The 55433-nt window shown below is 72.4% G+C and carries 56 protein-coding genes and 2 pseudogenes (2 of these 58 cut by a window edge); 29 read left to right on the forward strand and 29 right to left on the reverse strand.

What is annotated here, in order from left to right; translation table 11 throughout:
- The 5 genes from OHB04_RS29390 to OHB04_RS29410 form a co-directional block, all read right to left on the reverse strand.
- Positions 1–706: the 5' portion of a DUF969 domain-containing protein gene (locus OHB04_RS29390; protein WP_326808639.1), read on the reverse strand. Its footprint begins 137 nt before the window's first position; the window shows 706 of its 843 coding nt (coding positions 1–706); the start codon lies at positions 704–706; the stop codon falls past the left edge of the window.
- Between the two features lie 675 nt (positions 707–1381).
- A complete protein-coding gene (locus tag OHB04_RS29395) occupies positions 1382–2077 on the reverse strand; it encodes an ester cyclase (protein ID WP_326808640.1) in 696 nt (231 codons plus the stop codon).
- 64 nt (positions 2078–2141) lie between these two features.
- Entirely contained in the window at positions 2142–2363 is a 222-nt protein-coding gene (locus OHB04_RS29400) for a hypothetical protein (RefSeq protein ID WP_326690648.1), read from the reverse strand.
- Position 2364: 1 nt separating this feature from the next.
- A complete protein-coding gene (locus tag OHB04_RS29405) occupies positions 2365–2781 on the reverse strand; it encodes a carboxymuconolactone decarboxylase family protein (protein ID WP_326690649.1) in 417 nt (138 codons plus the stop codon).
- A gap of 285 nt (positions 2782–3066) precedes the next feature.
- Positions 3067–3768 carry a GntR family transcriptional regulator gene (locus OHB04_RS29410; protein ID WP_326808641.1) on the reverse strand — a complete coding sequence of 234 codons (702 nt, stop codon included), beginning with the start codon at positions 3766–3768 and terminating at the stop codon, positions 3067–3069.
- A 122-nt stretch (positions 3769–3890) separates the two neighbouring features.
- On the opposite strand from OHB04_RS29410, the gene OHB04_RS29415 reads away from it, so the two are divergent.
- The 4 genes from OHB04_RS29415 (at position 3891) to OHB04_RS29430 (ending at position 7253) form a co-directional block, all read left to right on the forward strand.
- Positions 3891–4661 carry a LamB/YcsF family protein gene (locus OHB04_RS29415; RefSeq protein ID WP_326692972.1) on the forward strand — a complete coding sequence of 257 codons (771 nt, stop codon included), beginning with the start codon at positions 3891–3893 and terminating at the stop codon, positions 4659–4661.
- A 176-nt stretch (positions 4662–4837) separates the two neighbouring features.
- Positions 4838–5581 carry a 5-oxoprolinase subunit B family protein gene (locus tag OHB04_RS29420; protein ID WP_326690651.1) on the forward strand — a complete coding sequence of 248 codons (744 nt, stop codon included), beginning with the start codon at positions 4838–4840 and terminating at the stop codon, positions 5579–5581.
- Complete coding sequence (locus OHB04_RS29425; RefSeq protein WP_326690652.1) at positions 5578–6507, forward strand: biotin-dependent carboxyltransferase family protein; 930 nt, start codon at positions 5578–5580, stop codon at positions 6505–6507. Before OHB04_RS29420 ends, OHB04_RS29425 begins: the two co-directional genes overlap by 4 nt.
- Before the next feature lie 128 nt (positions 6508–6635).
- Positions 6636–7253 (forward strand): suppressor of fused domain protein, encoded by a 618-nt coding sequence (locus OHB04_RS29430; RefSeq protein ID WP_326690653.1) that lies wholly within the window; start codon positions 6636–6638, stop codon positions 7251–7253.
- A gap of 7 nt (positions 7254–7260) precedes the next feature.
- On the opposite strand, the gene OHB04_RS29435 is transcribed toward OHB04_RS29430, so the two are convergent.
- Positions 7261–7836 carry a TetR family transcriptional regulator gene (locus tag OHB04_RS29435; RefSeq protein WP_326692973.1) on the reverse strand — a complete coding sequence of 192 codons (576 nt, stop codon included), beginning with the start codon at positions 7834–7836 and terminating at the stop codon, positions 7261–7263.
- A gap of 448 nt (positions 7837–8284) precedes the next feature.
- On the opposite strand from OHB04_RS29435, the gene OHB04_RS29440 reads away from it, so the two are divergent.
- The 3 genes from OHB04_RS29440 to OHB04_RS29450 all read left to right on the forward strand — a co-directional run bounded on the left by OHB04_RS29440 (position 8285) and on the right by OHB04_RS29450 (position 11518).
- Positions 8285–9643, forward strand: coding sequence for a glycosyltransferase family 4 protein (locus OHB04_RS29440; protein ID WP_326690654.1), 1359 nt, complete (start codon positions 8285–8287; stop codon positions 9641–9643).
- A gap of 67 nt (positions 9644–9710) precedes the next feature.
- Positions 9711–10454 carry a class I SAM-dependent methyltransferase gene (locus OHB04_RS29445; RefSeq protein WP_326690655.1) on the forward strand — a complete coding sequence of 248 codons (744 nt, stop codon included), beginning with the start codon at positions 9711–9713 and terminating at the stop codon, positions 10452–10454.
- On the forward strand, positions 10451–11518 hold the full coding sequence (locus tag OHB04_RS29450) for a prenyltransferase/squalene oxidase repeat-containing protein (RefSeq protein ID WP_326690656.1): 1068 nt from the start codon (positions 10451–10453) through the stop codon (positions 11516–11518). Before OHB04_RS29445 ends, OHB04_RS29450 begins: the two co-directional genes overlap by 4 nt.
- Before the next feature lie 117 nt (positions 11519–11635).
- Here OHB04_RS29450 and OHB04_RS29455 read toward each other — a convergent pair whose 3' ends face one another.
- From OHB04_RS29455 to OHB04_RS29470, 4 genes are all read right to left on the reverse strand, one after another.
- The gene (locus OHB04_RS29455; RefSeq protein ID WP_326808642.1) at positions 11636–12694 is read right to left on the reverse strand and encodes an LLM class F420-dependent oxidoreductase; all 1059 of its coding nucleotides are present in this window, start codon (positions 12692–12694) and stop codon (positions 11636–11638) included.
- 163 nt (positions 12695–12857) lie between these two features.
- Complete coding sequence (locus OHB04_RS29460) at positions 12858–13739, reverse strand: DUF5336 domain-containing protein (protein WP_326808643.1); 882 nt, start codon at positions 13737–13739, stop codon at positions 12858–12860.
- A gap of 69 nt (positions 13740–13808) precedes the next feature.
- A complete protein-coding gene (locus OHB04_RS29465; protein ID WP_405803325.1) occupies positions 13809–14759 on the reverse strand; it encodes an N-acetylmuramoyl-L-alanine amidase in 951 nt (316 codons plus the stop codon).
- A gap of 50 nt (positions 14760–14809) precedes the next feature.
- Positions 14810–15454, reverse strand: coding sequence for a class I SAM-dependent methyltransferase (locus OHB04_RS29470; protein ID WP_326690659.1), 645 nt, complete (start codon positions 15452–15454; stop codon positions 14810–14812).
- A 123-nt stretch (positions 15455–15577) separates the two neighbouring features.
- Between OHB04_RS29470 and OHB04_RS29475 the strand changes: the two genes are divergently transcribed.
- From OHB04_RS29475 to OHB04_RS29495, 5 genes are all read left to right on the forward strand, one after another.
- Complete coding sequence (locus OHB04_RS29475) at positions 15578–16891, forward strand: hypothetical protein (RefSeq protein ID WP_326690660.1); 1314 nt, start codon at positions 15578–15580, stop codon at positions 16889–16891.
- A complete protein-coding gene (locus OHB04_RS29480) occupies positions 16888–18129 on the forward strand; it encodes a hypothetical protein (RefSeq protein ID WP_326690661.1) in 1242 nt (413 codons plus the stop codon). Before OHB04_RS29475 ends, OHB04_RS29480 begins: the two co-directional genes overlap by 4 nt.
- Before the next feature lie 144 nt (positions 18130–18273).
- Positions 18274–20481 (forward strand): acyl-CoA dehydrogenase, encoded by a 2208-nt coding sequence (locus OHB04_RS29485; RefSeq protein WP_326808644.1) that lies wholly within the window; start codon positions 18274–18276, stop codon positions 20479–20481.
- Between the two features lie 91 nt (positions 20482–20572).
- On the forward strand, positions 20573–21787 hold the full coding sequence (locus OHB04_RS29490) for a lipid-transfer protein (RefSeq protein ID WP_326690663.1): 1215 nt from the start codon (positions 20573–20575) through the stop codon (positions 21785–21787).
- A gap of 27 nt (positions 21788–21814) precedes the next feature.
- Positions 21815–22276 carry a hypothetical protein gene (locus OHB04_RS29495; RefSeq protein WP_326690664.1) on the forward strand — a complete coding sequence of 154 codons (462 nt, stop codon included), beginning with the start codon at positions 21815–21817 and terminating at the stop codon, positions 22274–22276.
- A 46-nt stretch (positions 22277–22322) separates the two neighbouring features.
- Here OHB04_RS29495 and OHB04_RS29500 read toward each other — a convergent pair whose 3' ends face one another.
- Complete coding sequence (locus OHB04_RS29500) at positions 22323–22589, reverse strand: YciI family protein (protein ID WP_326690665.1); 267 nt, start codon at positions 22587–22589, stop codon at positions 22323–22325.
- Between the two features lie 23 nt (positions 22590–22612).
- Here OHB04_RS29500 and OHB04_RS29505 point away from each other — a divergent pair, with 23 nt between their 5' ends.
- Positions 22613–23329 carry a Crp/Fnr family transcriptional regulator gene (locus OHB04_RS29505; RefSeq protein ID WP_326690666.1) on the forward strand — a complete coding sequence of 239 codons (717 nt, stop codon included), beginning with the start codon at positions 22613–22615 and terminating at the stop codon, positions 23327–23329.
- Between the two features lie 377 nt (positions 23330–23706).
- Here OHB04_RS29505 and OHB04_RS29510 read toward each other — a convergent pair whose 3' ends face one another.
- Positions 23707–24978: an MFS transporter gene (locus tag OHB04_RS29510; protein WP_326690667.1), complete on the reverse strand. Its 1272-nt coding sequence runs from the start codon at positions 24976–24978 to the stop codon at positions 23707–23709.
- A 17-nt stretch (positions 24979–24995) separates the two neighbouring features.
- Here OHB04_RS29510 and OHB04_RS29515 point away from each other — a divergent pair, with 17 nt between their 5' ends.
- Both OHB04_RS29515 and OHB04_RS41965 read left to right on the forward strand, forming a co-directional pair.
- On the forward strand, positions 24996–25520 hold the full coding sequence (locus OHB04_RS29515) for a CGNR zinc finger domain-containing protein (RefSeq protein ID WP_326690668.1): 525 nt from the start codon (positions 24996–24998) through the stop codon (positions 25518–25520).
- Between the two features lie 75 nt (positions 25521–25595).
- Positions 25596–25943 carry a zinc finger domain-containing protein gene (locus tag OHB04_RS41965; protein WP_442814976.1) on the forward strand — a complete coding sequence of 116 codons (348 nt, stop codon included), beginning with the start codon at positions 25596–25598 and terminating at the stop codon, positions 25941–25943.
- A 136-nt stretch (positions 25944–26079) separates the two neighbouring features.
- Here OHB04_RS41965 and OHB04_RS29520 read toward each other — a convergent pair whose 3' ends face one another.
- Positions 26080–26829 carry an FG-GAP repeat domain-containing protein gene (locus OHB04_RS29520; RefSeq protein ID WP_326690669.1) on the reverse strand — a complete coding sequence of 250 codons (750 nt, stop codon included), beginning with the start codon at positions 26827–26829 and terminating at the stop codon, positions 26080–26082.
- Positions 26830–27017: 188 nt separating this feature from the next.
- On the opposite strand from OHB04_RS29520, the pseudogene OHB04_RS29525 reads away from it, so the two are divergent.
- Positions 27018–27344, forward strand: a pseudogene (locus OHB04_RS29525) (transposase); the annotation flags it as partial.
- A gap of 125 nt (positions 27345–27469) precedes the next feature.
- Here the strand turns inward: OHB04_RS29525 and OHB04_RS29530 are convergent.
- Positions 27470–27916 (reverse strand): DUF1772 domain-containing protein, encoded by a 447-nt coding sequence (locus OHB04_RS29530; protein WP_326808645.1) that lies wholly within the window; start codon positions 27914–27916, stop codon positions 27470–27472.
- Positions 27917–28007: 91 nt separating this feature from the next.
- Here OHB04_RS29530 and OHB04_RS29535 point away from each other — a divergent pair, with 91 nt between their 5' ends.
- Both OHB04_RS29535 and OHB04_RS29540 read left to right on the forward strand, forming a co-directional pair.
- Positions 28008–28586 carry a TetR/AcrR family transcriptional regulator gene (locus OHB04_RS29535; RefSeq protein ID WP_326690671.1) on the forward strand — a complete coding sequence of 193 codons (579 nt, stop codon included), beginning with the start codon at positions 28008–28010 and terminating at the stop codon, positions 28584–28586.
- 267 nt (positions 28587–28853) lie between these two features.
- Complete coding sequence (locus OHB04_RS29540; RefSeq protein ID WP_326808646.1) at positions 28854–30374, forward strand: MFS transporter; 1521 nt, start codon at positions 28854–28856, stop codon at positions 30372–30374.
- 58 nt (positions 30375–30432) lie between these two features.
- On the opposite strand, the gene OHB04_RS29545 is transcribed toward OHB04_RS29540, so the two are convergent.
- The 5 genes from OHB04_RS29545 to OHB04_RS29565 all read right to left on the reverse strand — a co-directional run bounded on the left by OHB04_RS29545 (position 30433) and on the right by OHB04_RS29565 (position 35150).
- Entirely contained in the window at positions 30433–31038 is a 606-nt protein-coding gene (locus OHB04_RS29545; protein ID WP_326690673.1) for a response regulator transcription factor, read from the reverse strand.
- Positions 31035–32312, reverse strand: coding sequence for a sensor histidine kinase (locus OHB04_RS29550; RefSeq protein WP_326690674.1), 1278 nt, complete (start codon positions 32310–32312; stop codon positions 31035–31037). The genes OHB04_RS29545 and OHB04_RS29550 overlap by 4 nt, the downstream gene beginning before the upstream one ends.
- A gap of 6 nt (positions 32313–32318) precedes the next feature.
- The gene (locus tag OHB04_RS29555) at positions 32319–33044 is read right to left on the reverse strand and encodes an ABC transporter permease (protein WP_326808647.1); all 726 of its coding nucleotides are present in this window, start codon (positions 33042–33044) and stop codon (positions 32319–32321) included.
- Positions 33044–34117: an ATP-binding cassette domain-containing protein gene (locus OHB04_RS29560; protein WP_442814977.1), complete on the reverse strand. Its 1074-nt coding sequence runs from the start codon at positions 34115–34117 to the stop codon at positions 33044–33046. The genes OHB04_RS29555 and OHB04_RS29560 overlap by 1 nt, the downstream gene beginning before the upstream one ends.
- A 376-nt stretch (positions 34118–34493) precedes the next feature.
- Positions 34494–35150, reverse strand: a complete 657-nt coding sequence (locus OHB04_RS29565) for a maleylpyruvate isomerase family mycothiol-dependent enzyme (protein ID WP_326690676.1) — start codon at positions 35148–35150, stop codon at positions 34494–34496.
- Positions 35151–35636: 486 nt separating this feature from the next.
- Here OHB04_RS29565 and OHB04_RS29570 point away from each other — a divergent pair, with 486 nt between their 5' ends.
- The 3 genes from OHB04_RS29570 to OHB04_RS29580 all read left to right on the forward strand — a co-directional run bounded on the left by OHB04_RS29570 (position 35637) and on the right by OHB04_RS29580 (position 38725).
- Positions 35637–36494 (forward strand): MaoC/PaaZ C-terminal domain-containing protein, encoded by an 858-nt coding sequence (locus OHB04_RS29570; protein ID WP_326690677.1) that lies wholly within the window; start codon positions 35637–35639, stop codon positions 36492–36494.
- A gap of 113 nt (positions 36495–36607) precedes the next feature.
- Positions 36608–37690: a Zn-dependent alcohol dehydrogenase gene (locus OHB04_RS29575; RefSeq protein ID WP_326690678.1), complete on the forward strand. Its 1083-nt coding sequence runs from the start codon at positions 36608–36610 to the stop codon at positions 37688–37690.
- Between the two features lie 84 nt (positions 37691–37774).
- Positions 37775–38725 carry a 3-oxoacyl-ACP reductase gene (locus tag OHB04_RS29580; RefSeq protein WP_326690679.1) on the forward strand — a complete coding sequence of 317 codons (951 nt, stop codon included), beginning with the start codon at positions 37775–37777 and terminating at the stop codon, positions 38723–38725.
- A 64-nt stretch (positions 38726–38789) separates the two neighbouring features.
- Here OHB04_RS29580 and OHB04_RS29585 read toward each other — a convergent pair whose 3' ends face one another.
- Positions 38790–38939: a hypothetical protein gene (locus tag OHB04_RS29585; protein ID WP_326690680.1), complete on the reverse strand. Its 150-nt coding sequence runs from the start codon at positions 38937–38939 to the stop codon at positions 38790–38792.
- Between the two features lie 93 nt (positions 38940–39032).
- Complete coding sequence (locus OHB04_RS29590) at positions 39033–40610, reverse strand: hypothetical protein (protein WP_326808648.1); 1578 nt, start codon at positions 40608–40610, stop codon at positions 39033–39035.
- Between the two features lie 338 nt (positions 40611–40948).
- Here OHB04_RS29590 and OHB04_RS29595 point away from each other — a divergent pair.
- The 4 genes and pseudogenes from OHB04_RS29595 to OHB04_RS29610 form a co-directional block, all read left to right on the forward strand.
- A pseudogene (locus OHB04_RS29595) lies at positions 40949–41191 on the forward strand (ABC transporter substrate-binding protein); the annotation flags it as partial.
- 87 nt (positions 41192–41278) lie between these two features.
- Entirely contained in the window at positions 41279–42217 is a 939-nt protein-coding gene (locus tag OHB04_RS29600; protein ID WP_326808649.1) for a Nif3-like dinuclear metal center hexameric protein, read from the forward strand.
- Entirely contained in the window at positions 42214–42957 is a 744-nt protein-coding gene (locus OHB04_RS29605) for a zinc ribbon domain-containing protein (protein ID WP_326692976.1), read from the forward strand. The genes OHB04_RS29600 and OHB04_RS29605 overlap by 4 nt, the downstream gene beginning before the upstream one ends.
- A complete protein-coding gene (locus OHB04_RS29610; protein WP_326690683.1) occupies positions 42954–44174 on the forward strand; it encodes a bifunctional RNase H/acid phosphatase in 1221 nt (406 codons plus the stop codon). The genes OHB04_RS29605 and OHB04_RS29610 overlap by 4 nt, the downstream gene beginning before the upstream one ends.
- A gap of 35 nt (positions 44175–44209) precedes the next feature.
- On the opposite strand, the gene OHB04_RS29615 is transcribed toward OHB04_RS29610, so the two are convergent.
- The 5 genes from OHB04_RS29615 to OHB04_RS29635 all read right to left on the reverse strand — a co-directional run bounded on the left by OHB04_RS29615 (position 44210) and on the right by OHB04_RS29635 (position 49296).
- Positions 44210–44758, reverse strand: a complete 549-nt coding sequence (locus OHB04_RS29615; RefSeq protein WP_326690684.1) for an MrpF/PhaF family protein — start codon at positions 44756–44758, stop codon at positions 44210–44212.
- A 9-nt stretch (positions 44759–44767) separates the two neighbouring features.
- Positions 44768–45430: a bifunctional 4-hydroxy-2-oxoglutarate aldolase/2-dehydro-3-deoxy-phosphogluconate aldolase gene (gene eda, locus OHB04_RS29620; RefSeq protein ID WP_326808650.1), complete on the reverse strand. Its 663-nt coding sequence runs from the start codon at positions 45428–45430 to the stop codon at positions 44768–44770.
- Between the two features lie 86 nt (positions 45431–45516).
- Positions 45517–46323 (reverse strand): peroxide stress protein YaaA, encoded by an 807-nt coding sequence (gene yaaA / locus OHB04_RS29625; protein WP_326808651.1) that lies wholly within the window; start codon positions 46321–46323, stop codon positions 45517–45519.
- 347 nt (positions 46324–46670) lie between these two features.
- Positions 46671–48149: an FAD-binding oxidoreductase gene (locus OHB04_RS29630; RefSeq protein WP_326690687.1), complete on the reverse strand. Its 1479-nt coding sequence runs from the start codon at positions 48147–48149 to the stop codon at positions 46671–46673.
- A 145-nt stretch (positions 48150–48294) separates the two neighbouring features.
- The gene (locus OHB04_RS29635; protein WP_326690688.1) at positions 48295–49296 is read right to left on the reverse strand and encodes a GNAT family N-acetyltransferase; all 1002 of its coding nucleotides are present in this window, start codon (positions 49294–49296) and stop codon (positions 48295–48297) included.
- A 91-nt stretch (positions 49297–49387) separates the two neighbouring features.
- On the opposite strand from OHB04_RS29635, the gene OHB04_RS29640 reads away from it, so the two are divergent.
- Positions 49388–49903: a DinB family protein gene (locus OHB04_RS29640; RefSeq protein WP_326690689.1), complete on the forward strand. Its 516-nt coding sequence runs from the start codon at positions 49388–49390 to the stop codon at positions 49901–49903.
- Positions 49904–50003: 100 nt separating this feature from the next.
- Here OHB04_RS29640 and OHB04_RS29645 read toward each other — a convergent pair whose 3' ends face one another.
- The 3 genes from OHB04_RS29645 to OHB04_RS29655 all read right to left on the reverse strand — a co-directional run bounded on the left by OHB04_RS29645 (position 50004) and on the right by OHB04_RS29655 (position 52527).
- Positions 50004–50624, reverse strand: coding sequence for a dihydrofolate reductase family protein (locus OHB04_RS29645; protein WP_326690690.1), 621 nt, complete (start codon positions 50622–50624; stop codon positions 50004–50006).
- 126 nt (positions 50625–50750) lie between these two features.
- Complete coding sequence (locus tag OHB04_RS29650; protein WP_326690691.1) at positions 50751–52106, reverse strand: radical SAM protein; 1356 nt, start codon at positions 52104–52106, stop codon at positions 50751–50753.
- 217 nt (positions 52107–52323) lie between these two features.
- Positions 52324–52527: a hypothetical protein gene (locus OHB04_RS29655; protein WP_326690692.1), complete on the reverse strand. Its 204-nt coding sequence runs from the start codon at positions 52525–52527 to the stop codon at positions 52324–52326.
- Between the two features lie 340 nt (positions 52528–52867).
- Between OHB04_RS29655 and OHB04_RS29660 the strand changes: the two genes are divergently transcribed.
- From OHB04_RS29660 to OHB04_RS29670, 3 genes are all read left to right on the forward strand, one after another.
- A complete protein-coding gene (locus OHB04_RS29660) occupies positions 52868–53104 on the forward strand; it encodes a hypothetical protein (RefSeq protein WP_326690693.1) in 237 nt (78 codons plus the stop codon).
- A gap of 554 nt (positions 53105–53658) precedes the next feature.
- On the forward strand, positions 53659–54462 hold the full coding sequence (gene erm / locus OHB04_RS29665) for a 23S ribosomal RNA methyltransferase Erm (protein WP_326690694.1): 804 nt from the start codon (positions 53659–53661) through the stop codon (positions 54460–54462).
- Positions 54463–54725: 263 nt separating this feature from the next.
- Positions 54726–55433: the 5' portion of a MerR family transcriptional regulator gene (locus OHB04_RS29670; protein ID WP_326809551.1), read on the forward strand. The gene runs 549 nt beyond the window's last position; the window shows 708 of its 1257 coding nt (coding positions 1–708); it begins with the start codon at positions 54726–54728; its stop codon lies beyond the right edge, outside the window.

Consider the following 55433-nt stretch of genomic DNA (forward strand, 5'->3'; position numbering starts at 1 on the left):
CACGTGCCACGGCCATCTCCGCGTTCGCCATCACCAGGTCCCGCTCCAGCTGACGGTCCAGCCGCAGCAGCCGTCCGCCGTGGATGAAGAGCGCGCACACGGCGCTGGGTATCGCCCACAGCGCGAGATGCAGCGGCTCCAGGTGGGTGTGGTAAGTGCTGTTGACCAGGCCGGTGATCAGCAGGATGGAGCCGATGGCGAGGAAGCAGTCCTCGCCGAAGAAGAGCCCGACCGTGTCGGTGCCCGCCGCGTGCGAACGCACCTTCTCGCGGACCTTCTCCGGCAGTGGGCGCCCGCCGTTGGACCGCTCGGCAGCGGCCTCGGCCATCGGCGCGATCATCGGGCGGACGCTCTGCGCGGGGCCGCCGATGGTCTGGAGGCCGACGGCCGCCGTCAGCTGCCGCAGCAGGAGGTAGAGGGTGAGGAAGCGGCCGGTGGTCAGCTTGGTGCCGAGCTTCCCGATGAGGGTGCGGGCCTGCTGCTGGAGTCCGTTGCGTTCCAGGAGCCCGATGACCGGGAGGGTGATGGCGAAGATCGTCACCGAACGGCTGGTGGCGAAGCTTTCCCCGAAGGTCCGCAGGATCTCGACGGGGGAGAGCTTGCCCAGCAGTCCGGTGACGATCCCCGCCACCCCGACCACGAGCAGGGGATTGCGGCGCGTCGCGAATCCGAGGATCACCACGAGGACGCCGAGCAGAACGATCATGTCGTCTCCGCCTTCTGTGCCTGGGAAAGGGGAGCGTCAGGGATGCCCGGTCGGCCCCGGCCCGGTGGAGGGTCCTGGACCTGCGAAACCCGGGGCTTCTCGTGGTCCTGTGGTCCCACTGGCCCCGGTGAGTGACTCGGCTCCCGTGAAGCGAATTCCACCGGAGGTTAGAGGATCGTTCAACGATTCGACAAGGGTGGGGGTACACATTTCCGAACGCCGGAGGCGTACCTCCCTCACGGCTTCGGTCCCGGTGATCGTCGCAACCCCCGGCTCAGTCGTCGCAACACCCCGGCTCACGGGATGCGATGGACCACCAGATCCGGGAGGGCCGGAGGCCGCAGGGACGGAAGATGCCGACCCGCTGAGCGGACGGCGCCACTTCCCGCTCATGCGGCGGGCTACGGCGACAAAGGCGGGGCTACGGCGACAAAGAGGCGTGCCGGATCGTGGGCGTCGGCCCGCGAACCGGCACTTCCCCGCCCACGCAAAACCCTCGGCCGGGGAACCCCGGCCGAGGGGGACGGCGAGATCCGAGCGTCTCGCCAAGCTCCTGGCCACAGCCAGTTGATCACTGTGTCGCACTCTGGGGGTCGCAACAGCCGCTGTCGCAGCCCTGGGGGTCGCGACAGCGGCGTTCGGGACGCTCCCCTGAGCGCCCCTCGTGGGGGGCGGTCAGCTCTTGAGCGCACCCAGCTGCTGCATCAGCCCGCGCTCGTCCATGTTCCACCAGCTCTCCGCGAGCTTGCCGCCCTCGCAGCGGAAGGTCACCTGGCCGGTGCCCGCGAACTCCTTGCCGGTGGCCTTCACGCCCTCGAACGTGCCGACGTGCCGGCCCTTGACGGACAGCCGTACGCACACCGTGTCGCCCTCGGCCGTCATGCTCTCGATGGTGAGTTCGGGCTGGAGCGCCGCCATGATCTCCTTGTTCTCGGCCTTGGCCTGTGCCAGCCCGAGGTCGTAGGACGACATGGCCGGGTCGTGCTCCCGGTAGTCGGATGTGCACATCGCGTCCACCGCGTCGATGTTCCCCTTGTTGATCACGTCCTCGAAGAAACCGCGGACCACGATCTTGTTGAGCTGCTCGTCCCGCATGACGTCGAGGTCCGTGAACGAGGGCTCCCCCTCGCACAGGTCCACCATCTCCCGGAAGATCCGGTCGGTCTCCGGCAGGTGTGAATTCTTCACCGCCTCCTCGTGCGAGGGGAATTCCACGATCTCCACCACGTGTGTGGAATCGGCGCGGTCCCGGCCCACTATCGAATGAGTGGCCGTCCGCTTGCCTCTGGTCGCTTCGACCCAGGTGTCCATCAGCCTGTTCAGCTCATCAATTCTTCTTGTTTTGCAGTCGATGACCTGCATGAATGTCATGACGCCTCCCTGATCGGAGGATGCGGATTGCTTTCGGGTTTCCGCATACGGGGGATACGGGGCGTTAGTGTCCGCCCCGAGGTGGTGCGGTGGCATGCGTCGCCGGGAGGGTGCGGACCTGCTGGTCGTAGTCGTCCAGCAGCTGGCGGAGCTGCTGGAGCGATTCGGCGGGCACCTCCGGGGGCGCGGACTTGGTGACGTAGCGCACCGCCGCCATCAGGGCCGCCAGCTCGTACACCTGGAACGTGCCCCGGAGCACCGTCGAACGCACTCGCTCCAGTTCCATGTCAGGCCTGCGACCGTACGTAATCGACGATCTGGTTCAGTTCGGCAGCGAACTGGCCGTAATCTTCTTGCATGCCGTTGATGTAGGCACTCCAGCCCAGGCTGGCCTTCGCGTAATGGACGGCTTCCTGGATTTCCTCGTCCGTCGCGCCGAACAACTTTGCTGCCTCGGTGTGGAAAAGGCTGCAATAGTGGCACTTCGTCTCGGCGTGGAGACCGACGCCGATGAGTTCCTTGTACATGTTGGGGATCAGCGTTTCGCCGAGTTCGATCCTCTTGAAGATCTCCCACTCAGGTGCAAGCAGCTCGGTCGGGATGAGCTGGAAGAAGTGCGGAACGAGGCCGAGAGTCTGCCTGATGTCGGCCTCGATCTCCTCGCGATTCACGGTGGCAGCTTCGCGATGCATGGTGGCAGTCATACGACTTCCTCCTACGGGAGGCACCCGCGCGTCCGACCCGGGCCCCGTTCGCGCTGCTCACGAGCTGGGGAGGCGCCGAGTCTCCGACGGCACTCGCGGGCCTCACATTTCCACTCAAACACTTCGCGGCTCTGCTGTCACCCGCAGCACCCGAGGCACTCCCGTGAGGACTGTTGGCGCTGGTCACGGGGGAAGGGGCCGCGTCCCCTCGCGGGCTCGCGGGGGGCCTGCGGGGGAGGACTGAGGGCTGGTGGGCTGGAAGAAGGGGCCCGCGTCCCGTCCGTCTCAGTCCGCCGGCCGCTCCGGATACGCCTCGATCAACTGCCGCCGGGAATCCTCCAGGTAGAAGTCCAGCAGCCGCTCGGCCTCTCCCGCGTCGCCCGCCTCCAGGGTGTGGACAATCTGCTGGTTGCGGGTGAGGTACGGCTCGTGGAAGCGGCGCGGGTCGTCCATGATGTGGAACGCCAGCCGCAGCTCGGCGAGCACGCCGCGCATCAGGTCGTCGGTGCGGGCGCTGCCCGCCAGTCCGGCCAGCGCCTGGTGGAAGTGGATGTTCGCGGTCGAGCAGTCCGCCCACCGGCCGTCCGCCGCCGCCCTCTCGCCGGCGGTGACGGCCGCGCGCACCTCCTCGACGCGGTAGGGCGGGGCGCCCAGGCCGCGCAGTGCCGCGCATTCCACCAGCCGCCGTACGCGGTAAATGTCCGCGATGTCCGCAGCGGTGAGGACCCGGACGAACGTTCCCCGGTTGAGCCGGTGCACGAGCAGACGCTCGTGGGTCAGCAGCCGGAACGCCTCTCGCAGGGTGTTGCGCGAGACGCTCAGCGCACCGCAGATCCGCTCCTCCGACAGCCGGGTGCCGGGCGGGAAGGAGCCCTGGGCGATACGTTCGCGCAGGATGGCCGCCACGCGCTCGGCCGTGCTCGTGCGCCCGAGGAGGGCGCGGTCGGCGGCCAGTTCGGACAGCGCGAGGGATGTGTCGGCGGTCATCGGTGATCTCCCTCCGGGTGAGTGCCGGCCCAGTCAAGCCGAGAAGCGGGCGAAAGGAAATCGGGTACTGGCCCTCTTGCCGGATTGTTGAACAATCCCGTACGTTGCTGGTGATGGACCAGATGATCGACCTTAACGCCGACCTCGGTGAAGGCTTCGGCCGCTGGCGGCTCACCGACGACGAGGCGCTGCTCGCCTCTGTCAGCAGCGCCAACATCGCCTGCGGCTTCCACGCGGGAGACCCGGCCACCATGCGCCGCGTCTGCGCACTGGCCGCCGAGCGCGGCGTGCGCATCGGCGCGCAGGTCTCCTACCGCGATCTGGCGGGCTTCGGCCGCCGGTCCATGGACGTGCCCGCCGCCGAACTGGCCGCCGAAGTGGCTTACCAGATCGGTGCCCTGGAGATCTTCGCCCGCGCGGCGGGCTCCGCCGTCGCCTACGTCAAGCCGCACGGCGCGCTCTACAACCGCACCGTGCGCGACGACGAGCAGGCCGCCGCCGTCGTGGAAGGCGTACGGCTCTCCGGCGCCGGGACGGGAGCGGGGGGCCCGCTGCCGGTGCTCGGGCTGCCGGGCTCCCGGCTGCTCGCCGCCGCTGCCGAGGCCGGGCTGCCCACCGTCGAGGAGGCTTTCGCCGACCGCGCGTACCGTCCCGACGGCACCTTGGTACCGCGCTCGGAGGAGGGTGCTGTGGTGACCGACCCCGAGCAGGTGATCAAGCGCTCGGTGCGGCTGGCCAGGGACGGCGAGGTCGTCGCCACCGACGGCATGACCCTCACCGCGCGGGCCCGCTCGCTGTGCGTACACGGCGACACCCCGGACGCCGCCCGCCTGGCCCGCCGCGTACGCGAGGAACTGACCTCCGCCGGCGTCAGGATCCGGGCCTTCGCGTGACCGGCGCCGTGAACGAGAGGACGGCCGGTACAGCGCCCGGAGCCCGAGCGGAAGCCGAATTCGCGGCTTCAGCCGAACACCGACGCCTTCCCCTCCCCGCCTCCCGGCCGGAGGCCGACGAGAGGGCAGCGGGAGCAGAGGGAGCAGCGGGAGCAGAGGCAGCAGAAGCGGCATCGGTGTCGGTGTCGGGACAGCCCCGGGTGCACCCCGTGGGGCGGCGGGGGCTGTTGGTGGAGCTTGCGTCCGCCGAGGCCACCGAGGCGCTCCACGCCGAGTTGCTGCGGCGCAGGGCCGCGGGGGTGCTGCCGGGCGTGGGGGAGATCGTGCCGGGGGCGACGACCGTGCTGCTCGACGGGTTCGGTACGCCGGAGGGGGCCCGCAAGCTGGCGGCCGAGCTGCCCGGCTGGCGGGTGCCGCCGCTCACCTCGGGCGACGGTGCCGTGGTGGAGATCCCGGTCCGCTACGACGGGCCCGACATCCCCGACGTGGCGGCGCTGTGGGGGGTCGCGGAGGACGAGGTGGCGAGGATTCACGCGGCCATCGAATTCCGCGTCGCGTTCTGCGGGTTCGCGCCCGGCTTCGGCTATCTGACGGGGCTGGACGAACGGCACCACGTACCGCGCCGGTCCAACCCGCGTACCAAGGTGCCCGCCGGTGCGGTAGGGCTCGCCGGTGCGTACACCGGCATCTACCCGCGCTCGTCGCCCGGGGGCTGGCAGCTCATCGGGACGGCGACCGAGACCGTGCTCTGGGACACCTCGCGTACGCCCGCCGCGCTGCTGGCGCCCGGCACCCGCGTCCGCTTCGTCCCGAGCGATCCGTCCGACCCGTCCCGTCCGTCTCGTCCGTCCGACCCGTCCGAGGCCCCCTCTCTCCTTCCGCGCGACTCCGACCCCGACTCCGAAGGGGCACGTCCGTGAACGCCGACGGGTTCGAGACCGTACGGGCCGGCGCGCTCACGACCGTCCAGGATCTCGGCCGCGCCGGTTACGCGCACCTGGGTGTGCCCCGCTCCGGAGCGCTCGACCTCGCCGCGCACCGCCTCGCCAACCGCCTGCTGGGCAACGCGGAGACCGCCGCCACGCTGGAGACGACCCTCACGGGGTGCGCGGTGCGCGTGCTGCGGAGCGCGACGGCCGTGGTGACGGGGGCGCCCTGCCCCGTCACCGTCGACGGTCGTCCCACCGCGTGGGGGCAGCCGGTGCGGCTGCCCGCAGGCGCCCTGCTCGACGTGGGCACCGCCGCGCACGGCGTCCGCTCGTACATCGGCTTCGCCGGGGGAGTGGACGCCGAACCCGTGCTGGGCAGCCGGGCGACCGACCTGCTGTCCGGGCTGGGACCCGCGCCTCTGCGCGACGGCGACCGCGTCCCCCTCGGCGACCGCGTCCCCCTCGGGGTCGGCGTTGGCGGCGGCGTCGGGGGAGAGGTACGGGCGGCTCTTCCCACCGCCCTTCCCGCAGCCGTTCCCGACGCGGCGCACTGGGAGGCGCCGCCACGCGAGTTGGTGCTGCCTTTCGTCCTCGGGCCGCGCGAGGACTGGTTCACGGCGGACGCGCTCCGCACGCTGGTGACCGGTGCCTACCGGGTGTCCGCCGCCAGCAACCGGATCGGGCTGCGGCTGGAGGGCCCGGCGCTGGTGCGGGCCCGTGAGGGGGAACTGGCCAGTGAGGGGATGCCGCTGGGAGCCGTGCAGGTGCCGCCCGAAGGGTGCCCCGTCGTCTTCCTCGCCGACCATCCGACGACCGGCGGCTATCCCGTGATCGGCGTCGTCCCCCCGGAGGCGCTGAGCGCCGCGGCGCAGGCCCCGCCGGGCACCCCGGTCCGCTTCACCCCCGCCGGCCCCTGACCGGACCGGCCCCCGACCGGACCCGGCCCCTCCACGTACCGGCCCCCGACCAGGCGCAAGCCCGTCCAGTGGCCGGGGGCCGTACCCCGGCCCGGCTCCGACGGGCCGGCCGCACTAGGGTCTTGGCCATGCCCGCGCCCGCCGTACTCCGTGACGTCTTCCAAGCTCTGCGGGAAGAGTGGGGTGAAGAGGACGAGGGCTACACCTTCGAGAACGGCCCGCCCCCGGTCGACCGGCTCGACGTCATGGTCCACCGGGCCCAGGAACACACGGCCACCACGGCGTTCGCGACGATAGGCATGGCGGCCCATCCCATGCCCGCACCCGGCGGCCCGGCAGTCGACGGCCCCGCATCCGTACCCACGCCCGAGGAGCGGGCCGAGCTGCGCCTCTTCCGGCGCGGACCGCTCCCGCCCGCCGACGAAGGCCGCCTCGCGACCCGGCTCGCGAACCTCGCGGCCTACCCGTGGACGCGGGGCCACCCGCTCGGCTGGGGCGAGTTGGTCGGGTTCGACGACGAGCTGCCCGCGTTCCCCGGCTGCCGCACCCTCTTCCTCGCGGGGCCGTGGCTCACCGGACAGCCGGCCACCGTCGAGACCGGCGTGGGGCCGGTACGGGTCCTCAACGCCGTGCCCGTCAGCGACGAGGAGCGTCAACGCGCGCGGGAGACGCGCCCCGAGACGTTCTTCAGCGACCTGCTCGACACCCGGGACATCCTGGCGCCTCCACCGGTCACCCGCCCCTGAAGCGCGTCTACCGGCCTGGCGCGGTCACGTCGATCAGGTGGCACACCGTCTCGATGTCGATCTTCACCTGGGCGATCGAGGCCCGTCCCGAGAGCCAGGTGATCAGCGCCGAGTGCCAGGTGTGCTCGATGACGCGGACGGCGGAGAGCTGTTCGGGTGTGGGGGCCGACTCCAGGCCCATCGCGTCCAGAATGATCGCGGTCGTCAGCCGCGAGACCGTGTCGACCTCCGGGCTGACCGAGCGGTCCGCGAATGTCAGCGCGCGGACCATCGCGTCGGCCAGGTGCGGTTCGCGCTGCATCGCGCGGAAGGCCCGCATCAGGGTCTCCGCGACGCGCGCAGCGGAGTCCTCCTCCTGGGGCGGGCGCTTGTGCAGGGTCTCGTGCATGTGCTGCAACTGGTCCTGCATGGTGGCGACCAGCAGGTGGATCTTGGAGGGGAAGTAGCGGTAGAGCGTGCCGAGCGCCACGTTGGAGATCTCGGCGACCTCCCGCATCTGCACCGCGTCGAAGCCGCCCCGCCTGGCCAGCTGGGCGCTGGCGTGCAGGATCCGCCGCCGCCGGGCCTCCTGCCGCTCGGTCAGCGGCGGACCCCCCGACGCGGACCCCGACGCGGATCCCGACGCGGATCCCGACGTGGAGCCGGACGCGGCCCCCGTCGTGGACGACACGGACGCAGCCGGCGTACTTGAGGCGGACGGAGCTGACGAGGCGGAGGAGGCGGACGGAGCGGAGGCGGAGCGAGGCGGCTTGGGGGACTGTGGCGGCGTCGGCTTCGGCGTCATAGGCGTAATCGATCCCGTTTCCATGGCGTTGCGAGCCCTGCGAGGGAGCCGTGCATTGTTGCAGGGCCCGCAGGGGTGGCGCGAATCACCTGCTTCGGCGGCTCAGCCGAAGTGACCGGCCGGTAAATTCTGAGTGCGCGGGGCGAGATGCGCGGGGAGGTCCTCGTCCCGGTCAATCCTGAAACTTGTTCTAGGTTAGCGCGAGCGGCTACGCTCCGGCGGGACGCAGTGACGAAGGGGGCCGCGAGTGACCGCAGAGGCCGTAACCGACCGCCCGCTGCGCATCGCGCTGCTGACCTACAAGGGCAATCCCTACTGCGGCGGTCAGGGCGTCTACGTACGCCACCTCTCCCGTGAACTGGCCCGCCTCGGCCACACCGTCGAGGTCATCGGCGCCCAGCCCTACCCGGTGCTCGACGAGACGGCGGACGCGTCCGGCCGGCTCACCCTCACCGAACTGCCCAGCCTCGACCTGTACCGCCAGCCCGACCCCTTCCGCACCCCGAAGCGCGGCGAGTACCGCGACTGGGTCGACGCGCTGGAGGTCGGCACGATGTGGACCGGCGGCTTCCCCGAGCCGCTGACCTTCTCGCTGCGGGCCCGCCGCCATCTCGCGGCCCGGCGCGGCGAGTTCGACGTCATCCACGACAACCAGACGCTCGGCTACGGCCTCCTGGGCGGCCCCCGGGCCCTGGGAGCGCCGCTGGTGACCACCATCCACCACCCCGTCACCGTCGACCGGCGCCTGGAGCTGGCGGCGGCCGACGGCTGGCGGCGGCGCACCTCGGTACGCCGCTGGTACGGCTTCACGCGCATGCAGCGCCGCGTCGCCCGCAGGCTGCCCTCCGTGCTGACCGTCTCCGGCTCCTCGCGCCAGGAGATCGCCGAGGACCTGGGCGTGCGCGAGGAGCGCATCCACGTGGTGCACATCGGCGCCGACACCCGCCTCTTCTCGCCCGACCCCGCCGTGTCCGAGGTGCCGGGCCGCATCGTGACGACCTCCAGCGCCGATGTGCCCCTCAAGGGGCTGGTGCACCTGGTCGAGGCGCTGGCGAAGGTCCGCACCGAGCGGCCCGACGCGCACCTCGTGGTCGTCGGCAAGCGCCCCGAGGAGGGCCCGGTCGCCGCCGCGATGGACGCCCACGGGCTGGGCGGCGCCGTCGAGTTCGTCAAGGGCATCAGCGACGCCGAGCTGGCCGCGCTGGTGCGCGGGGCGCAGATCGCCTGTGTGCCCTCCCTGTACGAGGGCTTCTCGCTGCCCGCCGCCGAGGCCATGGCCACCGGCACCCCGCTGCTGGCCACCACCGGCGGCGCCATCCCCGAGGTCGCGGGGCGCGACGGGGAGACCTGTCTCGCCGTGCCACCGGGCGACGCGGGGGCGCTGGCCGCCGGGCTGCTGCGGCTGCTGGACGACGCTCCGTTGCGCGCCCGGCTGGGGGCGGCGGGGCGCGAGCGGGTGCTCTCCCGCTTCACCTGGGAGCGGGCGGCACTCGGCACGGTCGAGCGGTATCGCTCCGCGATGGGTGCCCCGTCCTCCCAGTTCGTGCGCTCACCCGTGGTGCGGCCCCCCGCCGACGCGGTACCCGCCGTCGCCGACAGCCGGTGACGCTGCCCCCGCTTCCCCCGCCCCCCGCCCCCGCCCCTGTTGCTGTGTTCTGGAAGGCTGACCTTCAGTGCTGACCGTGGACTTCTCCCGTTTCCCGCTTGCCCCAGGCGATCGCGTGCTCGATCTGGGATGCGGGGCAGGACGGCACGCTTTCGAGTGTTACCGGCGCGGAGCGCGCGTGGTCGCGCTCGACCAGAACGCCGAAGAGATCCGCGAGGTCGCCAAGTGGTTCGCCGCCATGGAAGAGGCCGGTGAGGCGCCGACGGGGGCGACGGCGACCGCCATGGAGGGGGACGCGCTCGCGCTCCCGTTCCCCGACGACAGCTTCGACGTCGTCATCATCTCCGAGGTCATGGAGCACATCCCCGACGACAAGGGCGTGCTCGCCGAGATGGTCCGCGTCCTCAAGCCGGGCGGCCGTATCGCCGTGACCGTTCCCCGCTACGGCCCGGAGAAGGTCTGCTGGGCGCTCAGCGACGCATACCACGAGGTCGAGGGCGGCCACATCCGCATCTACCGCGCCACCGAACTCCTCGCCAAGATGCGCGAGGCGGGGCTGCGCCCCTACGGCTCCCACCACGCGCACGGGCTGCACTCGCCCTACTGGTGGCTCAAATGCGCGTTCGGCGTCGACCGCGACGGTGACCAGGCGCCGCTGCCGGTGCGCGCCTATCACAAGCTGCTGGTGTGGGACATCATGAAGCGCCCCCTGGCCACCCGCCTCGCCGAGCAGGCGCTCGACCCGGTGATCGGCAAGAGCTTCGTGGCGTACGCGACCAAGCCGCACCTGCCCGCCGCGGCCGTCAAGTGACCAGCCCGGAGCGGACGGAGCGGCTGGTGCTGCCCGGCGTGCTGACCGCCGAGCAGGCCGAGCTGACCGTGGCCGGGGTGGCCGCCGTCCAGCGCACCGACGGCGCCATACCGTGGTTCCGCGGCCACCACCTCGACCCGTGGGACCACATCGAGGCCGCGATGGCGCTGGACGCGGCGGGCGAGTCGGCCCGCGCCGAGGCCGCCTACCGCTGGCTGGCCCGCCACCAGCTGCCCGACGGCTCCTGGTACGCCGCCTACGCCGACGGGGACGCGGCGGCGCCCACCGACAGGGCGCGCGAGACCAACTTCTGCGCCTACGTGGCCGTGGGCGTGTGGCACCACTACCTGTCCACCGGGGACGACGCGTTCCTCGACAGCATGTGGCCGGTGGTGGTGGCCGCCGTCGAATTCGTGCTGCGCCACCAGCAGCCGGGCGGACAGATCGGGTGGAAACAGGAGTCCGACGGCACCCTCGTCGCCGACGCGCTGCTGACCGGTTCGTCCTCCGTCTACCAGGCGCTGCGCTGTGCGCTGGCGCTGGCCGAACACCGCGAGGAGCCGCAGCCCGACTGGGAGCTGGCCGTCGGCTGGCTCGGCCACGCCCTGCGCCGCCACCCCGAACGGTTCCTCGACAAGAGCCGCTACTCCATGGACTGGTACTACCCGGTGCTCGGCGGCGCGCTGCGGGGCACCGCGGCGAAGGAGCGCATCGAGGCCGGCTGGGACCGCTTCGTGGTGCCCGGCCTGGGCGTACGCTGCGTGGTCCCCAACCCCTGGGTAACCGGCGGCGAGAGCGCCGAACTCGCCCTCGCCCTGTGGGTCGTGGGGGAGTCCGACCGCGCGCTGGACATCCTCAAATGGATCCAGCACCTGCGCGCCGAGGACGGCATGTACTGGACGGGGTACGTCTTCGAGGACGACGCGTTCTGGCCCCGCGAGCGGACCGCTTGGACCGCGGGGTCTTTGCTGCTGGCCGTCGCCGCGCTGGGGGGTGACGACGCGACGGCCCAGGTCTTCCAGGGGGAAGACCTGCCTTCTGGGCTGGACCCGGACTGCTGTTAGCCGCGCGCTGTCTTCTGCCGTCAGCCCAAGAATCGCGCTGGGGCGCTCGTCCTCAAGCCCCCCCGGCCTCCGGCCGGGAGGAGCCCCCGGACGGGCTGAAATTCAGCAGGGGCTCCCTCACGCGTTGAGCTCGGCCAGCACCCGCAGCGTCCGCGGATCCGGCGCCGTCACCAGCAGATCCGTCACAGGCCCGGCCCGCCACAGGGCCAGCCTCTCCGCGATCCTCTCCCGAGGCCCCACAAGCGAGATCTCATCCGCGAACGCGTCGGGCACGGCCCGCACCGCGTCCTCCTTCCGCCCCTCGGCGAACAGCGCCTGGATGCGCGCTGCGGCCTCCTCGTACCCCATGCGGGCCATCAGCTCCGCATGGAAATTCCGCCCACCCGTCTCCCGGCCACCGCCCCTGACCGTGCGCTCCGCGCGCGCCTTGCTCGCGCCCATCCCCCCGATGTAGAAGCCGAGCATCATCTTCACCGGCAACAGTCCCTCCGCGACGTCGTCGCACACCCGCGCCTGTGCCATCGGCGCGACGAGAAAGCCGGGCGGGGCCTCGGCCAGCGCGGCCTCGTGGGCGGAGACCCGGGTGGGCGACCAGTACAGCGGGAGCCACCCGTCCGCGATCCGCGCGGTCTGGGCGACGTTCTTTGGGCCCTCGGCCCCGAGCAGCACCGGCAGGTCCCCCCGCAGCGGATGCGTGATCGGCTTGAGCGGCTTGCCCAGCCCCGTGCCGTCCGTGCCCGTGTACGGGTGCGAGTGGTAGCGCCCCTCCAGTCTCACCGGCCCCTCGCGGCGCAGGACCTGGCGTACGACGTTCACGTACTCGCGCGTCAGGGTCAGCGGCGAGGAGGGGAACGGGCGTCCGTACCAGCCCTCCACGACCTGCGGGCCGGAGAGCCCGAGGCCGAGCAGCATCCGGCCGCCGGACAGGTGGTCCAGGGTCAGCGCGTGCATCGCGGTGGCGGTGGGTGTGCGGGCGGCCATCTGCGCGACGGCGGTGCCCAGGCGGATGCGGGAGGTGTGCGCGGCGATCCAGGTGAGCGCGGTGAACGCGTCGGAGCCCCAGGACTCCGCGGTCCACACCGAGTGGTAGCCCAGGTCCTCGGCCTGGCGGGCGAGTTCGAGGTGCCGGGGGTCGGGGCCCCGGCCCCAGTATCCGAGCGCCAGACCGAGCCGCATCGGCCCGCCTCCTCCCAGTGAGCAGCTGACGGCCCCGGGCGATCGGCGATCCACTGACGGCGCGTCAGTTACCGGGTGCCGCGCCGCAGCGTACGGCAACGGCCCCCCGCCCGGAAGGGCGAGGGGCCGTGCTCTGCGCGAGTGGGCCGGCGGTGCCGGTGTCTCAGCCGCGCTGGATGTTCGAGGTGTCCTGGAGGACGCCGCGGCGTCCGTCCTGGGTCTGCGCGATCAGCGCCTGACCGCGCTGCTCCACCGCGAGGTACCAGGTGCCCGGCGCCAGTTCGGCGATGGGCTGCGGGGAGCCGTCCTCGGCGAAGAGGGGGCGCGCCATCGGAACGGCGAACCAGAACGGCTGGAAGTTCGGGTCGGGAGCGCCACCGGCGGCCGGACCGGGCTGACCCGGCTGCGGGCCTCCGGCCTGCGGCTGTCCGCCAGGACCCGGCTGTCCACCCGGACCCGGCTGACCCGGCTGCTGCCCGTACGGCTGACCCGGCCCCGGCTGACCCGGCTGACCGCCGTAGGGGCCCGGCTGCGGCCCGCCCGGGTAGCCGTAGCCCTGCGGCCCCTGCTGCCCGTACGGGCCGGGACGCGGGCCGCCGGCGGGCACCAGCGGCAGGACGAGGAAGGGGATCACCGGCGTGAGGACGGCCGCGCCGGCGGCGATCAGGACACCGAAGAGCGCGATGATCGCGCCCGCACCCAGGCTGGCCTCATCCGGGGAGGACCCCAGCACCCAGAACCAGCCCCACACCGAGACCACCGTCAGGCTGACGCCGAACTGGGGCAGGGTGAGGGCACCGAACTTACGGTTCTCCGGCAGGAAGCGACCACCGGCAAGTGCCGCGGCACCGAGGATGGCGGGAAGGAACACCGTGGCCAGGACCATGGTCAGCTTGTCCGTGTCCCAGGCGTTCGGCATGTCGATCTTGTCGCAGTACGAGCCTTCACAATCGGCGGAGAAGTACTCGAGGAACGAGGCGATGAACAGCAGCACCGCTGCTCCTATCACCGCGCCGTCGCCTCGCGTGAGCGAGCGGATGTTCACGTGGGGTCCTTAATCGGTCTGGTCATGGTTGGGTCTGCCGGGGGTGAGCACCCCATCGTACGGATGACACTACGGGCCGGTCTTCTGGGTTCGCTTCCCGGCGAGGAAAGAAGTGATCCCGTCGGCGACCCCGTGCGCGGCCTTTCCGCGCCACTTCGCTGAGGTGAGCAGATCGGCATCGTGCGGATCCCGCATGTTGCCGCATTCGAGGAAGACTTTGGGGACTGTACTGAGGTTGAGACCTCCCAGATCACCACGAGTGTCCAAACCGTTGCCATCGCCCAGATAGTTGGCCGGACGTTCACCCGTGGTCTCGCGGAACGCGTCCCGCACCTTTGTTCCCAGCCGTCGGGAGGGATCCGTGATCCGGCGGGTGTCCGCCTCGCCCTTGTGTACGGATGCGGGAAGAATCACATGAAAGCCGCGGCTGCCGCTGGGGGCCCCGTCGGCATGGAGCGAAATGACGGCGTCCGCTTGTGCCCGGTTTCCGATATTCGCGCGTTCATCCACACAGGGCCCGTACGGATCGTCACCGTCATGGGTGAACTTCACCTTCGCGCCGTGCTCTTGGAGCGCCGTGCGGACCCGGCGTGCGAGATCGAGGGTGAAGTCGGCCTCCGCGTAACCGGAATTGGTCGCGGTGCCCGTGGTGTCGCATTCCTTCTTCGCCGTGCCGATATCCACGAGGCGGGAAATCTCGCCTGGCTGGTCGCGATTGTGGGGATTGTGACCGGGGTCGATCACGATGGTCCGCCCGCGCAGCGCCGGACCGTCGGACTTCGGGGCGTCCTTCCCCCCGCCGCCCCCGGCACCTCCGCCGTTCTTGCCGCCCTTGCCGCTCCCGTCGTCCCCGGTGCCTTTACCCGAAGCCGCCGAGGGGGAGGGGGTGCCCCGGCCGCCGTCGTCACCGCCGGGGAGGACCGAACACCCGGCCGCGCCCACGCATACGAGTGCGACCGCCGAGGCGGCCACCCGCCGCCTCAGCGGCCTTGGCCGCCTCCCGAAACTTCCCTTCGACACGGGCGTAGATGCTAGAGCCTCTCGGCGCCATGAGCCGCACGGGGGCCGCCTCACAAGCGCCGCAGGACCCGTAGCGAAGCGGTCGCCGACTCCGGCGCGTACGCGCCCGAGGCCAGCGCCCGCTGGTGAATGTGGTGCGGGGCCTGGCCGCCGTCCGCCGGATCCGGAAAGACGTCATGGATCACCAGCAGCCCCCCGGACGCCAGCCGAGGCGTCCACCCCTCGTAGTCCGCGGTGGCGTGCTCCTCGGTGTGGCCGCCGTCGATGAACACCAGGCCGAGCGGGCTGCCCCACACCGCCGCGACCAGCGGCGAGCGCCCCACCAGCGCCACCACGTGGTCCTCAAGCCCCGCCGCGTGCAGCGTCCGGCGGAAGGTGGGCAGCGTGTCCATCCGCCCCACCACCGGGTCCACGACCTCCGGGTCGTGATACTCCCAGCCGGGCTGCTGCTCCTCGCTTCCCCGGTGGTGGTCGACCGTGAGAGCCGTCACACCCGCCGCGCGTGCCGCGTCGGCCAGCAGAAGGGTGGAGCGCCCGCAGTAGGTGCCCACCTCCAGCAGGGGCAGCCCGAGCCGCGTGGCCTCGGCGGCTGCCGCGTACAGCGCGAGCCCTTCGTCCAGCGGCATGAACCCCTTCGCGGCCTCGAAGGCGGCGAGCGTACGGGGTTCGGGCCGGGCGGCGGTGGCCTGGCTCATCCGGTCTTCCTCTCGTCTCAGTGTCTCGTCCTCTCGTCCCAACGCCCGCCATGCTGCCCTACTGTCCGGCCGCCGGAACCCGGCAGGTACCCTCTCCGGGCTGTCGATCTCGGGGGAGGGTCTGTGACGGACGGTGAGGAAGCGAAGGAAGCGGCGGAAGCGGCGGACAACGGGGGCAACTCGGACGGCGAGGGTGACGCGTCCGCCGAGCGTGACGCGTCCGCCGGGGGTGACGCGTCCGCCGGGGGTGACCGGAACGCACCGGGGGCCTCGGCCCGTCCCCGGCTGACGCGGCGCCGCAAGGGGATCGGGGCGGTCGTCTGTCTCGCCGTTCTGGCGGCGGCCGGACTGGGGACCTGGGCCACGGACACCTGGCCCTTCGACAAGGAGAGCTACTGCTGGGGCGCCTGGCAGGAGGACAGCGGTCCGTTCGCGCTGAGCGACAGGGCCGCCGGCGACGGCTACGAACGCTCCGGCAAGGAATCGGCCCCGCCCTCCTCCTCGTCCGCGCGGGCGACCTGCTCGGTCCGGGTCGTCGAGAGCGCGGACGACTCCTCCGACGACAGTTCCTCCAGCGACTACGACGACGACGCGGACAGCGACTACGACGACAGCACCGACCAGGACACCGCCTCGGCGGAGCCGGAGGAAGTCTCGCGGCTCACGGCCGAGTTCGGCGCCGTCCCGCGCGAGGCGGACGAGCGCCGCTCATGGCTGAGCGACTTCTTCGACGCGAAGGCCGCACCCCTGCCCGACGGGCTGCCCGGCTTCGCGGGCGAAGAGGGCGGCGCCCTGGTCCTGCCGAAGGCGTGCGACCGGGACGGCAGGCCGACCGCCGTGACCGTGCACGGTATGCAGGGCACGACACACCTGGTCGGCACCGAATCGGACGTGGCCGGCCTCCTGGTGGCCGTCGCCAACACGGCCGCCGAGAAGGCGGGCTGCGCGGGCGACGAACCGATACGCGTCGACGCACCCGTCGCCGACTCCGGCACGGACGATCTGAGCGGCGCGGGCAAGGACACCTGCCGCATACCCGGCTTCGACTTCGCCGAGCGCGAGGAGGACCACCTCAGACCGCGCGTCGGCGCCGTCGAGGACGACGTCCAGACCTGCTCGGTGGATGACGAGACCGACGTGAGCGCGCCCGGTTTCGCGGGCCAGTTCGTGATGGCGCAACAGCCGCGCCTGGCGGCCCTGTTCACCGGCATGACGGGCGACGGCCCGCCCGGAAAGGGCTGGCGCGGCAAGGGGAAGGTCGCCGGGCGCGAGGGGGTGCTGAGCGCCGAGTGCGGCGGCGAGCGCACCGTCTTCTACATGAACCTGGGCGAGGAACTCCGGAGCATCGCCCGCCCCGGCGCCCGTCAGGTGTTCGCCCGTACGGCGAACTCCGTGGCCGAGCGCATCGGCTGCGACGCGGTGGCACCCCGGTCATGAACGACCCGGCAACGAACGACCCGGCCCTGAACAGCGCGGCCCTGAACAGCGCCGCCACGCACGACGAACACCCCAGGCGGAGGGACGACATGCCGGACGAGACCGACATCAGGGCCCGGGTGCGCCGCCTGGCGCGGGGCAAGGCCGGCACCGCGGTCGTCGGCGCGCTCGTCGGGGCGCTGCTCGCCACCGGCGTCATGGCCTGGCGCGCCGGCGAACTGCCCCTCGTCCCCCACAACGTGTGCTGGAACGCGCTGTCCTCCGACGACCTGGACGGGCTCTTCTCGGACGAGGGCGACATCCGCGCCCAGGAGATGCCGCTGGACCACGCCCTCGGCGCCGACGAGACCAGCGCCACGCAGTGCGGCATCCAGCGGTGGCAGGACGACGAGCTGAAGTGGGAGGTCACCGCGGAGGTCAAGGAACTCGACAGGTACCACGGCAAGGACGGGCGGGAGTGGCCGGAGGAGTTCCTGTCGTCGGCGATGGTGCCGCTCGGTGGCGAGGTCACCGGCATGGTCTCCCCGGCCCGGGCCTGGGTGGCGCTTCCGGCGACCTGCCAGGGCGGCAGGAAGGACGATCCGCCGACGGTCGTCTCGCTCAGCTCCGGCCGGCCCGACACCCGCCAGGAGAACCCGCGCGAGGCGCGGTCCTACCGTGCCGCGCTCGCGAGCGCGGTGGTGCACCTGGCCAACGGCGTCATGGACGAGCACGGCTGCTCCGGGCGCTACGCCGACCCCGACACGGAAAAGCTCGCCCCACTGGCGCCGTACAAGACGCCGAAGGGCGACGCGGACCTGTGCGGTCTCAAGGGTGTGAGGCTGCCCGAGTGGGCGCGCTCTTCGGTGGGTTACTCCCATGGGATGCGGGCCACCTCCACCCGCGAGGGCGTCGTCCACTCCTGCGAGGTCGGACGGGAGCCGGACTCGGACGGGCTGCGGCTGACGACCATCGAGGACCCCGGGCTGGGACACGCCGTCGAGCCGCTGGCGCGCGAGGGGACGGAGCGCCTCAAGGGCGACGGCTACGGCAGCGTTTCGGGTGATCTCGCCGTCTATACGGTCCCCTGCCAGACGGGCCAGGTCGTCTTCACCGCGCAGGCCCGCGCGAGCCTGAGCGGGCGCTCGCCGGCCGTCTCCGTGCTGCCCTCGTACGTACGTGCCCAGGCCAAACGCATCGGCTGCGGCGACGTAAAGGTGGAGGGGGCGAAGCGGGCGGAGCGGTCCGGCAGCCGGTAGCGGTGCACCCGCCGGTGAGTTCGGCTCAGCGCGGGTCCCGGCCGCCGCCTCCTCGCGGTGAGGCGGCCCGTCCGCCCCGTGCGGGCCACTCCAGGCGGGGCGTACGCCTTCCTTCGTAGTGGAACGTGTTCTACTGTGCCCCGCATGGGCATCGGGATCACGCATGAGCAGCGGGAGTTGGCCGAGTCCGTGCGCGGGTGGGCGGCGCGGGCCGTGCCGTCCGAGGAGCGGCGCAAGCTGCTGGAGGCGGCGCCGGACCCGTCGCCGCCCGCCTTCTGGGAGAGCCTCGCCCAGCAGGGTCTGTGCGGGTTGCATCTGCCGGAGGCGGCGGGTGGCGGGGGCGGCTCGCTGCTGGACCTGGCCGTCGTGCTGGAGGAGACCGGTACGGCGGCGTTGCCCGGGCCGTTCCTGCCGCACGTACTGGCGGCCGAACTGCTGCACACGGGCGGTGCCCGGCCCGAGTTGGTCCGCGCACTGGCGACCGGCGAGCGCGTCGCGGCCGTCGCCCTGGACAGCGGCTCGCTGACCGCCGTCCTCCAAGGCGACAGCTATGTGCTGGACGGCGCCGCCCCGCCCGTCCTGGCCGGGGCGCAGGCCGACCTGCTGGTGCTGGCCGCCGAGACGGCGACGGGCACCGTGTGGCTGGCCGCCGACGCCGCCGCCCTCCAGGTACGCGCCCACGAGAGCGCCGACCCGCTGCGGCCGACGGCACAGGTGACCGCCGAGGGCGTCGCCGTACCCGCCGCGCGGGCCCTGGAGGCCGACGGGCAGCTCGTACGCGACCTCGCGCGCACCCTGCACGCGGCAGAGGCGTGCGGGGTGGCGGCCTGGGCGCTGGACACGGCGGCCGAACACGCCAAGGTACGCGAACAGTTCGGCCGCCCCATCGGCCAGTTCCAGGCCGTCAAGCACCTGTGCGCGGACATGCTCGTACGGCTGGAGCAGGCCCGCGCCCTCACCTGGGACGCGGCCCGCGCGGCCCGCGAGGACGGCGCGGGGGCCCTGAAGGCGGCTGAAGCGCGCGGGCTGACGGCGGCGCTCGCCGCCTCCGCCGCGCTGGAGGCCGCCTACACCTGCGCCAAGGACTGCGTGCAGATCCTCGGCGGCATCGGCTTCACCTGGGAGCACGACGCGCATCTGTATCTGCGCAGGGCCGTGGTCGCGCGGCAGCTGCTCGGCACCGGCGCCGCGCACCGGCTGCGCGCCGCGCGGCTCGCCGCCGACGGCGCCCGACGCGAGCTGACGACGGAGCTGCCCCCGGAGGCCGAGCCCTACCGCGCGGCGGCCCGCGAGGCCGCCGCCACCGCGCGCGGCCTGGACCCGGCCGCCGCGCGCCGCGCCCTGGCCCCCACCGGGTACGCGGCGCCGCACCTGCCCGAGCCGTACGGCCTCGGCGCGGGCCCCGTACGGCAGTTGGCCGTGCAGCGGGAGCTGGCGGACGCGGGAGTGAAGGTGAGCGACCTGGGCATCGCCACCTGGGTGGTGCCCTCGCTGATCGCCTACGGCACCCCCGAGCAGCGCGACCGCCATCTGCCGCCCACGCTGCGCGGCGAGGTGCTGTGGTGCCAGCTGTTCTCCGAGCCGGGCGCCGGCTCGGACCTGGCGTCGCTGCGTACACGTGCCGTACGCGGTGAGGACGGCGGCTGGCGGGTCGACGGGCAGAAGGTGTGGACGTCGGCGGCGCAGTGGTCGGACTGGGGCATCCTGCTGGCCCGCACCGACCCGGCGGCGCCCAAGCACGAGGGGCTGACCTTCTTCCTCGTCGACATGAAGAACACCCCCGGCATCGACGTGCGCCCCCTCAAGGAGATCACCGGCGATTCCCTCTTCAACGAGGTCTACTTCGACGATGTGCCGCTGCCCGCCGACGCGGTCGTCGGCGAGGTCGGCGACGGCTGGCGCGTCGCCCGCCACACGCTGGGCAACGAGCGCGTCCACATGGCCGACCAGCTCACCTTCAGCACCGGCCTGGAGGCCCTCATCGGGCGGCTGGACACGGTGGACGACACCGTACGGGAGCGGATCGGGGCGCTGGCCGCCGAGGCGCACGCCCTCGCCTGCATCGGCCTGCGCACCACCCTCCAGCAGGTCGAAGGCCTCGACCCGGGTGCGGGCGCCAGCGTACGGAAGCTGATCCAGACCCCGCACCAGCAGCGCGTGGCCGAGCTGGCCCTCGAACTCCTGGGCTGGCGCGGCGCGCTGTGCGAGGGCGAAGGGGAGCGGGCCGTGCACGGCTTCTTGATGTCGCGCTGCCTGACCATCGCGGGCGGCACCACCCAGGTCCAGCTCAACGTGGTGGCCGAACGCCTGCTCGGCCTCCCCCGCGACCCCGAGCCCCGCCCCCTCATCTGACCCGGACCCCGCCCCCTCATCGACTGACTCCCGCTTCGGACTCCGGCTTCGGACTCCGGCTTCGGACTCCGGCTTTCCAGGAGGCACCGCAATGACAGGCAAGGCATTCATCGTCGGCGTAGGCATGACGAAGTTCGAGAAGCCCGAGGCGCGCGAGTGGCAGTACTGGGACATGGCGGGCGAGGCCGGCCGCGCGGCCCTCGCCGACGCCGGAATCCCCTACGACCTGGTCGAGCAGGCCCCCGTCGGCTACTGCTACCAGGCGTCCACGGCGGCCCAGCGGGCCGTCTACGAGCTGGGCCTGACCGGCATCCCCGTCTACAACGTCAACAACAACTGCGCCACCGGCTCCACCGCCTTGATGATGGCCCGCCAGTTCGTGGCCTCGGGCCTCAACGACTGTGTGCTGGCGCTGGGGTTCGAGAAGATGAAGAAGGGCGCGCTGGGCGCCGGTTCGGGCGGGGCCCGCGGCGGAGCCGCTGAGGACGACTTCGCCACCTCGCCGGTCGCCCGGCACTACGGCGTCATGGCGGCGCGGCACGGCTTCGAGATGACGCCGCCGACCGCGCAGATCTTCGGCAACGCGGCGCGCGAGCACATGGAGCGGTACGGCACCACGGCCGCGCAGCTGGCCGCCGTCGGCGAGAAGAACCACCGCCACTCCGCGGCCAACCCCCGCGCGCAGTTCCAGGACGTCTACACACGCGAGGAGATCCTCGCCGCCAGGACCATCCACGACCCCCTCACCAAACTCCAGTGCTCCCCGACCTCCGACGGCTCGGCGGCGGCCGTCGTCGCCTCGGAACGCTTCGTTCGCGAACACGGCCTGGCGGAGCGGGCCGTGGAGATCGCGGCGCAGACCATGACGACCGACACCGCCGAGTCCTTCGCCTCGGGCTCCTGTATCGACGTCGTAGGCCGGCCGATGTCCCGTGCGGCGGCCACCCGGGTCTACGAGGACAGCGGCCTGGGCATCGAGGACGTCGACGTGATCGAGCTGCACGACTGCTTCTCCATCAACGAGCTCCTCACCTACGAGGCGCTCGGCATGTGTCCCGAGGGCAAGTCCGGCCCCCTGGTGGAGTCCGGCGTCACCACCTATGGGGGTGACTGGGTGGTCAACCCCTCCGGCGGCCTCATCTCCAAGGGACACCCCCTGGGCGCGACGGGCATCGCCCAGTGCGCGGAGCTCGTGTGGCAGCTCCGGGGCGAAGCGGGCCCCCGCCAGGTCGACGCCGCACGGGTGGGCCTGGCCCACAACATCGGCCTCGGCGGCGCGGCGGTGGTGACCTTGCTGCGGCGGTGAGGGGATCCCGTATCCGGTGCCGCGGCGGTGTCAGCCATCGGGTTCTTCTGGCGTGGTGGTTTCCATTTCCCGCGCCCATCGGCGGCTCCAGGTGTCCAGTGGGCTCAGCGCCTCGACGAGATCCTGGCCGAGCCGGGTGAGGTGGTAGCCGTCGCCGTGCCGGGTGAGGAGGCGGGCGCCGGTCAGCTCGTCGAGCCGGACGCTCAGGCCGGACTCAGCCCGGAACAGCTCCGGGCGACCGCCGACACCGATCCGGCAGCCGGCGCCGACTGGCCGCCACGCCATGCGGCACTGCTCGACGCGGTCGACGAACTGCACGACACGGCGCGGCTCTCCGAGTCCGCCTGGGACGTCCTGCGCGTTCACTACGAGGACGCTCAGCTGCTCGAACTCCTCGTGCTGACCGGCTGGTACCGAACCATCAGCTACCTGGCCAACGGGCTCCTGCTGGAAGAGGAATCCTGGGGCACCCGGTTCCCGACGCGGTAACAATCCCGCACGTCCGGGTCGGCCGCCGCCGGACGCTCGGGCCCTGTCAGCTCAAGGAGCCGACCACCGGTGTCCACTCCCGGACGGCTGCCACTTCGACGCCCGGTGTGCGGTAGTACGGATCGGCGTCCAGGACGCGCTCCAGTTCCGCAGGTCCGACGTCGAACACCAGCAGCGCGCCCGAGTCGTCCGCCCACGGACCCGCCGCGAGCAGCCGCCCCTCCTCGTGGAGCCGGGTGAGGAACGAGCGGTGCGCCGGACGTGCGGCGAGACGCTCCGGGGAGGCGGTGAAGGCCAGCTCAAGGATCATCATGCGGCGGACGATACGGTCGGACGGTGACGAGTTCAGTATCAGCCGATACACCGGCGCCCTGGCGGGCGTTGGCCACCGTGCCGCTGCTGGCCGGATTGCCGGAAGCCCGGCTGCGCATGCTGTGGCGGAACTCGCCGCCTCGCCGCTACCGAGCGGGAGAGGTACTGCGCGGGGCCGGCGATCCGGCGGAACATCTCCTTCTGCTGCTGCACGGCAGGGTGTCGGCCACCCTCGGCACAGCCACCGGCCGGGTCGTCCGCTTCGGTGAGTGGGCCGGGCCCTGCGCGCTGGACAAGGTCGCCGTGATCGACGGCCGCGGACACACGGCGACCCTTACCGGCGTCACCGCCTGCTCCGTACGCGCTCTGCCGCGAGCCCGGTTCGAAGAGCTGGTCGGCGATGCGCCCTCGGTGCGCACCCACGTACTGCGCCTCCTCGCCGACCACGCCCGGCATCACCAGGAGCGCTTCACCGACGCCGCCACCTTGCCCGTCGAGGCCAGATTGGCGAGCTGGCTGCTGGCGCGGACCGCGGCAGCAGCCCAGGCGCGGGTCGAACTGCCGCGTACACAGCAGGAACTGGCCGACCTGCTGGGAACCACCCGGGTGACGGTCAACCGCGCCCTCTCCCGGCTGCGCCGCGACGGCCTGGTCGAGGTCACCCGCCGCACCGCCACGGTGCTCGCGCCGGAGCTGATGGCACTGCGCGCGGCTTCACTCCGGAACAGCCGCGAGGACTGACGGCCCCGGCTGCCGAGGCGTGGGCGCACAGGTGCACCAGACCGTTTTCCCGCCGCCGGGCGCGGCTGCCCCACGCGGTGGCGAGCACATCGACGAGCAGTATCCCGTGCCCCGACTCGGCGTCGTCGGACGGCTGCTGAGGCCCTGTTCTCGTATAGCTACGGCCAGGTGGCGTGCAGCGCTGAGTAACGGTCCGGGCCTCGTTTCCCGCTGCCAGTCGGCTCGTTGAGCTTAACGAGTGATCTCGGCGGGCAAGGGGCGGGGGCGTGAGGCAGGACTGGGAGCCGGAGGACCTGATTGAGGTCTGGACAGAGTTGGGCGCTCGGAGCGGGCGGAGAAGTCGTCCAGCGCCTCCGGGCTGCGCCTGATGTGAAGGGTCAGTGGTCTGAGACGCGTCGGCGGGTGGGGAGTTCCGCCTTGGCCGTGACCGCCAGGGCTACGACGGTCAACAGGGACAGCAGTGCCCAGGCCGGGGTGAAGCTGCTGGTGAGGTCGACCAGCAGGCCGAGCACGGGCGGCACCGTAACGATGGCGATCTGGTTGACGGACATGGCCAGCCCCAGGGCGAAGCCGGTCTTGCCCGGCGGAGCCGCTTCGGTGACGTAGGCGACCCACGGGCCGTACCAGCCGAAGCCGAAGAAGCCGAGCCAGACGAAGACGCCGGAAGCGACGACCGGTGCACTCCCGGCCGGTGTCATCAGCACGGCCAGCCCGGCGATCACGGCGACCATGCAGACCAGCACGATGGCATAGCGCCCGGACCTGCTCCGGTCGCTCCATGCCGCCAGGCAGATCCGGCCGGCAACGCCCGCCCCCTGGGAGGCCACCAGGACCAGGGCCGCCTTCCCGGCGCCGACCGATGACGCCTGGTGGAGGTGGAGCACCGTCAGGATGCCCACGCCGTACTGCACCGAGATCAGGCTGGTTCCCGACAGCATGATCTTCACCGTGGACGGTTCACGGAGCATGCGCAGCCGGGCGCGGAGCTGTGCCGCGAGCCGGTCCGAGGGTTCCTTGTCCTGCGGGGCGGGCAGTGTGGGTGGCCGGCGGTAGCAGCCCATGAAGAGGCCGGCTCCAAGCAACGCGATAAAGCCGCCGGTCAGCAGCGTCGCCCGCCAGCCGAACTCTGCGGCGACGAGGGGGAGTACGGCCGAGGCGAGCGCCGCCCCCAGCGGCAGCCCAGCCTGCCGGATACCCATGGCGAAGCCGCGCTGTGACGTGCCGAACCAAGACGCCACCGACTTGCTCCCGCCCGGCTGGACGGTGCTGTATCCCATGCCGACCACCAACAGCGCGACCAGCAGGGCCGTGTATCCCGGCGCCAGGCTCCCCGCGCCCAGAGCCAGCCCGACCGCGCCGGCCCCGATCCCGACCACCCAGCGCTCGCTGTAACGGTCCAGCAGCTCGCCCGCCACCAGCAGCCCGGCCAACGGCACGAGCTGGGCCGCCGAGACGAGCAGGCCCAGTTGCGCCGTACTCAGGTCCAGGGCGCGCTGAAGGTGGACGCTGAGCGCTCCGAGGCCGCCCACGAAGAAGCCGGACGCAGCCTGCGTGAAGGTGGCAATGCCCAGCACGATCCAGCGATAGCGCCACGGGTCGCGGACCTGGGATCCGGCGCGTCCGGCGGTTTGTTGTGTCACGCCGGCCATACTGTTGTAATGGCCTTATGCTACTCAACCCTTACGGCGAGGATGCGGTGAACCTGGCCGCGGAGCTGGCCAACCGCCGGCCTGAGAGCGCGGATGAGCTGGCGGACCGCTGCTGCGACGCCGGGCTCATGATGGAGCGCCCGGTAACAGCGGACGATCTCGGCCGCGCCCAGGCCGCACTCGACGCCTGGGAGAGGGTCGTCGACGCCGCAGGGGAGCAGGAGCGCGCCGATCTGCTGAACCGAATGCTGGCCGAGGCCGCCGCCTACCCGCGGCTGACCACCCACCCCGGTGCCGACTGGCATCTGCACTATCGGGACGCGCAACAGCCGCTCGGCTCCGTACTGTTCACGCTGTTCGCGGTCGGCACCGCATTCCATCTGGCGGGCCGGGGCATGCACCGGCTACGGCGCTGCGAGACGGCTGAATGTGACACGGCCTTCGCCGACACCTCGCGCACCGGACGACAGCGCTACTGCTCCCAGCGCTGCGCCAACCGCGACGCCGTCCGCAGGCACCGGGCGCGGGCCGCGATCACCTGACCAGTTGACGACCCACGTTTCATAGGTGACCACTCATGAAACAGGCGCTTGCCCGGCCGCTCACCTGCGGCGACCATGTTTCATGAGTTGTTGCAAAAGACTGGAAGCCTGAAACATCCTCATCAAACGCTCCGGTGTGTGACCGACGACTTCACGCGCGTGGAAGCCCACGACTGCCCGACGTCCACCTGCGCCGCCCCCGCGGGCTCGCCCTGCCGCACCGGCAAGGGCATGGTGGCCATCCAGTACCACACCGCCCGCTTCCGCCTGGCGCCCCACCTCGCTGAGGAGTTGGAGGCCAGCGACGTAGGGCCAGCACCCCTCACCCGCCACCGTCATGCGGATGCTGCGCGAGCACGACGAGCAGGCGATCGGCGTCTGATGTTCCAGCGAGCCAAACGAACCCCTGAGCCTAACCGATAGCTACACACCACCTGGCCGTAGTTATACGAGAACAGGGCCGCTGAAGCGTGGGGCGGGGGCTTGCTCGGGTGCGTGGGGGCCGATACCGAAGTGCCGCCGCCGGTCCTGGGACTCGGCGGCGGCACCCGGTAAGAAATTACGCGCAGGGCTTGTAGAACTGCTTCCAGCCGTCGCTGGGCATGGACGGCGGGTCGGAAAGCGCCCCGGCCTCGCCGTACTTCAGGAAGTCGTCGTAGTTGAATTCGCCCGGACCGTTGTCCGACTCCGACAGGCGCACGTCCCGGTCCAGCTGCCCGTCCCCACCGTTGTTGAGGATCGCGAGGTCCGGGTACTCGTCCTTGTTGAAGTTGGCGACCCGAAGCTCCTTGGCCTCGCCGTGCTCTCCGATGTCGGAGTGCCGGGAGTCGGCGGAGCCCAGGTCCGTCCGGTTGACCGGGCCGGGGCGGTATTCCGCGAGGCGCGCGTTGTTGGGGTCGTCGCCGTCGGCCGGCTCGACGATGTTGACGACCAGGTCCAGGGTGCCGTCGTTCTGGAAGTCGGCGACGGCGGCTGTCGCGACCTCACCCTTCTTCGCGCCGAGAAGGTCCTTGACAGCGACCTTGTCACCCCACCCGCCGCTGTCGGTGCCCCACCGGATCGTCATCTTGGTGCCGGTGTGCCCAGGGTTGCTGATCATGTCCTGGTTGCCGTCACCATCGAGATCGCCGAGCAGCGTCGTCGCGTCGGTCAGGCAGGTGGCCTCTGCCTTGGTGGCGTTGCCGGCCTTCGCCGTGCTGTCCGAGGAGGACGACTCGGCCGCCCCCGCCTGGAAACCGGCGACAGTCAGGCCCATGGTGGCGGCCACGAGAGAGGAGGCGATCAAACGTGAGCGCCGTGTGCGAAGCATGAATGTTTTCCTTTCCGTTGTTACTGCGAGGTGAGATGCGGGCGCTGCCACGGGAGTTCACGCCCGGTTCGTCGTGTTACGTGGCCGTGACATTTGAGGGGAGGGCGGCGGGAGGGCGCACGCTCGCCGTGCTGAGCAGGGTTCGCGCCCCTGAAGGTCAGCTTCCACCGGCCTTCACTTCCCATTAGGCGTACTCCTCCCGCGGCAACCGCGCCCACCTGCGCAGGCGGGGCATCAAGGCCGTCATCCCGGAGAAACGGGGCCAGGCCGCCAACCGGAAGCTGAAGGGCCGCGAAGGGGGACGCCCCGTCGACCACGACGCCGAGCTCCACAAGGAGAGGAACACCGTCGAGCGTCTGATCAACAAACTGAAGGCGTGGCGGGGCATCGCGACGCGCTACGGCAAGACCCCGGAAAGCCACCTCGCCGGGCTTCACCTGCGTGCCTCGGTGATCTGGATCAAAGACCTCACCCGAACCAGAGCCGAGAGCCGCGCAGGTGATCGAGGGGCGTAGCTTGTCGGGATCGCAGGTGTGGACTCTCAGCGGCAGCCGCATGCCCGGGCGTCGGGATTTCGGTGGCCCGCTGCCGCCCGGGGAGCGGGGATTGTGCGCCACCGGCGCCGCGCCGGCCCGCGGGCTCAGGTGAGGGCGGTCGCCAGGCAGGCGAAGGCGGCGATGATGACGGCGACGCGGACGTAGTGCCAGCGGTCCCAGCGCTTCATCTGCTCCTTCCAGCCGGCCGGCCGGCTGCCGGCGGTCCACGTCTTGACCCGGTTGTTGATCGGGACGAGCACCAGGATCGACATGAGCACGCTGACGATCAGCAGCGCGCCGGCGGTCACGACGAGGCCGGTGCCGTCGTTGTCCCATCCGGCGACGGCCCAGACCCCGACGAGGACGAGCGAGCCGATGTACCAGAACGGCATCACGGCGCCGCCCAGTCGGGCCCCGTGGACGCGGCCACGCAGGCCGTTGTCGCCGGGGAGTGCGTTGAGGATCGGGTTGCTGAAGAGGGGGACGGAGGACTCCACCCCCACCATCACGCCGACGACCACGATGGTGACGACCTCAAGTGCATTGAGCATGATGACCCCTCCTGGGATCTAGCGCTGCTAGACGATGACGCAACGCTATAGCTTCTGTCGCTCGATTGTCTAGCGATGCTAGGATCGAATCATGTCGGTACAGGAACGCAAGCAGCGCGAACGGGTCAGCCGCGAGCGCCTCATCGTGGCCACGGCCCGCGAACTCGCCGAGCAGCAGGGCTGGGACGCGGTCACCACCCGGCGGCTCGCCGAACGCATCGAATACAGCCAGCCCGTCCTCTACAGCCACTTCCGCGGCAAGCGCGAGATCATCGGCGCCGTCGCCCTCGAAGGCGCCGCCGAGATGGCAGTGGCGATGCGGGCCGCGACCGCCGCCGCCGACGGCCCCCGCGCCCGGGTCACCGCGCTGGCCCGTGCCTACCTCGCCTTCGCCGAACGCCATCCGGCGGTCTACGACGCCCTGTTCCAGCTCGACGGCGGCCTGGCGTACGCGCAGGAGGACACCCCCGAACCGTTGAAGGACGCCTTCGCCGCGCTGCTGGAGTGCCTCAGCGAGGTCGCCGGGGACGGCGTGCGCCCGGAGCTGTTCACCGAGACGTTCTGGGCGTCCCTGCACGGACTGGCCACCTTGACCAGAGCGGGACGGCTCCCGCCGGAGGACACCGAGCGCAGGACGGAGCTGCTGGTGGACCGGCTCGCCATGCTCTGACGCACCGTCCCGGATGGCACACGGCCGGGGTCCTCGGGTCCCGCTGCCTGCCTGCGGCATCGCTTCCGGTCACTCGCGCCCGCACGGCGCAGCCGCAGATCGCCGGCCCCGTACCCCAGACGGGCACCCGCCCCGGAAGCTGCGGTGCTCATTGATCACGCCTCGATACGCGCCATAGGGCGCTCAGCCGCGCCCTGGGTACGCGCGGGCGCCGAGGGCGGGAAAACCCCAGAGAGCCTCCAGCGGTGCGGTGCGACGATGGTCGCCATGGCGCAGACCTCCGCCGGTACCGGCATACCCAGCACGCTCGACGCCTCGTCAAAAGCCCGCCTGTGGGCGGTGGTCCTCGCCGCGTGTGCCGGGCAGTTCCTCGTCGTGCTCGACGTCTCCGTCGTCAACGTCGCCCTGCCCTCGATGCGCCGGACCCTCGCCCTCTCGGAGTCGGGGCTCCAGTGGGTCCTCAACGCCTACACCCTCACCTTCGCGGGCCTGATGCTGCTGGGTGGCCGGGCCGCCGATCTGTTCGGGCGGAAGGCGGTGTTCCTGACGGGGCTGGCGCTGTTCACCGCCGCCAGCTTCGCCGGCGGCCTCGCGCAGGAGCCCTGGCACCTGCTCGCCGCGCGTGGTGTCCAGGGCATGGGCGCCGCGATTCTGGCGCCCGCCACCCTCACCTTGTTGACCACCTCCGTCCCGGAGGGATCCGCCCGGACGAAGGCGGTCGCGACCTGGTCGGCGGTCGGCGCCGGGGGCGGCGCGGCGGGCGGGCTGGTGGGCGGGGTGCTCACCGACACGCTGTCCTGGCGCTGGGTGCTGCTGATCAACGTCCCTGTGGGGGCGCTCGTGCTGGTGGCGGCGGCCGTGTGGCTGACCGAGAGCCGGGAGACGAGGGTGCGGCGGCTGGACGTGCCGGGCGCACTGCTGGTCACCCTCGGCCTGGGCGCCGTCGCCTACGGGATCGTGCGGACGGACACGGCGGGCTGGACGGCGCCGAGTGCGCTGGGCCCGCTGTTCGCCGGGCTGGCGATGCTGGGGCTGTTCGTCGCGGTGGAGGCCCGCTCGCACGAGCCGCTGGTGCCGCTGCGGCTCTTCCGCCGCCGCGCGGTCTCCTCCGCGAACGCGTCGATCTTCATCAACGGCCTGGCGACGTTCGCCATGTGGTACTTCCTGTCCCTCTACACCCAGAACGTGCTCCACTACACCCCGCTCCAGGCGGGCTTCGCGATGATTCCCCACTCGCTGAGCATCGTGCTGGGCTCCAAGTCCGCCCCGTATCTGATGGCGCGGATCGGAGACCGCGCGCTCGCCGTCACCGGCACGGCGATGGCCGGGCTCGGCTACGTGTGGCAGAGCTCCGTGCACACGGGCGGCGGCTACGCGGCGACGATCCTGGCCCCGGGGGTGCTGATGGCGCTGGGCGCCGGGCTGGCCGCGACCCCGCTGGCCACGATCGCGACCGCGACGAAGGACCCGGGCGAGGCGGGTCTGCTCTCCGGGCTGTTCGGCACCGGGCGCACGATGGGCGGCGCGCTGGGCCTGGCCGTCCTCTCGACGGTCGCCGCGGCGCGGACCGACGGCCACGAGAACCCGGTGGCGCTCGCGGACGGCTACGGCACGGCCTTCCGCACGGGTGCCGTCGTGCTCGCGGCCAGTGTGCTGTTCATGCTCTTCGCCCTGCCCCGGAGGACGGAGCCGGAGACCGTTGTCGGGGAGGTCGGGGAGGTCGGGGAGGTCGGGGAGGTCGGGGACGTCGAGGGGACAGCCTCCGAGCCCGCCCGCGCCACCGAATGAGCCACCCCGAATGAGCCGCTGCGGCCAGCTGTTCCGGGCTGCCGTCGGCCGATCCGGACTACAGCCAGCCGTTCTGGCGGGCCGTGCGCACGGCCTCCATCCGGTTGCGGGTGGAGGTCTTGCCGATCGCCGCGGACAGATAGTTGCGCACCGTCGCCTGCGACAGGTGCAGCCGCCCGGCGATGTCCGCGACGGTGGAGCCGTCGGCCGCGGCGGACAGCACGTCCCGCTCGCGCGGCGTCAGCGGGTTGGGCCCGGCACTCAGCGCGGCGGCGGCCAGCGCCGGGTCGATGACCCGTTCCCCCGCCAGCACCCGCCGGATCGCCCCGGCCAGCTCCTCGACGGGCCCGTCCTTGACGAGGAACCCGGAGGCGCCCGCCTCCATCGCGCGGCGCAGATAGCCGGGCCGCCCGAAGGTGGTGAGGATCAGCACGGCGCACGAGGGCAGCCGCTCGCGCAGCTCGGCGGCGGCGTCCAGACCGCTGCGGCCGGGCAGCTCGATGTCCAGGAGCGCGATGTCCGGCTCCGCCTCCAGCGCGGCGGGCACGATCTCGTCGCCGGAGGCGACCTGGGAGATGACCTCCATGTCCTCCTCCAGACCGAGCAGCAGGGCGAGCGCGCCGCGCATCATGCCCTGGTCCTCGGCGAGTAGGACCTTGATCACCGGCCGGCCCCCTCAACGGTGCCGACATGTGTGCGCATGGGATCCTCCGTGTCCACGGGCAGTTCGGTCACGACCCGGAAGCCGCGCCGGCCATCGGGTCCGCTGTCCAGGGTGCCTCCGGCGGCGGCCAGTCGTTCGGCCAGTCCCTTCAGCCCGTTCCCGCCGCCGACGTTCTCCTCATGGGGGCCACCGGGCCCCACGGGACGAGGTCCGGGGGCGCGCCCGTCGTCCGTGACCGTCAGCCGCACCCGGTCATCGGCGGCCCGCACCTCGATCTCGCAGCGCGAAGCCCCGCTGTGCCGCACGGTGTTGGTGACCGTCTCGCGGACGACCCAGCCCAGCAGCGCCTCGGCCTGCGGCGCCAGCGGCGGCCCCGACTGACGGACGACCGGCTCCATGCCCGCGGCCTCCAGCACCGAGCGCGCCCGCTCCAGCTCGGTGCTGAGGCTGCCCTCGCGGTATCCGGTCACCGCCTCGCGGATCTCGGTCAGCGCCTGCCGGCCGACCGCCTCGATGTCGGCGGCCTGCCCCAGCGCGGCGTCCAGGTCGCGGGAGGCCAGCCGCCGCACGGCCTCGGCCTTGACCACGACCACCGAGAGGGTGTGGCCCAGCAGGTCGTGCAGGTCGCGGGAGAAGCGCAGCCGCTCCTTCTCGACGGCCGTCCGCGCCAGCTCCTGCCGGGTCGCGTCGAGCTGGCGGACCGTGTCGAAGAGGCTGAGCACGGCCGCCGTGACCATGCCGGAGACGAACGTTCCGTAGCCGACGCCCCAGGCGCTCCAGCCGTCACTTCCGGCGCCGTGCTTCCAGCCGGTGATCCAGCCGGCGGCGCCGCTCAACGCGATCAGCCACAGCGCCAGCGGCTTGCCCCTCAGCTGCCGGACGGTGCCGGAGGCGAGGGAGAGCAGCGGGAAGAACATCGTCCAGGTGTCGCCGTAGCCCACCGCGACGGCGAAGGTGACCGCGGTCAGCCCCGCCAGGCCCAGCAGCGGCGCCGTGGTGTCCTTGCGCCGGGGGTCGAAGGCGGCGAAGACGACGAAGATGTAGAGCGAGTTGAAGGCCAGCAGCGCGAGGCCGCCGATCCAGGGGTTGCCCGCCTTGCCCTGGAGGATGTTGGAGAACGCGCCCACCCCCATGATCAGCCAGGGCAGGAAGGTGTACTTGCCCGGCCCCTTGCCCACCTCGGCCCGCTCCCTGGCGCGCTCGGCCGTCCGGCAGGCGCGCTCCTCGGCCTTCGTGGGACTCTCGGCCCACTTCATCCACGACGTGACGTCCATGCCCGCTCACACCTCCCGTGCCGCTCGACGGTACGCGTACACGGCATAGGAGCCGAAGGCCGCCAGCCACGCGAGCAGCACCAGTACCGTCGTCGGGCCCGGCAGGTGGCCCTCGGTGACGCTCCAGCCCAGGTCGGCGAAGCGGTGGGCCGGTGTCCAGCCCGACAGCTCCCGCAGCAGGCGGGGGAAGGCCACCGAGGGGAACCACAGCCCGCCCAGCAGCGCGAGCCCCAGCGTGCAGCCGGTGTTGACCAGCCCGGTGGTCTGCGAGCTGAGGCGGTACCCGTTGCCCAGGCCCAGCAGGGTGAAGGGCGCGGTGCCCAGCCACAGCAGCACCACCAGGGCCACCCACTGCCAGGCCGCCAGCCGCACCCCGTTGACGACGGCGCCCACCAGCAGAACGGCGGCGATCGCCGGCAGCACCGTCACCGAGCTGGTGATGCCCCGGCCGACCACGGCCTTCGTGGGGCTCAGCGGGGTGATCCGCAGCTGGCGCAGCCAGCCGAGCGCCTTGTCCTCGGCGACGCCGTTGCCCGAGCTGAGCGCCGCGCCCAGCGCGCCGTAGGCGGCCATCGAGACCATGACGCCGACCCGCCAGTCGTCCTGTCCCCCCGAGGCGGCGCCGATGTGGGTGAACAGCACGTACATCAGCACCGGCATTCCGATGCCGAAGATCACAAAGCCCTTGTCCCGCAGCGTTCTGCGGACCTCCAGGAGGATGTAGTCCCGCATCACGCGTCCTTCCGCTCCACCATGGCCGTGTCCGAGCCGTCAAAGGTGCCCGGGCCCGAGGTCAGCGCCAAGAAGGCGTCCTCCAGGCTGGGCCGGGCCACCTCCAGGCCGCGTACGAGCCCGAGCCCGGCCAGCGCGAGCACCGTCGCGTCGGAGTCGGCCGAACGCAGCCGGGCCCGGCCGCCGCGCACCTCGGCCGAGACGACACCGGGCAGACCCGCGAGGTCCGGCCTCCGTTCTTCCTCGGGCACGTCCGGCCCCGACCCCGGCAGTCCGTCCGGCCCCGATCCCGGCAGGCCGTCCGGCGCCGTGGGCAGGTCGAAGGCGACGAGCGCGCCGCCGCCCGCGCCGCGCCGGATCTCCTCGCCGCTGCCGTCGGCGACGACCCGGCCCCGGTCGATCACCACTATCCGGTCGGCGTTCTCCTCGGCCTCCGCCAGGTAGTGGGTGGAGAACAGCACCGTGTTGCCGCGCTCCGCGTAGCCGCGCATCGACTGCCAGAAGGCGCGGCGCGCCTCGACGTCCAGCGCCGCCGTCGGCTCGTCCAGGACGATCAGCTCGGGGCTGCCCGTCAGCGCGATGGCGAATCGCACCCGCTGCGCCTGCCCGCCGGAGATCCGGTCGATCCGGCGCGCGGCGAGGGAGGCGATCCCGGCCAGCTCCAGCGCCTCCTCGACGGGCATCGGAGCCGGATAGGTGGAGGCGACGAACGAGACCAGTTCGCGCACGGTGACCCGGGGGACGGGCCGCCCGTCCTGGAGCATCGCGCCCACCAGTCCGGAGCGCACAGCCGCCTCGGGCTCGCTCCCGTAGAGGGAGACGGTGCCCTCGGTGGGCGGCAGCAGGCCCAGCAGCATGGACAAGGTGGTGGACTTGCCCGCGCCGTTGCGGCCGAGCAGCGCCACGGTCTCGCCGCGCCCGATGTGGAGGTCCAGCCCGTCGACGGCCCGCACGGGGCCGTAGGTGCGCACGACCCGGGTGCAGGCCACCGCGCTGGTGGCGGGGGGCTGTTCGGGGTGCCCGGAGCGCTCGGGGCGTCTGAGGGCCGTGGAGTTCCGGCTCGCTGTCGTCATGGTGAAGACGCTACGGAGCACGCCCCTGGCCTCGGCAGATACGAATGTGGAGGGTCGGCAGGGACAAATGTCACGGGCTGCGGGCGCTCAGCGCTCAGCGCTCAGCGCTCAGCGCTCAGCGCTCAGCGCTCAGCGCTCAGCGCCCGAGCTTGCGACCGGGGAGGCATACGCCCGGCCCACCCACCACAAGAAGGGGACGAAACCCCGGCGCCGTCCATCCAATGATGCAGCGCACGATCCTTCGGAGGGCTGACGAGCCGCTCTCCTCACCGTTCCTACGATGAAGCCGATCCCCAGACCGGACTGCACGTAAGTGCGGCGTGCCTCTGAGAGCAACCGGCTCCCAACGTTAGAACGTCAAGCGATTGCTTGTTCTTCAACCTGAGCGCAGTCGGGCGCGCAGGATTGCCGCACCGTCCCCCTCAAGGTCCTCGCAGGCCGCTGCGCGGCCTGCCATCCCCATCACCAGCGAGAGGGTCGGCCCCCGGAGCAGATCCCCCGAGCCGGTGGTGAACGGTCCGTCTGTGGCCTCGACCCGCAAGCCCGCGATTGCAGTGTTGCTCGCGACGGTGAAATCGCGGCTGGCGAAGAACCGGGCCACGGCGGTCGTCGTGGCCACCGGGGGTGTCCGCACAAGACCCAATGGCCGACGGATGTCCTCGCTGTGGACGACTATTTCGCCCAGCCAGGCCGCAGTATGTCGTGTCGGCCCGGCAGGCCCGTCGACAATTTCGCGAAATCGCCGCAAGGTCTCTTCAGGTGTAGCACCACGGTGCTTTGCGAGTCGTCGGTCGTTGTGCAGATCGGGGTCGAACCGAGCGGCCAGCATGCTCAGCAGCCAGCGCCACATCCTCGTGCTGGCACCTGCCGTCAGATGGGCTACGACCTCCTCCACGGTCCAGCGTTCACACAGTGATGCTTTCGCCCACTGGGGCTCGCTGAGCCCGGTGAGGTCTTGAGCGAGCGCGGACCGCTCGACGTGGATCGCCCTTTCCAGAGCTGTCCGGGTTTCCAGAACGTGTGGTTCAGCCATGGGGCAGCCTCCAGAGATCGGGTGTCCTCCATCAGACTCCTATCGCCCTCCAAACTCATCGACCGCACCCGCGTAGCGAGCCCCGTTCGACCTCCCCGCCCTGGGCGCTGATGACGGTCGGGTGGCTCAGGCCCACCGTGCACGGACCGCTTGTTTGAAGGCTCAGGGGCACGGTCTGCCTGACGCAGTGTCAGGTCTTCCCATGTGCGAGGGCGTGCGTTATACAGGTAGCCGATCGGTTAGAACGTGTTCTCATTCCCGGTCTGCCTGTCACGAAGGGCCGGGCACGCGCCTGACCGGTCGGAAGCGGCCCCGGTCCGGCCGACGGTGCGGACGGCCGGGCCGGGGTCTTCACCGCACGCCCCCACGTGCGGCCCACAGCCCCTGCCCGCCGAGACCCCGAGCACCCGAGACCCCGAGACCCCGAGGACTACAGGCACCCCGAGGACTACAAGGCACCCCGAGGACCCAAGGAGCCCAGCCCCGATGCCCATTGACGTCGCCAAGGCGCTCGCCGCCGAGCCCCGCAGCACGGAGATCTCCTGGGACCACAAGGACGTCCAGCTCTACCACCTGGGCCTGGGCGCGGGAGTGCCCGCGACCGACCCCGCCGAGCTGCGCTACACCCTGGAGAGCGCGCTGCACGTCCTGCCCAGCTTCGCCACCGTCGCGGGCGCCGGCATGGGGGTCGTCGGCGGGCTCTCGTCCCCGGGCATCGATGTCGACCTGGCCGCCGTGCTGCACGGCACCCAGTCCGTGGACAGCCACCGCGCCCTCCCCGTCAGCGGACGCGCCACCTCCACCTCGCGGGTCACGGACGTCTACGACAAGGGCAAGGCCGCCATCCTCGTCCTGCGCACCGACGTCGCCGACGAGGAGGGCCCGCTGTGGACCAGCGAGGCCCAGATCTTCGTACGCGGCGAAGGCGGCTTCGGCGGCAGCCGGGGGCCCTCCGGGCGCCTCGACGTCCCCGACAGGCAGCCCGATTTCGTGGTCGAGCGGCGGGTGCGGGAGGAGCAGGCGCTGCTCTATCGCCTCTCCGGCGACTGGAACCCGCTCCACGCCGACCCCGACTTCGCCCGGCTGGCCGGATTCGAGCGGCCGATCCTCCACGGGCTGTGCTCGTACGGAATGGCGCTCAAGGCCGTGGTGGACCACGCCTTGGCGGGGGACGTCTCGCGGGTCGCCTCGTACGGCGTGCGGTTTGCCGGGGTGGTGTACCCCGGCGAGACGCTGCGCGTGCGGGTGTGGCGCGTAGCGCCTGGCCGCCTCCAGGTGACGGCTACCGCCGTCGAGCGGGAGGACGCGCCGGTGTTGGGGGACGGTGTCGTGACGCACACATAGGGCGCCCCCGCGCCGTCGTGGTGCGGACCGGCGGGCGCCGACCGGTGACTTGGCCCACCCTGCGGCCCCTGGCCGCAGACTGCCCCAAGCCTTTCGTAGCCGAAGGAGTCAACGTGCGCGCAGCGGTATTGCAGGAGACCGGGCAGGACAAGCTTGAGGTGCTGGAGGACATCGAGGCAGCCGGGTTCGGGCCGGGGAAGGTGCGGGTGCGGATCCGGGCCACCGGCCTGTGCCACTCCGACCTGTCCGCGATGAGCGGAGTCCTGCCGCAGCCCGCCCCGTTCGTGCCGGGCCACGAAGGCGCCGGTGAGGTGCTGGAGGTGGGGGAGGGGGTCAGCAACGTCAAGGCCGGGGACCGGGTGCTGGTGTGCTGGCTGCCGGCGTGCAACAACTGCCCCTCGTGCCGTCGCGGCCAAAGCCACCTGTGCCTGGCCGGGTTCATGAACGCGGGCACCCCCAACTTCCGCCGTACGACGGGCGGCACGGACCTGTTCGGCTTCGCCGGGACCGGCACCTTCGCCGAGGAGGTCGTCCTCGACGCGCCGTGCGCGACGCCGATCCCCGACGACGTCCCGTTCGAGATCGCCGCGCTCATCGGCTGCGGCGTCACCACGGGGCTGGGCGCCGCCTTCAACACGGCGCAGGTCGAGCCCGGTTCGTCGGTGGCCGTGATCGGCTGCGGCGGGGTCGGCGTCAGCAGCATCCAGGGCGCGCGGGCGTGCGGCGCCGCTCAGATCGTCGCCGTCGACCCCGTGGCCGCCCGCCGCGAGGCGGCCCTCCGCTTCGGCGCCACCGAGGCCGTCGCGCCGGAGGGACTCGCCGACGCCAAGGGGCGGCTCACCGGAGACGAGGGCTTCGACTACGTCTTCGAGGTCGTCGGCAAGTCCGCGACGGCCCGCGCCGCCTACGAGGCGACCCGGCGCGGCGGGACCTTGTGCGTGGTCGGCGCCGGGGCGATGGACGACCAGGTGCAGTTCAACATGTTCGAGCTGTTCTTCGACGAGAAGCGCATCCTGCCCTCCCTCTACGGGGGCGGCGATGTCCTGCGCTCCTACGACCGCGCGATAGCGCTGTGGCGCGCGGGCCGTATCGACCTGGAGGGGCTGATCACCCACCGGGTGCGGCTGAGCGAGATCAACGAGGCGATCGACCAGATGCGCTCGGGGGAGGCGCTCCGCACCAGCATCACCCTCTAGCGCCGCACGGCTGGCAACGCCGCACAACAAGCAGCGCCGCACGGCAAACAGCGCCCCACCGTGAGCAACCGGGAGGACACACCCATGTCTGTGCAGGGTCTACAGGCTCTCCAGGGGAAGACCGCACTCGTCACCGGCGCCGGGCGGGGCCTGGGGCGGGCCGAGGCGCTGGAGCTGGCGCGGCTGGGCGCGCGCGTCGTCGTCAACGACTACGGCCGGCCCGGAAGGGACGGCAGCGGCGAGGCGTCGGCCGCGCCCGCCGAGCAGGTCGCCGCCGAGATCCGTGCGGCAGGTGGCGAGGCCGTCGCGCACCAGGGGGACGTTGCCGACTTCGCGCAGGCGGACGAGCTGGTGCGGCTCGCGCTGGACACCTACGGTTCGCTGGAGATCGTGGTCAACAACGCCGGCATCCTGCGGGACCGGATGGTCTTCTCGATGAGCGAGGACGAGTGGGACTCGGTCATCCGCGTGCACCTCAAGGGCCACTTCAACACCACCCACTTCGCCGCCGCCCACTGGCGGGAGCGGTCCAAGGCGACGGGAGCGCCGGTCTACGGGCGCGTCATCAACACCTCGTCCGAGGCGTTCGTCGCCGGATCGCCGGGCCAGCCCAACTACGCGGCGGCCAAGGGCGGCATCGTCGGGCTGACCACCTCGACGGCGGGCGCGCTCGCGAAGTACGGGGTGACGGCCAACGCCATCTGCCCCCGGGCGCGCACCCGCATGACCGAGGACGTCTTCCAGGGCTTCGAGGTACCGGCCGACGGCGTCGACCCGCTGGCCCCCGAACACGTCTCCCCGCTGGTCGGCTACCTCGCCTCGCCCGCAGCCGGGAAGGTCAACGGCCAGCTGCTGGTGGTGCACGGCGGGATGGTCGCGCTGCTGGAGCGGCCCAAGGTGGCCGCCAAGTTCGACACGGCCAAGGAGGTGTTCACCTTCGAGGAGCTTGATGAGCGGCTGACCCCGTACTTCGCCGAGCGCTCCCCGCAGGAGAGCTTCGCGGCGGGGGAGGTGCTCGGCCTCAAGAAAGGCTGAGGGCCGAGGCCGAGCCCCCCGGTGCGCGTGTGCGTGTGCGCGGTTTCGCGGTCTGCCGCGCGGTCTACTGGGCCGGACGGCGGTGGCGGCCCTGGGCGGGTACGGTCTGCCGCTGCTCCTCGGCGGCGGCTGCCGCACCCCGGTGCTTCCCCCGGTGGTCTCCCTCGCCGGCCGTCTGCTGGTCGCTTGGCGCGTCGGTCTGGGTGTCGGACATCGTGAACGTCACTCCGTCAATCTCTTGCTGCCGTCGTACCCAGCGGAGTTTATCGACGATGTCGAACGGCTCCCACGCCGTTTTGTGGCCGGATCACGCTGTTCCGCTGGTCAGCGGCGCCTGCTGGAGGGGCACCGGTTTCGAGACCGAACCAGTCAGGGCCCCGAACGACGCGGCGCCGCCTGCGGAAACTCCACTCCGAGCTACGGAATCCCACCGTCCGGAGGGCGGTGCTCCGTGACCGTGATGTTGCAGACCCGTGACGTCGCCGTCCCGGGTACGCGGATCCCGCTGGGGCGGAGCGGGAGGCGGCACGGCAGGGGGTGCGGGAGCCGCCGGGCCGGACGGCGACCCCGGACGGGGCGACGGTACCGGACCGGACGGAGGTGACTGCGCGGGCGACGTGGGGCGGGCCGTCGACTGCGGGCGCTGCGGCGGAGCGGGCTGCGCGGCCCCGGGCTGGACACCTGGCTGTGCGGAGCCCGGAGCCGGGGCCGCGTCCGGCCCGGCGCCCGCTCCTGGGCCCGGCTCGGCGCGCGGGCCCGGTTCGGCGCGCGGGTCAGGCACGGGAGCCTGTGCGGGGACGGGTGCCTCCGTCAGGGGGGCCCGCATCGTGGCCAGGCCGCAGGGGTCGTGCGCGGTGGCGTACGGGACGCGGAGGTCGCCGGCGGCCGTCCACAGGCCCTTGCCCGTCAGCCAGCCCGGCGGGCTCGCGATGTGCCGCAACTCCTTGAGCCCCGGCCGCCATACGGCCAGCCACGTGCCCCCTCCCGCGTCCACGCGCAGCGCCACCCCGCAGCACTCGGGCAGCAGCGTCTGCCGTGGCTGTACGGCGATCGGCGTCAGCCGCGTACCGGCCGGGTGCAGCACCTCGGGGAAGCGGATGGGCCGGTGGCTGCCCACCACGCCCCAGCCCAGCCGGTCCTCGCCGGGCGCGTCCGAGCGGACGAGCAGCAGTCCGCTGTCCGGATCGGCCAGCAGCAGCCGGTCGTTGCTCTCCTCGGCGATCTGGAGCAGCGGCGAGACCTCGCCGCCTCTGCCGAGATCGACGGCCACCGTCTTGACCGGCGCCCCACCCGCCACGCTGGAAGGCCCCGCCGCGCCGGAAGGCCCCGCCGCGCCGGAAGGACCGGCCGTCTCCGCCGTTCGGCCGTCGGGCGCCTCGCGGTCCAGGGCCAGCAGCCGGCCCTCGCGGTCCAGCCAGGCGCCGCCCGTGCACCGGCCCTCCAGCTGGGCGACGCGCTCCGGCCCCCCGGAGGAGCCGCCCGCCACCAGCCAGACGGTGGTGGAACGTTCGTCCTGGGCGAGGGTCAGCGCATAGGCGCGGGTGCCGCAGGGCGCGGGCGGCAGCAGGACGAGGCGGCCCGTCTCGACGCTCCCCAGCCGAAGCTCGCCGGTGTCGGGACCCGAGGGGTACAGCAGCGACATGCAGTACGCCCCTCCCGTGCGGCGGGCGATGAGCACCCGGCCGTCGGCGAGCGGCAGCACCGGGCTGTCGGCTTCCTCGGGCTGCTCCACGGGCAGCGGCACCGCGTAGGGCTCGGGCCCCCCGAGTGTCCAGCGCTCCGGAAACCAGAGTCCTGGACCACGGGAGCTGAGCCGGGCGGCGTACGAGCCGTCCGCCGCGACCGTGAAGCTGTCGTTCATGACGCGCGTGACACTCACAGCCATGCTTCGGTCACCTCCAGTGACGAAGCTAGGGGTCGTACTCGCAGTCGAACAACGCGTGTTGAGGCGCTTCACACGTAAGGGTGACGGACTTCGGGGTTCGCCTGATGCGGTGTGCGGGGCTGTGCTGGGGGGCGTTTTCCATGGTGGGGGCCACGGGGGTACGGCTTGCCGTCCCCGGCCGGGTGGGCTTGGGTAAGGGTTGCCTAAGTGGTGCCGGGTCGGCGCCGGCTCTCCCGACGATGCACGGAGTGTCACATGCCTCTACGCCCGAGCAGCGGTGCCCGGCGCACCGCCGCCGCTGTCGCCCTCCCCCTCGCCGCCGCCCTGGCCCTCACCGACCGGCCGAGGGCGGCAAGGCCGTACCCGGCTACCTCGAGAAGGCGGCCGGACACCCGCAGAACGTCGGCACCATCAACAACCTCAACCTGGAGGCCATCGCCAAGCTGAAGCCCGACCTGATCCTGGGCAGCCAGCTGCGCGCGGCCGACAAGTACAAGCAGCTCTCCGCCATCGCGCCCACGGTCTTCTCCATCCGCCCCGGCTTCACCTGGAAGGAGAACTACCTCCTCAACGCCGCCGCGCCCTCTCCTGTGCGCCCTGAGTGACGGCCTCGGCGGGCGGCGACCGGGCTGGGAGTGACCTCGGGCCGGGCAGGTAGCCTTGCCCCCGTGCCCGCACACCCCGCACTCTCCGAAGTCATCGCAGCGCTCGACGCCCTGTGGCCGCGCGAACGCGCCGAGCAGTGGGACGCCGTCGGCACCGTCTGCGGCGATGTCCCCAACCCGGAAGCCCGTGTCAGCAGGGTCCTGTTCGCCGTCGATCCCGTGCGGGAGATCGCCGACGAGGCGGTCAGCACCGGGGCCGAGCTGCTGGTCACCCACCACCCGCTGTATCTGCGCGGCACCACCACCGTGGCCGCCGACACCTTCAAGGGCCGGGTCGTCCACACCCTGATCAGCAACGGGGTCGCGCTGCACGTCGCCCACACCAACGCCGACACCGCCGATCCCGGCGTCTCGGACGCGCTCGCCGGAGCCCTCGGGCTGCGCGTGCTGCGCCCGCTGGTGCCGGACGCGACCGACCCCCACGGGCGGCGCGGGCTCGGCCGGATCTGCGAGCTGGACCGGCCGCTGCCGCTGGCCGAGTTCGCGGAGCTGGCGGCAGCCCGGCTGCCGGTCACCGCGCAAGGCGTCCGCGCGGCGGGCGACCGCGACCAGATGGTGCGTACGGTCGCCGTCTCCGGCGGCTCGGGAGACGGCCTCTTCGACGCCGTACGCGCCTCCGGCGTCGACGCCTACCTCACCGCCGACCTGCGCCATCACCCCGCCTCCGAGGCCCGTGAGCAATCCCCGCTCGCGCTCTTGGACGCCGCCCACTTCGCCACCGAGTGGCCCTGGTGCGAACAGGCCGCAGCGCAGCTCGACGCCGTCGCCGAGCGCGAAGGATGGGACCTGCGCACCTCTGTCTCGCGCACGGTCACCGACCCGTGGACGGCGCACGCCGCCTCGCTGGACGGCACAGGCACAGGCACCAGCACAGGCGCCGCAGCACCGAACGAGCGCACTTCCCTTTCCCAACACGACTTCACCCCGGGAGCCCCCAACTGAACGCCGCGCCCGCCGATCAGATCCGCCTGCTCGACGTCCAGGCCCTCGACACCCGCCTGACACAGCTCGCGCACAAGCGCACCACCCTGCCCGAGCACGAGGAGATCCAGCGGCTGGAGGCCGACCTCGCCCAGCTGCGCGACCTGCTCGTGGCCGCACAGACCGAGGTGAGCGACACCGCCCGCGAGCAGACCAAGGCCGAGCAGGACGTCGACCAGGTCCGCCAGCGCGCGACCCGCGACCAGAGCCGTCTGGACTCGGGCATGGTCACCAACTCCAAGGACCTGGAGAGCCTCCAGAGCGAGATCGCCTCCCTCGCCAAGCGCCAGGGCGACCTGGAGGATGTCGTCCTGGAGGTCATGGAGCGCCACGAGTCCGCGCAGGAGCGCGCCGTCGAACTGGGCGGGCGCGTCGAATCCGTCGGAGCCCGCGTCCAGGAGACCACCGCGCGCCGGGATACGGCACTCGAGGAGATCGACAGCGAGCTGGAGCGGGTGCGCAAGGAGCGCGAGACCGTCGCGGGCACCATCCCCGACGACCTCCTCAAGCTCTACGACAAGATCCGCGACCGCGAGAACGGCGTCGGCGCCGCCAAGCTCTACCAGCGCCGCTGCGAGGGCTGCCGCCTGGAGCTGAACATCACCGAGGTCAATGACGTGCGCGGGGCCCCGGCCGACGAGGTGGTGCGCTGCGAGAACTGCCGCCGCATCCTGGTGCGTACCCCGGAGTCCGGTCTGTGACGGCACGCCGCGTCTTCGTCGTCGAGGCCGACGGCGGCTCCCGGGGCAACCCCGGCCCCGCCGGTTACGGGGCCGTGGTCAAGGACTCCGCGACCGGCGAAACCCTCCGCGAGACCGCGGAGTTCATCGGGCACGCGACCAACAACGTCGCCGAGTACCGCGGCCTGCTGGCGGGGCTGCGCGCCGCGCACGAGCTGGACCCGGATGCCGCCGTTCTGGTGCGCATGGACTCCAAGCTCGTGGTCGAGCAGATGTCGGGCCGCTGGAAGATCAAGCACCCCGACATGCGCCCTCTCGCCACGGAGGCCAAGACCGTCTTCCCGCCGGAGGCCGTCACCTACGAGTGGATCCCGCGCGAGGACAACAAGCACGCCGACCGCCTCGCCAACGAGGCCATGGACGCGGGCAAGCGCGGTGAGCGGTGGGACCCGGGCTCCTCCAGCGCCGAACTGGCCGCCTCGTCCGCCCCATCCGCTGCACCCGCCTCGTCCGCCGCACCCGCCACGCCTGCCGCGCCTGTCGCGGCCGAGGCCGGCCCCGGCGCCGAGCCGGTCGCTTCGGCGCCGCGCGTGGGCTGGGGCGCCGACATGGGCACCCCCACCACCTTCGTCCTGCTGCGGCACGGCGAGACCGCGCTGACGCCCGAGAAGCGCTTCTCCGGCAGCGGCGGCTCCGATCCCGAACTCTCCGCCGTGGGACGCCGTCAGGCCGCCGCCGTGGCCGAGGCGCTCGCCGCGCGCGGCACCATCCAGGCCGTCGTCGCCTCCCCGCTGCGCCGCTGCCAGGAGACGGCCGCCGCCGTCGCCGAGCGCCTCGGCCTGCCCGTCCGCACGGACGAGGGCCTGCGCGAGACCGACTTCGGCGACTGGGAGGGCCTGACCTTCGCCGAGGTCCGTGAGCGCCACCCCGAAGACCTTCAGGCGTGGCTCAGTTCCACCGCCGCGCGGCCCACGGGCGGCGGCGAGTCGTTCGGGACGGTTGCCGAGCGGGTGTCACTGGCCCGCGAGAAGCTGCTCGCGCGCTACGCGAGCCGCACGGTGCTGGTCGTCACGCACGTGACCCCCGTCAAGACGCTGGTCCGCCTCGCCCTGGGGGCCCCGCCCGAGGCCCTGTTCCGCATGGAGCTGTCGGCCGCGTCCCTCTCGGCCGTGGCCTACTACGCGGACGGCAACGCCTCCCTGCGCCTCCTCAACGACACGGCGCACCTGCGGCACTGACGGCGGCTGTCGGCGCGCTCACGTCACTTCGCGCCTCAACCGGGCAGGGTCCCCGGCGGTATTTCGGCGTCGGCGGCCTTGTCGTGGCCGAGCTGGCGGTGGTAGCACGCCTCGGTCCAGACGAGTTTCTTGAACTGTTCCGGTGTCAGCGACCCTTGCCAGGGTGTACCGCCGGGGCAGAAGACCGTCTCGCAGTCGTAGCAGTAGCGCGCCGGATCCCACACCCGTGCCGCCAGGCTCTCGCCCGCCGTCTCGGCGGACTTCTCCCGGCTGTCGCCGCGGACGACGGCGATCGTGCCGATGAAGGCGAGCACCGCCAGCGCCACGCCGCCCGCCGTGTAGAGCGGCTTGCCCTGATCGACGCCGGTGTAGGCGAGCGCCACACCGATGCCGGTGATCACCATGCCTTCGAGGAAATGGATGCAGCCGTCCCCCGATTTCTCGGGGCCGGGGGCGAGCCTGCTGTTCAACTCCTTGCGCATGGCGCCCTTGCCGCCGCGCGCCTCGGCGACCGTGCGCACCTGTGTCCCGCCGCATGAGGGGCAGGCCGTCTCAGCCGGCCCACCCGTCTCCTCAGTTGCCATGTGCGCAACCTATCCGGTGGTGCGCACCGCCGAGGCCTCGGCCGCCAGGGCGCGGACCCGGTCCCAGTCCTTGGCCGCGAGCGCGTCGGCGGGCAGCATCCATGTGCCGCCCACACAGGCGACGTTGGGCAGGGCGAGATAGACGGGCGCGTTCGCCGCGCTGATGCCGCCCGTCGGGCAGAAGCGGGCCTGGGGCAGGGGAGAGGCCAGCGACTTCAGATAGGGGATGCCGCCCGCGGCCTCGGCGGGGAAGAACTTCATCTCCGTCACTCCGCGCTCCAGCAGCGCCACCACCTCCGAGACCGTGGAGACACCCGGCAGGAACGGCACGCCCGGCTCGCGCAGGGCGGCCAGCAGCGGGTCCGTCCAGCCGGGGCTGACCAGGAAGCGCGCCCCCGCCTCGACCGCCGTACGGACGTGGTCGGCGCAGAGCACGGTCCCGGCGCCCACGACCGCCTCGGGGACCTCGGCGGAGATGGCCCGTATCGCCTCGGGTGCCGCCGGGGTCCGCAGCGTCACCTCGATCGCCGGCAGCCCGCCGTCCACCAGGGCGCGGGCGAGCGGCACGGCGTCCTCGGCGTCCTCCAGAACGACGACGGGGACGACGGGAGCGAGGTCGAGCACGGAGGGGCCGGGGGAGCCGGAAGGGGAGGGGGCGCCGGGGGAAGTCATGCCTCGTATCCTGCCCCCGTGCCACACACTCCGCAACGCTCGTTGCGGAGTGTGCAACGGCGACGATACGGAGGGGGCTGCGCGGGCTACAGCTCGGTGACGATGACGTCCAGCGCCGTCGCGCCCGGCTCCTCGTCGCCCTCCACGGTGTGGCCCAGCCCGCGCAGCGTCGCGGCCAGCGCGGCCGGCGTCTTCGGCACGGCGCCCTCCTCCAGCAGGGCACGCACGATGCGGCCCTTGGTCGCCTTGTTGAAGTGGCTGACGACGGAGCGCTTCTCCACGCCGTCCACCAACTGCGACTGGAGCACCCGCACCGTGGCCGTCCGCCGCGCGAGTTCGCCCTTCGGCTTCCACATGTTCGCGTACGCCGAGGAGCGCAGGTCCAGCACCAGCCCGCCGCCCGCCGCCTCGGGCAACGCCGACTCCAGCGGGCCGCGCCAGTAGGCGCCGAGGGAGCCCGTGCCCGGCAGCTTCACGTTGCCCGAAAGCCGGTAGGAGGGGATACGGTCCTTGATCCCGACCGCGCCCCACAGCGCGGAGAAGACCAGCAGCGAGCGTGCGGCGCGGCGCTTGGCCGCCGGGCTGAGCGAGGCCAGGCCGAGCGCGTCGTAGAGGACGCCGGTGTAGATCTCCCCGGCGGGGCGCGCGGGCGCCGTGCGCAGCGCCGCGTTCTTGGCGACCTCGCCGCGCAGCCCCTCGCTCAGTCCCAGCACCTCGCGGGCCTTGTCCGTGTCTTCGGGGGCCTCGGACGCCCCGGAGCACAGGTCGACCAGTTCGTCCAGCACCCGCTCGCGCGCCGGTGTCAGCCCCGGCAGCGAGAGCGACTCCAGGTCCAGCGGACGGCCCCTGCCGCCCTCGGCCTTCCCCTCGGACGGCGGCAACAGCACGAGCACGGCGGAACTCCTCGGTACGTACGACGATGGTGCGAGGGCCAGCGTACGGGCCGCAAGGGCCCGCTCTTCCCGCCGCGACGGCGAGCACGCTTCCTTCCCGCCGCGACGGCGAGCACCTCATACGGCGTGACCGGCGGTGCCGGACTCACCGGTGGCGGTGGGGATGGCACCGCCGACCCGCGCCGTCCCGCGTCTCACCGTCGCGGCGGAAGGAGGGGGCGGCCTGCTCCCCTTCTACGGCGTGATCGGCGGTGCCGAACCCACCGCCACCCGCGGATACGGCACCGCCGTCCCGCGTCTCACCGTCGCGGCGGAGCAGAGGGGCGGCGGTTCACAGCGGTGGCGGCTCACAGTGTCTGGGGTGTGGCGAAGAGCCGCTCCGGGTCGTAGGCGGCCTTCACCTTCGCCAGCCGCTCGGCGTTGGCTCCGTAGTAGGCCCGTCGCCAGTCACGCAGCGCCGGGTCCGCGTAGTTCTGGTAGGCGCCTCCGCCGGCCCAGCCGCGCATCGCCGCGTGCGTGCCGTCCAGCCACTCGCGGTGCCCCGCGACCGTGGCGGCCTGCGCCCGGTCGGGCCAGGAGGTGAGGTACTGCGCGAGGAAGCGCGCGTCCCGGTGCACGAAGGCCGTCGCGTCCGGTGGCACCCGGTTGACGGCCCCGCCCAGCGCGTCCAGCGCGACCATCCCCGCGCCCCCGCCGCTCAGTCCGGCCAGCCGCTCGACACGGGCGAGCAGCGCGCGGACCCCGGCGGGCGGCAGCGCGCGGGTGAAGAAGTCCGAGCGCGCCGCGTACGACTCGCGGACCACCCGCCCCCGCTTCGTACGGCCCGGCAGCGTGCCGCGCTGGTGGGCCTGGGCCAGGGTCCAGCCCGAGACGCCGCCCATCACCTTCATGGCGTCCATGAACGAGTGCCGCCGCAGTGACACGTCGGAGGCCGGGGCGCGGATACGGCCCGCGAGCCGGTCGAGCTGGTTCTCCAGCTCGCGGCGGGCGCCCAGCGACAGCCCGCCCAACCGCACGCTGCCCGGTCTGCCGCCCGCCGGTGCCGTCAGATGGAGGTTCGCCCATATCTCCTCCGGAGCCATCGGCGCCCAGCGCTGCCACTCGCGCAGCACGGCAGCCGCCGTCGACCACGGCCAGTGGAGGAAGAACGTCACGCACGAGGGCGCCACATGGGTGCGGAAGTCCAGCGACGTGACCACGCCGAACTGGGCGTTGCCCGCGCCGCGCAGCGCCCAGAACAGATCGCCGTCCGTGTCCGCGTCGACCTCGCGCAGCCTGCCGTCGGCGGTGACGAGCCGGGCGCCCGTCAGGCTGTCGGACGTCAGCCCGTAGGCGCGCGACACGGCGCCGATGCCGCCGCCCAGAGCCAGCCCCGAGACCCCGACGGTGGGACAGGTGCCCGCCGGTATGGTGCGCTTGTGGGCGCTCAACGCGCTGTACACGTCGATCAGTTTGGCCCCCGCGCCAACCGTCGCGGCCCGCCCCGAGGCCGTCACCTTCGCCATCATCTGCACGTCGATGACGAGCCTGTCCCGGCCGCTGGACCAGCCGGCGTAGGAGTGTCCCCCGCTGCGGACCGCCACCGGTATCCCGTGGCCGCGCGCGAAGGCCAGGCACTCGGCGATGTCGCCGGGCCCCGCGCAGTAGGCGACGGCGGCCGGACGCAGCGTGTCGAAACGCGGGTTGAACAGCTTGCGGGCCGCCGTGTAGTCGCGGTCTCCGGGGCGCAGCAGCGTGCCCTCCAGGCCCGTACTCAGCGCGTCCCACGCGGCGCCCTTGGCGTCGCCGTACGTCCTGATCCCCGTCATCCCGGTCAACCCCGTCATCCGCGTTCCCGCTCCCGCCGTGCCTGGGACAACCCGCGGGTGTCCGTGCCGTGTTCCCCCGCCCCTGAGTGAGGCGTACCGGACCAGCACACAGGAAGGGAACGCACGGCGCGCGAACAGTGTCGGGAACGTAACCCGGGCGCGGTCACCAGGCGCCGTCCCCGGAGGCGGGCGCGTTCGGTGCGACGGCCGTGCACGGTGCGACGGCCACGTCCGGTGCGGCAGGCGGCGGTTGGGCGAAGCACGCCGTCGCGGCGGTCCTGAAGCCGTGCCGGGCGTAGAGCTGTGCGACGCGCTCGTCGTTCGCCGTCAGGAAGACCGTCGTCAGACCGAGCCGGTGCGCCTCGGCGACCAGTGCGGCGGTGACGGCCGCGCCCAGCCCGCGCCGCCGCGCGCGGGGGAGGGTGCCGATGCCGACCAGCTCCGTGGTTCCGCCGAGAGGGAGCAACTGGCCCGCGCACAGGGGCACTCCCGCGCCGTCGAGCGCGGCGGCGACGACGGTGTGGCCGGCGCGGATACGGTCCCGGGCACGGGCGACCGCCCACGGGGTGACGTACAGCCGCACGGCGTCCTCCAGCCGCAGCCCGTTGCCGCTCCCGGGAGGTCCTGCAGGAGGTTCCCCGCCCGGCTCCCCGCCCGGCCCCTCGCTCGGCCCCGTGCCCGGCTCCCCGCCCGGTGGCTCCGCGAACGCGAGATACGGGACGGCCAGCGCGCCCGGCAGCGCCGGATCCTCGGGCCCCAGCACGCGCGCCCCGCCCTCCCGGCGCTCCGGCGCACGGACGGGGTCGGTGTCGGCGGCGGCGGTGTGGGCGGTGTCGGTGTGGGCGTCGTCGGCGTCGGCGGCGTTCAGCACCATCAACGGCCGCTCCCACACCCGCAGCCCCGTCGCCTCGGCGGCGGCGCGCAGCCCCGGGCTGTGTTCGCCTATCCACTCGAAGCTCTCCGGCACCCCCAGCCGGCGCTGCCGCTCGCGCACCCGCCGCACCTGGTCAGGGCCGGGCGCGTGACCCGGGCCGCCCACCGTGGGCCGCGCGTAGTACGGGAACGGGGCGCCCTCGTCGGCCACGTACAGCGTCAGCGGACCGAAGTCCTCCGCCCGGCCCGAGACCCGTGGCACGGCATCCAGATAGGTCTCGACACGGCGCATCGGATCAAGGGCAAGGGTCACCCCCGCACCCAACCAGCACCCCTCCCGCACCCGCCACCCAATTCGGCACTCTCCGGTTACAGTCGGCGGCATGACTGATGTGACCGGGTTTTCCGCGCGAGGAGACGTGAGGCCGCCCCTGGTGGAGGCCGGCGAGAAGGAGACGCTGAGGGCCTTCCTCGGCTATCTGAGGGAAGCGGTGATCGCCAAGGCCGCGGGCGTGACGGACGAAGTGGGGCTGACCCCCGGCGTTCCGTCCGGCACCAGCCTGCTCGGGCTGATCAAGCATCTGACACTGGTGGAGCAGAACTGGTTCGAGTGGGCCTACGCCGGGCGAGGCGAGGGCGAGCCCGCCGAGGACAGCGAGCCCCCGGCGCCGGGGGAGACGGCACGGACACTCATCGCCGCGTACCAGGAGGCGATCCGCAAGGCCGACGAGATCGTCGCGGACTGCGACGACCTGTCCCGTCCCGGCGTCCGCTCGCTCCGCGAGACCGCGCCGCCCTCGCTGCGCTGGGTGCTCGTCCACATGATCGAGGAAACCGCCCGCCACGCGGGCCACGCGGACATCCTCCGCGAACAGACGGACGGCGCCACCGGCCGCTGACGGTTGAGCGGAGGCACCCCCACGCCCCCGCTCACCCATCGCGGCCCGGCACGTATCCCCTCGGCATGTGTTCCCTCGGCACGTATCCCCCCGGTGCGTGTCACATCGTGCCGAACGTCGGCCGCCCGTCGGGGGCGTAGGTGTGCACGGCCACGCCTGCGGGGGTCGTGTCCGACTCCAGCAGGCGCAGGGCCGTGGGCACGGCGCCGTCGGCGAACAGCCGGCGGCCCCTGCCCAGGACCACGGGGTAGACGAGCAGGCGGTACTCGTCGATCAGGTCGTGCTCCATCAGGGACCGGGCCAGGTCGCCGCTGCCGTGGATCTGGAGTTCGTCGCCCGGCTGCTCCTTCAGCCTGCGTACGGCGTCCACCGTGTCCTCGGCGACGGCGCCCAGCGGCGTCGAGCCCTTCCAGTCCAGGTGGTTCAGCGTGGTGGTGGCGACGTACTTGGGCAGCGCGTTGAGGCGCCGGGCGATCACCGGGTCCTCCTCGTCGCTGACCTGCGGCCAGTACGCCGCGAAGATCTCGTAGGTCACCCGCCCCAGCAAGAAGGCGCCCGCGCGGCCGAACCACTCGGTCACGTGCCGCGCCATGTCCTCGTCGGCGTACGGCACCAGCCAGCCGCCGAGGTCGAATCCGTCGCGCGGATCCTCCTCGGGGCCGCCGGGCCCCTGCATCACACCGTCCAGTGACAGAAACGTGGTCAGGGTCAGCTTCGCCATGGGTCTCGTCTCCTCGCTCTGCGTACGGAAGGGCGGGCCCTTCCCTCCACAGGAAGAGACCCGCCCCACGAGGAGAACTCATCGGCCCCGCCGCATCCGGCAGGCTCAGGCGTCAGTGCCCCGGATTCAGGCGACCGGCGCGCCCTCCTCCGACGGCAGCGTGTCCATGAAGGAGCTGACGGAGAAGACCGCGCGCCCCGCGCCCGCCGGACCGTATCCGGGGGGCGAGGACAGCCCGTGCCGCTGCATCGCCGAGCGGTAGGCGTCCAGCATCCGGATGTGGTACTCCAGCGGCGCGCCCTGCGGGTTGGTCCTGCCCAGCGGCGTCGTCGGCTCGGGGCACCAGGTGGTGAAGCGGGGCGTGATGCCGTGCGACATGAAGAAGTCCAGGCCCTCGGTGGTGGAGGCGATGGCCTCGTCCACCGTCCCGAAGCCGAACGGCTCGGCCATCTCGATGCCCGCCACGAAGTTCGGGATCACATTGCGGGCGCCGAAGACGTCCGCCGAGTCGAGGATGCGGCGGTGCCACTCCTCGCGGCCGACGTAGCGCTCCTTGCCGGGGCAGTGCAGCTGGAAGAGCCGCTTGTCCCACACCTCGAAGTTCGGGTGGTAGATCTTGATCCCGTAGTCGTGGAAGCGCTTGACGTCGTCCTTGGGCAGGGCCTGTGCGACGACCTTGCCGGTCCAGCGGTCCGGGAAGCGCTCCTCGATGGCCTTGGCGTACTGCCCGTAGAAGTCGGCCTCGTCCTTGCCCTGCACCTGCGAGGTGATCGACCCGCCGGTGAGGGTGTAGGCGTGGGAGGCGCCGAGGGTGTCGTGGTCGGAGATGATCTGGAGCGCCTCCAGCACCTCCTCGACCGGCTTGACTCCCGTGTACGGGCGCCCGGCGGCCTTGTGCTGGCGCCAATTGTGGTTGATGTCGCAGTACTGGCACTCCTCCTTGGCGCCGAAGTACTGGCACACCCGGAAGACCGTCAGATAGATCAGGTAGCCCCACTGGATGGTGGGCGCCACCTCCATCACGGACTTGCCGTTGGCGAGCGTGTGCCGGTAGTACTCCGGCATCGGGGGCAGTCCGACGTCCGCGATGCGCGTCCCGTCGAGGTAGAGCCCGAGGGACCCGTCCTCACCCGCGCGTACGCGGTACGGCGAATCCGGGTTCACGCGGACGGACACCACGGTGCGGCGCAGGTCGTAGGCGCCGCCGGTCAGCACGATCTCCTCCGGCGGGCGCCGCAGCGCGGCCTCACCCAACTCGGGCAAGGTGCGGTGGTCGAAGGAGAAGATGAAGTACGACTTCGGCTTGACGTCACCGGACGCGGAGTCGCTGGAGTCGCTCAGGGCCGAGTCGTCGAAGGCCATCCCGCCCCGGAGCAGGTCCTCCTTGATCACCGCCTCGCGCGGGATGTGCGGGAAGCGCTCCATCAGGTCTTCGATCAGCGCGGTCCGGTTGTCCTGCTGCGTTGACGGCTTTGGCGGCATGGTGTGTCAGGCTCCTCACTTCGCGGCCCTGGGGGGCTCCCACGACGGTACTCCGGCGCCTGAACCGGCCGCACACCTGCCTCCGGTCCCGGGCCTCCGCCCCATGCCTCCGCCCGTGCCCGCGCCCCGGCGGGGTGAGGTCCCGCCGGGGTGTCTGCCGTCCGGCCCGGACCCTTCGCTGTCCTGTGCCGTTGGCTGCCGTGTGCCGTTCGCCCGTTCAACTCCAGACGTCGGGGCCGCCGCCGCGCCACTCGATGAGGTTCGGGTCGTCGAGCTGGATGTCCGAGGGATCGAGCCCTGCCCGCCGCAGAAACTCGAACACGTCCTCCGGCTTGTGCGCGAACCCGAGGCTCTCGGCATGCGCGGTCACGCGCCGCCCCCCGCTGCCCGACGGTGGGTGTACGACGATCGGTGGAGTCATACCCCCCAGCGTGCGCCTGTGGCCAAGGCATCGCATCCGCGGGGGTCCGCTCCGCGCGCACCGTCATCCGGGCACGGTGGTGAAGGGGGCACGTCCCGGCGCCTCCGCTTTCCCTGCCGGGCGCTTGCCGGGTGCCTGCCGGACGCCTGCCGGGTGCGGGCGCCGCCGCGTCCCGTTCGGGTGAGGGCCCAACGGGTGAAGCGCCGCCGGGTCCCGAATGCGCGGCGCGGGCCCTGGGCAGCCCGCACCTGTTCCGACCTGCCCCTCCGGGCACGACCCGCCCCACGCGGGCGAGAGACGAGACCCGCCCCACGCGGGCGGGAAACGAGAAAGGCATCGCATGCGCAAGCGCACCGCCCTCGCCGCCGTCGCACTGACCGCCACCGCGCTGCTCGCCGGCGCGGGCACCGCCACGGCCTGCCCCGACCACGGTCACGGACAGGGCCGCGACCAGGGGCGTAACCAGGGCAACAGCGCCAACCCGGCGTACCCCCACCACGCGAACACCCAGGCGCCGTACACACAGACCGTCCCCAAGCCCCAGAAGGACCCGTACGACATCCTGATGGGCCGCTGACCCCCCTCGCCAAAGAAACGGACGAAGCGACGCCACCCAAGGGCGCGGCCTCGGGAACCCCGGGGCCGCGCCCTTCGCACGCACCGGCGCCTGCCCGAAATCGGCTGGTGGCCGGCGGGAGGCCCCGGCTACAGTCCGGCCCCATGAGTGCCTTCGCCGCGTGCGCTGCCTGCGCAGCCGCAGCCGCTTTCACGAGGATCCGCCGCTCCTAGTGCCCCTCCCGGCAAGCTTTGCCCCGTCGCGCCGCCCAGCACGCACTCCCCCGAGCTCTCCGAGCAGGGGGTGCCCCCAGCCGCGTTGGCCAAAAGCCCTGGTAGCTCCTTCCCCAAGCTCTCAACTTCGTTCGAGCAGGGGAGACCCCAATCAAGGGCTTCCGGCCGCCTTGCGATCGCACGCACCGGACGACGCTCCTTCCGGGCAAACACTGCCGGTCACGGCACTAGCGGCGGTGCCTCTCCCGTCCGTTCGGAGAAGAGTTCCGCCGCTTCAGCGTGTACGCGCCGGGCGGCGACTTCGTGCTGCCCGGTTCCTCCTTCCGAAGCCGCGGAGAAACTGTGCCCAGGCACCACGAAGGCCGCCATGAGCTCGGCCAGAACTTCCTCAACGACCCCGCCACGATCCGCACGTTCGTGGATCTCGTGGCCCGTACCAGCGGGCCGATCCTTGAGATCGGCAGCGGCGACGGCGCGCTGACCCTGCCCCTGCAACGGCTGGGCAGGCCGCTGATCTGCGTGGAGATCGACCGCCGCAGAGCCGCGCGGCTCGACCGGCGTACGGACGCCGCAACCACCGTCGTCGGCGCCGACTTCCTGCGCTACGCGACTCCCCGCACACCTCATGTCCTCGTCGGCAACCTGCCGTTCCACCTGACGACGGCGATGCTCCGCAAGATCCTGCGCGTGCCGGGCTGGACCGACGGCGTCTTCCTCGTCCAGTGGGAGGTCGCCCGCCGCCGGGCGGGAGTGGGCGGCGCGACGATGATGACGGCGCAGTGGTGGCCGTGGTGCGACTTCGGGCTCGTCGCGCGCGTATCCGCCGCCGCGTTCCGGCCGCGGCCGGGCGTCGACGGCGGGCTGATGACCCTCACCCGCCGCACCGAGCCGCTTCTCCCGCCCGCACATCGCGCCGCGTACCAGGACTTCGTCCACGCCGTCTACACCGGCAGGGGGCGGGGCCTCGCGGAGATCGTCGCCGCCGTGGCCCCCGGCCTGTCCCGCCGCCGGCTCCACACCTGGCTGCGTGAACAGGGGCTGCGCCCGACGGCCCTTCCCAAGTCCCTGACGGCGCGGCAGTGGGCGCGGCTGTATCTGCTCGCGGAGCCGGAACGGGAACGGCGCGGAGCCGTCGGCCGCCCGTGACCGCCCCTGACCGCCTCTGACCTGCGGTCCCGCGCGGGCCGCCGTGGATTGTCAGTGGCCGCTGCCACACTCGCCGTATCCGTATCCAACATGCTGGCTGCGTGTGGACGGAAGGCCCCGCCGACAGCGCGGCGGGGCCGCCACCACCCCCTCTCGGCACCCGTCCGGGCCCGGTGTTGACCTTGTCCTTGGGGCAAGCCACAGCATCGTCGGTGCCGGGCGAAGGGCCCGGTATGAGGAGGGTCGCGGGACGTATGGGCAGCATGGAACGGCTGACGATCGGGGCCTTCGCGCGGGCGACACGCCTGTCGCCCAAGGCGCTCAGGCTCTACGACGAACTGGGCCTGCTGCCCCCCGCGCGGGTCGACCCGGAGACGGGATACCGCTACTACGCGCCCGAACAGCGTGAGCGCGCCCGGCTCGTCGCCTGGCTGCGCCGTATCGGCATGCCGCTGGCGCGCATCCGCGAGGTGTGCGCGCAGGAGCCAAGGGCCGCGGCGGGAGAGGTCCGCGCCTACTGGGCGCAGGTCGAGGCGGAGACGGCCGCGCGGCGGGATCTGGTCACCCTCCTCATCGACCATCTGGCGGGGAAGGACCACGACAACATGACGCACAGCGACCACGACAGCCACAGCAGCCACAGCAGCCACAACAGCCACAGCAGCCACGGCAGCCATGGCGGCCACGAGGGCGACGACGGCCACGGCGGCAGCCCGCGTGAGGCCGCCCCCGGGCCCCGGACGCCCCTGACGCTGCGGCACGCCGCGCTGACCGACCCCGGGCGGGTGCGCGGGAGCAACCAGGACGCCGTGCACGCCGGGCCCCGGCTGCTCGCCGTCGCGGACGGTTACGGATCGGGCGGTGCCCGCGCCGCCGCCGCGGCGATCGAGGCGCTGCTCCCCCTGGAGGCGGGGCCCCAGCCGCCCCGCGAGCTGCTTGGCGTCCTGGACGAAGCGCTCGCACGGGCCGCC

This window comes from Streptomyces sp. NBC_01775 (assembly GCF_035917675.1).
Taxonomy (GTDB): domain Bacteria; phylum Actinomycetota; class Actinomycetes; order Streptomycetales; family Streptomycetaceae; genus Streptomyces.

Excerpts from the sequence above, each read along its gene's own strand:
- OHB04_RS29550 (WP_326690674.1), bottom strand. The coding sequence starts at position 32,312 with ATGGACGTCACGTCGTGGATGAAGTGGGCCGAGAGTCCCACGAAGGCC.
- OHB04_RS29585 (WP_326690680.1), bottom strand. The coding sequence starts at position 38,939 with ATGTCCGACACCCAGACCGACGCGCCAAGCGACCAGCAGACGGCCGGC.
- OHB04_RS29590 (WP_326808648.1), bottom strand. The coding sequence starts at position 40,610 with ATGGCTGTGAGTGTCACGCGCGTCATGAACGACAGCTTCACGGTCGCG.
- OHB04_RS29455 (WP_326808642.1), bottom strand. The coding sequence starts at position 12,694 with ATGCGGCTCGGTCTGGCGCTCGGATACTGGGGCCGGGGCCCCGACCCC.
- OHB04_RS29570 (WP_326690677.1), top strand. The coding sequence starts at position 35,637 with ATGCCCATTGACGTCGCCAAGGCGCTCGCCGCCGAGCCCCGCAGCACG.
- OHB04_RS29490 (WP_326690663.1), top strand. The coding sequence starts at position 20,573 with ATGACAGGCAAGGCATTCATCGTCGGCGTAGGCATGACGAAGTTCGAG.
- OHB04_RS29430 (WP_326690653.1), top strand. The coding sequence starts at position 6,636 with ATGCCCGCGCCCGCCGTACTCCGTGACGTCTTCCAAGCTCTGCGGGAA.
- OHB04_RS29500 (WP_326690665.1), bottom strand. The coding sequence starts at position 22,589 with ATGATGATCCTTGAGCTGGCCTTCACCGCCTCCCCGGAGCGTCTCGCC.
- OHB04_RS29615 (WP_326690684.1), bottom strand. The coding sequence starts at position 44,758 with ATGGCAACTGAGGAGACGGGTGGGCCGGCTGAGACGGCCTGCCCCTCA.
- OHB04_RS29405 (WP_326690649.1), bottom strand. The coding sequence starts at position 2,781 with ATGACTGCCACCATGCATCGCGAAGCTGCCACCGTGAATCGCGAGGAG.
- OHB04_RS29395 (WP_326808640.1), bottom strand. The coding sequence starts at position 2,077 with ATGACATTCATGCAGGTCATCGACTGCAAAACAAGAAGAATTGATGAG.
- OHB04_RS29560 (WP_442814977.1), bottom strand. The coding sequence starts at position 34,117 with ATGACGACAGCGAGCCGGAACTCCACGGCCCTCAGACGCCCCGAGCGC.
- OHB04_RS29640 (WP_326690689.1), top strand. The coding sequence starts at position 49,388 with ATGACTGATGTGACCGGGTTTTCCGCGCGAGGAGACGTGAGGCCGCCC.
- OHB04_RS29555 (WP_326808647.1), bottom strand. The coding sequence starts at position 33,044 with ATGCGGGACTACATCCTCCTGGAGGTCCGCAGAACGCTGCGGGACAAG.
- OHB04_RS29630 (WP_326690687.1), bottom strand. The coding sequence starts at position 48,149 with ATGACGGGGTTGACCGGGATGACGGGGATCAGGACGTACGGCGACGCC.
- OHB04_RS29645 (WP_326690690.1), bottom strand. The coding sequence starts at position 50,624 with ATGGCGAAGCTGACCCTGACCACGTTTCTGTCACTGGACGGTGTGATG.
- OHB04_RS29415 (WP_326692972.1), top strand. The coding sequence starts at position 3,891 with ATGATCGACCTTAACGCCGACCTCGGTGAAGGCTTCGGCCGCTGGCGG.
- OHB04_RS29535 (WP_326690671.1), top strand. The coding sequence starts at position 28,008 with ATGTCGGTACAGGAACGCAAGCAGCGCGAACGGGTCAGCCGCGAGCGC.
- OHB04_RS29510 (WP_326690667.1), bottom strand. The coding sequence starts at position 24,978 with ATGGCCGGCGTGACACAACAAACCGCCGGACGCGCCGGATCCCAGGTC.
- OHB04_RS29540 (WP_326808646.1), top strand. The coding sequence starts at position 28,854 with ATGGCGCAGACCTCCGCCGGTACCGGCATACCCAGCACGCTCGACGCC.
- OHB04_RS29530 (WP_326808645.1), bottom strand. The coding sequence starts at position 27,916 with ATGCTCAATGCACTTGAGGTCGTCACCATCGTGGTCGTCGGCGTGATG.
- eda (WP_326808650.1), bottom strand. The coding sequence starts at position 45,430 with ATGACTTCCCCCGGCGCCCCCTCCCCTTCCGGCTCCCCCGGCCCCTCC.
- OHB04_RS29485 (WP_326808644.1), top strand. The coding sequence starts at position 18,274 with ATGGGCATCGGGATCACGCATGAGCAGCGGGAGTTGGCCGAGTCCGTG.
- OHB04_RS29470 (WP_326690659.1), bottom strand. The coding sequence starts at position 15,454 with ATGAGCCAGGCCACCGCCGCCCGGCCCGAACCCCGTACGCTCGCCGCC.
- OHB04_RS29520 (WP_326690669.1), bottom strand. The coding sequence starts at position 26,829 with ATGCTTCGCACACGGCGCTCACGTTTGATCGCCTCCTCTCTCGTGGCC.
- OHB04_RS29660 (WP_326690693.1), top strand. The coding sequence starts at position 52,868 with ATGCGCAAGCGCACCGCCCTCGCCGCCGTCGCACTGACCGCCACCGCG.
- OHB04_RS29655 (WP_326690692.1), bottom strand. The coding sequence starts at position 52,527 with ATGACTCCACCGATCGTCGTACACCCACCGTCGGGCAGCGGGGGGCGG.
- OHB04_RS29635 (WP_326690688.1), bottom strand. The coding sequence starts at position 49,296 with ATGCGCCGTGTCGAGACCTATCTGGATGCCGTGCCACGGGTCTCGGGC.
- OHB04_RS29515 (WP_326690668.1), top strand. The coding sequence starts at position 24,996 with ATGCTACTCAACCCTTACGGCGAGGATGCGGTGAACCTGGCCGCGGAG.
- OHB04_RS29410 (WP_326808641.1), bottom strand. The coding sequence starts at position 3,768 with ATGACCGCCGACACATCCCTCGCGCTGTCCGAACTGGCCGCCGACCGC.
- OHB04_RS29580 (WP_326690679.1), top strand. The coding sequence starts at position 37,775 with ATGTCTGTGCAGGGTCTACAGGCTCTCCAGGGGAAGACCGCACTCGTC.
- OHB04_RS29565 (WP_326690676.1), bottom strand. The coding sequence starts at position 35,150 with ATGGCTGAACCACACGTTCTGGAAACCCGGACAGCTCTGGAAAGGGCG.
- OHB04_RS29480 (WP_326690661.1), top strand. The coding sequence starts at position 16,888 with ATGAACGACCCGGCAACGAACGACCCGGCCCTGAACAGCGCGGCCCTG.
- OHB04_RS41965 (WP_442814976.1), top strand. The coding sequence starts at position 25,596 with ATGTTTCATGAGTTGTTGCAAAAGACTGGAAGCCTGAAACATCCTCAT.
- OHB04_RS29650 (WP_326690691.1), bottom strand. The coding sequence starts at position 52,106 with ATGCCGCCAAAGCCGTCAACGCAGCAGGACAACCGGACCGCGCTGATC.
- OHB04_RS29400 (WP_326690648.1), bottom strand. The coding sequence starts at position 2,363 with ATGGAACTGGAGCGAGTGCGTTCGACGGTGCTCCGGGGCACGTTCCAG.